50 protein-coding genes and 1 tRNA gene (2 of these 51 cut by a window edge) are annotated in these 57,296 nt (G+C 55.3%); 25 read left to right on the forward strand and 26 right to left on the reverse strand.

The features are described 5' to 3' along the window. Positions 1–332, forward strand: the 3' portion of a protein-coding gene (locus ACEYDX_RS01490; protein WP_373740265.1) for a DciA family protein. It extends 88 nt beyond the left edge of the window; the window shows 332 of its 420 coding nt (coding positions 89–420); its start codon lies off the left edge, out of view; it ends in the stop codon at positions 330–332. 406 nt (positions 333–738) lie between these two features. Here the strand turns inward: ACEYDX_RS01490 and ACEYDX_RS01495 are convergent, their stop codons facing one another. From ACEYDX_RS01495 to ACEYDX_RS01515, 5 genes are all read right to left on the reverse strand, one after another. After that, positions 739–2,109 (reverse strand): alanine/glycine:cation symporter family protein, encoded by a 1,371-nt coding sequence (locus tag ACEYDX_RS01495; protein WP_373740266.1) that lies wholly within the window; start codon positions 2,107–2,109, stop codon positions 739–741. 528 nt (positions 2,110–2,637) lie between these two features. Beyond that, positions 2,638–3,003, reverse strand: a complete 366-nt coding sequence (apaG, locus tag ACEYDX_RS01500; RefSeq protein ID WP_373740267.1) for a Co2+/Mg2+ efflux protein ApaG — start codon at positions 3,001–3,003, stop codon at positions 2,638–2,640. A 164-nt stretch (positions 3,004–3,167) separates the two neighbouring features. Further along, positions 3,168–3,656 (reverse strand): phosphatidylglycerophosphatase A, encoded by a 489-nt coding sequence (locus ACEYDX_RS01505; RefSeq protein ID WP_373740268.1) that lies wholly within the window; start codon positions 3,654–3,656, stop codon positions 3,168–3,170. Continuing rightward, a complete protein-coding gene (gene thiL / locus ACEYDX_RS01510; RefSeq protein WP_373740269.1) occupies positions 3,649–4,614 on the reverse strand; it encodes a thiamine-phosphate kinase in 966 nt (321 codons plus the stop codon). Before thiL ends, ACEYDX_RS01505 begins: the two co-directional genes overlap by 8 nt. Positions 4,615–4,807: 193 nt before the next feature. Continuing rightward, complete coding sequence (locus tag ACEYDX_RS01515) at positions 4,808–5,551, reverse strand: OmpA family protein (protein ID WP_373740270.1); 744 nt, start codon at positions 5,549–5,551, stop codon at positions 4,808–4,810. Positions 5,552–5,986: 435 nt separating this feature from the next. On the opposite strand from ACEYDX_RS01515, the gene ACEYDX_RS01520 reads away from it, so the two are divergent. After that, positions 5,987–6,937, forward strand: coding sequence for a CysB family HTH-type transcriptional regulator (locus tag ACEYDX_RS01520; RefSeq protein ID WP_373740271.1), 951 nt, complete (start codon positions 5,987–5,989; stop codon positions 6,935–6,937). A 91-nt stretch (positions 6,938–7,028) separates the two neighbouring features. Here the strand turns inward: ACEYDX_RS01520 and fnr are convergent, their stop codons facing one another. Next, entirely contained in the window at positions 7,029–7,763 is a 735-nt protein-coding gene (gene fnr, locus ACEYDX_RS01525; protein WP_373740272.1) for a fumarate/nitrate reduction transcriptional regulator Fnr, read from the reverse strand. A gap of 155 nt (positions 7,764–7,918) precedes the next feature. Here fnr and hemN point away from each other — a divergent pair, with 155 nt between their 5' ends. Beyond that, positions 7,919–9,325, forward strand: coding sequence for an oxygen-independent coproporphyrinogen III oxidase (gene hemN / locus ACEYDX_RS01530; RefSeq protein WP_373740273.1), 1,407 nt, complete (start codon positions 7,919–7,921; stop codon positions 9,323–9,325). Between the two features lie 66 nt (positions 9,326–9,391). Here hemN and ACEYDX_RS01535 read toward each other — a convergent pair whose 3' ends face one another. After that, entirely contained in the window at positions 9,392–10,585 is a 1,194-nt protein-coding gene (locus tag ACEYDX_RS01535; protein WP_373740274.1) for an aromatic amino acid transaminase, read from the reverse strand. Between the two features lie 348 nt (positions 10,586–10,933). Here ACEYDX_RS01535 and ACEYDX_RS01540 point away from each other — a divergent pair, with 348 nt between their 5' ends. Then, the gene (locus tag ACEYDX_RS01540; protein WP_373740275.1) at positions 10,934–11,338 is read left to right on the forward strand and encodes a DUF4878 domain-containing protein; all 405 of its coding nucleotides are present in this window, start codon (positions 10,934–10,936) and stop codon (positions 11,336–11,338) included. A 611-nt stretch (positions 11,339–11,949) separates the two neighbouring features. On the opposite strand, the gene recB is transcribed toward ACEYDX_RS01540, so the two are convergent. Beyond that, positions 11,950–15,774, reverse strand: a complete 3,825-nt coding sequence (gene recB / locus ACEYDX_RS01545; RefSeq protein WP_373740331.1) for an exodeoxyribonuclease V subunit beta — start codon at positions 15,772–15,774, stop codon at positions 11,950–11,952. 174 nt (positions 15,775–15,948) lie between these two features. Here recB and ACEYDX_RS01550 point away from each other — a divergent pair, with 174 nt between their 5' ends. The 4 genes from ACEYDX_RS01550 to ACEYDX_RS01565 all read left to right on the forward strand — a co-directional run bounded on the left by ACEYDX_RS01550 (position 15,949) and on the right by ACEYDX_RS01565 (position 20,729). Next, complete coding sequence (locus ACEYDX_RS01550) at positions 15,949–16,677, forward strand: YebC/PmpR family DNA-binding transcriptional regulator (protein ID WP_373740276.1); 729 nt, start codon at positions 15,949–15,951, stop codon at positions 16,675–16,677. 596 nt (positions 16,678–17,273) lie between these two features. Then, entirely contained in the window at positions 17,274–18,353 is a 1,080-nt protein-coding gene (hisC, locus tag ACEYDX_RS01555; RefSeq protein ID WP_373740277.1) for a histidinol-phosphate transaminase, read from the forward strand. Positions 18,354–18,381: 28 nt separating this feature from the next. Next, complete coding sequence (gene hisB, locus ACEYDX_RS01560; protein WP_373740278.1) at positions 18,382–19,323, forward strand: imidazoleglycerol-phosphate dehydratase HisB; 942 nt, start codon at positions 18,382–18,384, stop codon at positions 19,321–19,323. A gap of 647 nt (positions 19,324–19,970) precedes the next feature. Beyond that, on the forward strand, positions 19,971–20,729 hold the full coding sequence (locus tag ACEYDX_RS01565; RefSeq protein ID WP_373740279.1) for an ABC transporter ATP-binding protein: 759 nt from the start codon (positions 19,971–19,973) through the stop codon (positions 20,727–20,729). Positions 20,730–20,977: 248 nt separating this feature from the next. Here ACEYDX_RS01565 and acpS read toward each other — a convergent pair whose 3' ends face one another. Both acpS and aroG read right to left on the reverse strand, forming a co-directional pair. After that, on the reverse strand, positions 20,978–21,355 hold the full coding sequence (acpS, locus tag ACEYDX_RS01570; RefSeq protein WP_373740280.1) for a holo-ACP synthase: 378 nt from the start codon (positions 21,353–21,355) through the stop codon (positions 20,978–20,980). A 150-nt stretch (positions 21,356–21,505) separates the two neighbouring features. Further along, positions 21,506–22,549 carry a 3-deoxy-7-phosphoheptulonate synthase AroG gene (aroG, locus tag ACEYDX_RS01575; protein ID WP_373740281.1) on the reverse strand — a complete coding sequence of 348 codons (1,044 nt, stop codon included), beginning with the start codon at positions 22,547–22,549 and terminating at the stop codon, positions 21,506–21,508. Positions 22,550–23,017: 468 nt separating this feature from the next. On the opposite strand from aroG, the gene ACEYDX_RS01580 reads away from it, so the two are divergent. Then, a complete protein-coding gene (locus tag ACEYDX_RS01580; RefSeq protein WP_373740282.1) occupies positions 23,018–23,815 on the forward strand; it encodes a DUF4198 domain-containing protein in 798 nt (265 codons plus the stop codon). Between the two features lie 527 nt (positions 23,816–24,342). On the opposite strand, the gene ACEYDX_RS01585 is transcribed toward ACEYDX_RS01580, so the two are convergent. The 3 genes from ACEYDX_RS01585 to dxs form a co-directional block, all read right to left on the reverse strand. Continuing rightward, a complete protein-coding gene (locus ACEYDX_RS01585; protein ID WP_373740283.1) occupies positions 24,343–24,876 on the reverse strand; it encodes a glutathione peroxidase in 534 nt (177 codons plus the stop codon). Positions 24,877–25,017: 141 nt separating this feature from the next. Next, positions 25,018–25,287, reverse strand: a complete 270-nt coding sequence (rpsO, locus tag ACEYDX_RS01590) for a 30S ribosomal protein S15 (protein ID WP_373740284.1) — start codon at positions 25,285–25,287, stop codon at positions 25,018–25,020. 364 nt (positions 25,288–25,651) lie between these two features. Further along, entirely contained in the window at positions 25,652–27,538 is a 1,887-nt protein-coding gene (dxs, locus tag ACEYDX_RS01595) for a 1-deoxy-D-xylulose-5-phosphate synthase (protein WP_373740285.1), read from the reverse strand. Positions 27,539–27,685: 147 nt separating this feature from the next. On the opposite strand from dxs, the gene ACEYDX_RS01600 reads away from it, so the two are divergent. The 4 genes from ACEYDX_RS01600 to ACEYDX_RS01615 all read left to right on the forward strand — a co-directional run bounded on the left by ACEYDX_RS01600 (position 27,686) and on the right by ACEYDX_RS01615 (position 30,091). Beyond that, a tRNA-Leu gene (locus tag ACEYDX_RS01600) sits at positions 27,686–27,770 on the forward strand. A 244-nt stretch (positions 27,771–28,014) separates the two neighbouring features. Beyond that, positions 28,015–28,671, forward strand: a complete 657-nt coding sequence (queC, locus tag ACEYDX_RS01605; protein ID WP_373740286.1) for a 7-cyano-7-deazaguanine synthase QueC — start codon at positions 28,015–28,017, stop codon at positions 28,669–28,671. Between the two features lie 366 nt (positions 28,672–29,037). Beyond that, a complete protein-coding gene (gene queD, locus ACEYDX_RS01610) occupies positions 29,038–29,466 on the forward strand; it encodes a 6-carboxytetrahydropterin synthase QueD (protein WP_373740287.1) in 429 nt (142 codons plus the stop codon). Next, on the forward strand, positions 29,459–30,091 hold the full coding sequence (locus tag ACEYDX_RS01615) for a 7-carboxy-7-deazaguanine synthase QueE (protein WP_373740288.1): 633 nt from the start codon (positions 29,459–29,461) through the stop codon (positions 30,089–30,091). Before queD ends, ACEYDX_RS01615 begins: the two co-directional genes overlap by 8 nt. 810 nt (positions 30,092–30,901) lie before the next feature. Here the strand turns inward: ACEYDX_RS01615 and ACEYDX_RS01620 are convergent. The 4 genes from ACEYDX_RS01620 to ACEYDX_RS01635 form a co-directional block, all read right to left on the reverse strand. After that, positions 30,902–32,521, reverse strand: a complete 1,620-nt coding sequence (locus tag ACEYDX_RS01620; RefSeq protein WP_373740289.1) for an FAD-dependent oxidoreductase — start codon at positions 32,519–32,521, stop codon at positions 30,902–30,904. Between the two features lie 419 nt (positions 32,522–32,940). Further along, the gene (gene speD, locus ACEYDX_RS01625; protein ID WP_373740290.1) at positions 32,941–33,306 is read right to left on the reverse strand and encodes an adenosylmethionine decarboxylase; all 366 of its coding nucleotides are present in this window, start codon (positions 33,304–33,306) and stop codon (positions 32,941–32,943) included. Next, on the reverse strand, positions 33,303–33,458 hold the full coding sequence (locus ACEYDX_RS01630; RefSeq protein WP_373740291.1) for a hypothetical protein: 156 nt from the start codon (positions 33,456–33,458) through the stop codon (positions 33,303–33,305). Before ACEYDX_RS01630 ends, speD begins: the two co-directional genes overlap by 4 nt. Before the next feature lie 3 nt (positions 33,459–33,461). Continuing rightward, positions 33,462–34,988: a DUF4178 domain-containing protein gene (locus ACEYDX_RS01635; protein WP_373740292.1), complete on the reverse strand. Its 1,527-nt coding sequence runs from the start codon at positions 34,986–34,988 to the stop codon at positions 33,462–33,464. Between ACEYDX_RS01635 and ACEYDX_RS01640 the strand changes: the two genes are divergently transcribed. Then, complete coding sequence (locus ACEYDX_RS01640; RefSeq protein ID WP_373740293.1) at positions 34,987–35,196, forward strand: hypothetical protein; 210 nt, start codon at positions 34,987–34,989, stop codon at positions 35,194–35,196. The genes ACEYDX_RS01635 and ACEYDX_RS01640 overlap by 2 nt on opposite strands. 56 nt (positions 35,197–35,252) lie before the next feature. Here ACEYDX_RS01640 and ACEYDX_RS01645 read toward each other — a convergent pair whose 3' ends face one another. The 4 genes from ACEYDX_RS01645 to ACEYDX_RS01660 all read right to left on the reverse strand — a co-directional run bounded on the left by ACEYDX_RS01645 (position 35,253) and on the right by ACEYDX_RS01660 (position 39,076). Continuing rightward, positions 35,253–36,272, reverse strand: coding sequence for an SPFH domain-containing protein (locus ACEYDX_RS01645; RefSeq protein WP_373740294.1), 1,020 nt, complete (start codon positions 36,270–36,272; stop codon positions 35,253–35,255). Positions 36,273–36,422: 150 nt separating this feature from the next. Then, a complete protein-coding gene (locus ACEYDX_RS01650) occupies positions 36,423–36,821 on the reverse strand; it encodes a DUF350 domain-containing protein (protein WP_373740295.1) in 399 nt (132 codons plus the stop codon). A gap of 246 nt (positions 36,822–37,067) precedes the next feature. Next, positions 37,068–37,619, reverse strand: a complete 552-nt coding sequence (locus ACEYDX_RS01655) for a YagU family protein (protein WP_373740296.1) — start codon at positions 37,617–37,619, stop codon at positions 37,068–37,070. 398 nt (positions 37,620–38,017) lie between these two features. Further along, positions 38,018–39,076 carry a pseudouridine synthase gene (locus ACEYDX_RS01660; RefSeq protein ID WP_373740297.1) on the reverse strand — a complete coding sequence of 353 codons (1,059 nt, stop codon included), beginning with the start codon at positions 39,074–39,076 and terminating at the stop codon, positions 38,018–38,020. 337 nt (positions 39,077–39,413) lie between these two features. Here ACEYDX_RS01660 and ACEYDX_RS01665 point away from each other — a divergent pair, with 337 nt between their 5' ends. Next, entirely contained in the window at positions 39,414–39,791 is a 378-nt protein-coding gene (locus ACEYDX_RS01665) for a hypothetical protein (RefSeq protein ID WP_373740298.1), read from the forward strand. 244 nt (positions 39,792–40,035) lie between these two features. Next, positions 40,036–41,448 carry a threonine synthase gene (gene thrC, locus ACEYDX_RS01670; protein ID WP_373740299.1) on the forward strand — a complete coding sequence of 471 codons (1,413 nt, stop codon included), beginning with the start codon at positions 40,036–40,038 and terminating at the stop codon, positions 41,446–41,448. A 96-nt stretch (positions 41,449–41,544) separates the two neighbouring features. Here the strand turns inward: thrC and ACEYDX_RS01675 are convergent, their stop codons facing one another. Next, positions 41,545–42,123 carry an opacity family porin gene (locus tag ACEYDX_RS01675; RefSeq protein WP_373740300.1) on the reverse strand — a complete coding sequence of 193 codons (579 nt, stop codon included), beginning with the start codon at positions 42,121–42,123 and terminating at the stop codon, positions 41,545–41,547. Positions 42,124–42,413: 290 nt separating this feature from the next. Between ACEYDX_RS01675 and ACEYDX_RS01680 the strand changes: the two genes are divergently transcribed. Continuing rightward, positions 42,414–43,190, forward strand: coding sequence for a ferredoxin--NADP reductase (locus ACEYDX_RS01680; RefSeq protein ID WP_373740301.1), 777 nt, complete (start codon positions 42,414–42,416; stop codon positions 43,188–43,190). Positions 43,191–43,413: 223 nt separating this feature from the next. On the opposite strand, the gene ACEYDX_RS01685 is transcribed toward ACEYDX_RS01680, so the two are convergent. Further along, positions 43,414–43,881, reverse strand: a complete 468-nt coding sequence (locus ACEYDX_RS01685) for a NemA protein (protein ID WP_373740302.1) — start codon at positions 43,879–43,881, stop codon at positions 43,414–43,416. A gap of 471 nt (positions 43,882–44,352) precedes the next feature. Then, positions 44,353–44,805: a dUTP diphosphatase gene (gene dut / locus ACEYDX_RS01690; RefSeq protein WP_373740303.1), complete on the reverse strand. Its 453-nt coding sequence runs from the start codon at positions 44,803–44,805 to the stop codon at positions 44,353–44,355. Positions 44,806–44,918: 113 nt separating this feature from the next. On the opposite strand from dut, the gene pdxH reads away from it, so the two are divergent. Next, the gene (gene pdxH / locus ACEYDX_RS01695; RefSeq protein ID WP_373740304.1) at positions 44,919–45,551 is read left to right on the forward strand and encodes a pyridoxamine 5'-phosphate oxidase; all 633 of its coding nucleotides are present in this window, start codon (positions 44,919–44,921) and stop codon (positions 45,549–45,551) included. Between the two features lie 711 nt (positions 45,552–46,262). On the opposite strand, the gene ACEYDX_RS01700 is transcribed toward pdxH, so the two are convergent. Beyond that, positions 46,263–47,366, reverse strand: a complete 1,104-nt coding sequence (locus ACEYDX_RS01700; RefSeq protein WP_373740305.1) for an anhydro-N-acetylmuramic acid kinase — start codon at positions 47,364–47,366, stop codon at positions 46,263–46,265. Positions 47,367–47,634: 268 nt separating this feature from the next. On the opposite strand from ACEYDX_RS01700, the gene ACEYDX_RS01705 reads away from it, so the two are divergent. From ACEYDX_RS01705 to mutY, 3 genes are all read left to right on the forward strand, one after another. Then, positions 47,635–48,441 carry a cation transporter gene (locus tag ACEYDX_RS01705; RefSeq protein ID WP_373740306.1) on the forward strand — a complete coding sequence of 269 codons (807 nt, stop codon included), beginning with the start codon at positions 47,635–47,637 and terminating at the stop codon, positions 48,439–48,441. A 115-nt stretch (positions 48,442–48,556) separates the two neighbouring features. Further along, complete coding sequence (recG, locus tag ACEYDX_RS01710; protein ID WP_373740332.1) at positions 48,557–50,596, forward strand: ATP-dependent DNA helicase RecG; 2,040 nt, start codon at positions 48,557–48,559, stop codon at positions 50,594–50,596. An 89-nt stretch (positions 50,597–50,685) separates the two neighbouring features. After that, a complete protein-coding gene (mutY, locus tag ACEYDX_RS01715; protein WP_373740307.1) occupies positions 50,686–51,732 on the forward strand; it encodes an A/G-specific adenine glycosylase in 1,047 nt (348 codons plus the stop codon). A 354-nt stretch (positions 51,733–52,086) separates the two neighbouring features. On the opposite strand, the gene ACEYDX_RS01720 is transcribed toward mutY, so the two are convergent. Further along, on the reverse strand, positions 52,087–52,833 hold the full coding sequence (locus tag ACEYDX_RS01720; protein WP_373740308.1) for an amino acid ABC transporter permease: 747 nt from the start codon (positions 52,831–52,833) through the stop codon (positions 52,087–52,089). Between the two features lie 338 nt (positions 52,834–53,171). Here ACEYDX_RS01720 and yegQ point away from each other — a divergent pair, with 338 nt between their 5' ends. The 4 genes from yegQ to ACEYDX_RS01740 all read left to right on the forward strand — a co-directional run. Next, the gene (gene yegQ, locus ACEYDX_RS01725; protein WP_373740309.1) at positions 53,172–54,527 is read left to right on the forward strand and encodes a tRNA 5-hydroxyuridine modification protein YegQ; all 1,356 of its coding nucleotides are present in this window, start codon (positions 53,172–53,174) and stop codon (positions 54,525–54,527) included. A gap of 317 nt (positions 54,528–54,844) precedes the next feature. Further along, complete coding sequence (locus ACEYDX_RS01730; RefSeq protein ID WP_373740310.1) at positions 54,845–56,197, forward strand: hypothetical protein; 1,353 nt, start codon at positions 54,845–54,847, stop codon at positions 56,195–56,197. A 93-nt stretch (positions 56,198–56,290) separates the two neighbouring features. Then, positions 56,291–56,857 carry a dCTP deaminase gene (dcd, locus tag ACEYDX_RS01735; protein WP_373740311.1) on the forward strand — a complete coding sequence of 189 codons (567 nt, stop codon included), beginning with the start codon at positions 56,291–56,293 and terminating at the stop codon, positions 56,855–56,857. Positions 56,858–56,943: 86 nt separating this feature from the next. Further along, positions 56,944–57,296: the 5' portion of a hypothetical protein gene (locus ACEYDX_RS01740; protein ID WP_373740312.1), read on the forward strand. Its footprint extends 244 nt past the window's final position; 353 of the gene's 597 nt are visible here — the first part of the coding sequence; it begins with the start codon at positions 56,944–56,946; the stop codon falls past the right edge of the window.

The raw sequence follows: 57,296 nt of genomic DNA on the forward strand, positions 1-57,296 counted from the left end.
TCAAAGCCCTCTTCCCTGCGAACCTGCGCGCGCATTTTCAGACGGCCAATATCACTGAAGGCCGTCTGAACCTGCTTGCCGCCAACAATATGGCCGCTTCGCGTCTGCGCATGATTGCACCCGCCCTGCTGCCGCAGCTGCAACAGCTGTCGTCCGAAATTATCGAAATCCGCATCAAAACCGTGCCGAATCCCCCGCCACCGCCCAAAACCAATACCCTTCATCTGAGCAGCGCTGCATTAGACAATTTGGAACATGCCGCAGGCCGTCTGAAACACCATCCCGAGCTGGCGGAAGCCTTGGAAAAACTCATCGGCAAACATAAAGGTTGAGCATTTGCACACGGCTTACCGTCAGACGGCCGTAGTGTGAAATCGGCTGAACCACGGGCTTGGCAACTAAGATCCTTGAATGCCGTCTGAACGGAACGAACCGTTTTTCCGTGCCAACCCGTTTTCTGTTTTCTTTGAACGGCTGTGTAGATATTGTGTTAATAGCATACGGGCAAGACGGATTCCTCTGATTTCCGTCACTCCCGCGCCAACGGTAATCCATGTTTGAATCCGGTATCTTTTATCAAACAAGCACTTGAAAACATCAAACCCGGATTCCCGCCTGCGCGGGAATGACGAAAAATGAAGCATCCATGTAAAACCACACCAGATTCAAACATCGCAAAATACCACAGGCCGTCTGAAAAACAGTTTTCAGACGGCCTGTGGTATTTTGCAGCAACAACTACGGCAATTCGCCGCGTTTGCGTTTTTCTTTAAAATCACGGGTTTCGCTGACAATCACCTTAGAGAGCAGAATCAGCGCAATCAGGTTGGGAATCGCCATCAAGCCGTTAAACGTATCGGCCATCAGCCAAACCAAATCCAGACTGACCACCGTTCCCGCCATCACCGTAGCGACGTAAATCACCCTGTAAATATTGGCAAAGCCTTCGCCGAACACATAAGTTGCGCATTTTTCGCCGTAATAACACCAACCGAGAATGGTCGAATAAGCGAAGAAAATCAGGCCGATGGTCACCACCCAGCCGCCGATGCCGGGCAGCAGTTTCTGAAAGGTAACGGTGGTCAGCGCGGCACCGCTCAATTCGGGTTTGACAAACTCCCCGCCGCTCATCAAGCCCATCACAAGCACGATACCGGTGATAGAGCAAACGACGATGGTGTCGAGAAACGTACCGGTCATCGAAACCAGCGCCTGCCGCACAGGGTGGTCGGTTTTTGCGGCGGCGGCGGCAATCGGCGCAGAACCCATGCCCGCTTCGTTGGAAAACACGCCGCGCGCCACGCCGTAGCGGATTACCGTGCCCAAAGCACCGCCTGCAACGGCCTGTCCGGTAAACGCGTCTTCGAAAATAATGCCGACGGCGGGCGCAACCAAATCCAGGTTCATGACGATAATCGCCAAACCGCCCAACACATAGCCGATGGCCATTACTGGCACGATAAACGACGATGCGGTGGCAATGCCTCGGATGCCGCCCAATACCACCACCGCGGTCAGAATGGTCAAGGCCACGCCGGTGTAGGCCGGATCGACGTTGAAACTGGTATGGATGGCCTGTGCCACCGAGTTGGACTGTACCGAACTGCCGATGCCGAAAGCGGCAATCGAACCGAAAACCGCAAAAGCGTAAGCCATCCAGAGCCAGTTTTTGCCCAAACCGTTTTGGATGTAATACATCGGGCCGCCCGACATTTCGCCTTTGGCATTGGTGGTACGGAATTTCACCGCCAAGACACCTTCGCCGTATTTCGTTGCCATGCCGAATACGGCGGTCATCCACATCCAAAATACCGCTCCCGGCCCGCCGGCCACAACCGCCGTAGCCACGCCGGCGATATTGCCCGTACCGATGGTGGCGGAAAGCGCGGTCATCAGCGCACCGAAATGCGAAATATCGCCTTCGTGATCCGAACCGTCTTCAGCCTTGTGTGATGCGAACACCTGCTTCAGGGCATAGCCGAGCATGCTGAACTGCAAGCCTTTGAGTATCAGCGTCAGCAGCACGCCTGTGCCGACAAAAAACACCAACATCACCGGCCCCCAAACCCATCCTCCGAGCGTGTCGAAAAAACTCTTTACCGATTCCATACCGGTTCCTCCATATTTCATTGTTCTGACGGTTTGTGTTTTCCGCAAAACAGCCTGCCGACCGACCGCTGCCGTTTCGGGAAATTTTGCAAGAGATGGCCTGCATTTCAGCATAGTGCGTTAATTTTTGCAACGCAAACCTATCCGGGAAGCAGGATTTTTTCAGACGGCCTTATAGCAGTCTATCCATATCAAATTGAAATATAGATAGATTTTTCAGATTAACCGGGCAATCTTATTTTATCTCCGTTCATATTTTCGGGAAAATTGTAAACAATCCGCATGATTGAAAGCCATGCCGCGCCACCTTTCAACAGGGGTTTCCCAAGCCGCGATACCGAACCATACCGGTGTTATCAACCGAACTTTGTGGTCCGTATCCAGCCATCGATACGGCAGCCACAAATTCGCCCTTACTGCATCATACTGGTTGACCAGTAAATTTTCAGTTTATCCATAAACACCACAAAACACACAAGGCCGTCTGAAAAATGTTTTCAGACGGCCTTGTGTGTTTATCAATCCTGTTTACTGCAAGGTAAAACCTGCTTTGAAATCCAGTTTCGGCACATCAACGATAAAACGCTTGCCGATACTGTCTTCAAATTCATATGCGCCTTCGATGCTGCCCCAAGGTGTGGATAACTGCGAACCGCTGTGGTATTCGTAGGCCTCGCCCGGATAAAGGACGGGCTGTTCGCTGCTGCTGCCCGCACTCAAATGTTCCGTACCGCCGTGTCCGTCGGTAATTTCCCAAACACGCTGGCGCAGGGTAATGATGTCGCTGCTGCGGTTGCAAATCGTGATGGAATAATTGAAAGCGTAGCGGTCGCGGTAAACGTCGCTGCTGCCCGCCATGTATTTGGGCTGTACGCTGATTTCGATTTCGTTCATTTTATGTTTTATCCGTAAATGTGTTGGGTTTTGTTTTTCAGCCTTTCAGGCTTTTTATGTATCAACCGCCTAGCAAGCGGATTGGTTTGTCTGCTGCAAACTCAATACAGGCATTATCTATTGTCCCAATCTAAAATGCAAACAAATTTTAACATTTAAATACATTAAACCATGAAATTTATCATTTTTAAGACACCCAATGTAAACAATGCGGCAATCAGGTCGTCCAACATAATCCCCAAACCGCCGTGGATTCTGGCATCAAACCATTTTATCGGCCACGGCTTGACTGCATCGAAGAAACGGAACAATACAAAAGCAGGCAGCCACCACCGCCAACCAAAGGGAATATAGGCTAAAACCAGCACCATCGCAGCGATTTCGTCCCAGACAATACCGCCGAAATCCTGTATGCCCAATGCGCGCTCGGTACGGCTGCAAATCCATATGCCGACGATAAACATTAACGCACACACCAATACAAGCGTGATTCCGCCCACACCGGCCTGATGCAGTAAAAACGCTGCCGGTAATGCTGGCAATGTGCCGAAAGTACCGGGTGCAAACGGTGCCAGCCCCGTACCGAAACCGAAACCGAGCAAACATACCGGCCGCCGAAGCAACCATGCGAAATTAGGTTTGAAGTCAGCCAAAATGGTCAAATCCCGATAGAGAAAATTGAAGTTTGTTACCTTGGCCGTCTGAAATGTTCAGACGGCCTGTATCGTTGATGCTGCCGATGCGCGTTAGCGCCGTATCCGATGTTCTTCCGGCTTCCAATACGGCTTGGCGTTTCGAAACGGGCGCGGTAAACACCAGTTCGTAATCATCGCCGCCGCCAAGCATCAGTTGCCGGACTTGCTGTACGGGCAATTCCTGATAAAGCTGCGATGGCGTTGGCAACCAATCCATACGTATTTCCGCACCGACACCCGAAGCATTCAGAATATGCCCCAAATCCTGAGCAAGGCCGTCTGAAACATCCAATGCGGCATGCGCAAACGGCAACAGAGCACATCCCAAAGCAACACGCGGTTCCGGACGCAGCAATACCGCCATACACTCGGCTGCGGTTTCATCCGATAAACGGATATTGCCCATACAGTACTGCAACGCGGCGGCGGCCAATCCCACCCTGCCCGACAGCCATATATCGTCGCCGATTTGAGCCGCATCACGCCGCAAAGCCTGTCCCAAAGGCAGTTCCCCCGCAATCGTTACATTAAACACCAAGTCGCCGCACACAGTATCGCCACCGATTAAAGTGATTCCGAAGCGGTCGGCCAGTTCAAAAAACGTACTACAAAAAGCATCCAGCCAAGTATCGGACAAGGCAGGCAAGCCTGCACTCAACAAAACCCATTTGGGAACTGCCCCCATGGCAGCCATATCGGAAATATTGACGGCCAATACTTTCCACGCCAAATCATCGGGTTTCACATCGGCAAAAAAATGCCTGCCCTTTACCAACATATCGCTGCTGAAGCACAAATCATATCCCGCTCTCGGACGCACCACAGCCGCATCATCCCCGATGCCGAGAATAATACCGTCGTTATGCTGCCGCCGTTGCAGATATTGGCGGATAAAATCAAATTCTGTTAAGGCCATCTGAAAAGTAAAACATATTATCAAAAAGATTACAAACCGATTATTAGCAACAAACCATTTATAGCGGTTAGATTTTAAAAGCCGAAGCCAATACATACAAAAGTATTTTTCAGACGGCCTTAAATTCATTCCCTTATTTCAAGACAAAATAAAACCCTGCTTGAGCAGGGTTTTATCGGCATCATTAAGATGATTAGGGTTTTGCGTAACCGTGAACACCGTTATGAGGAGAGGGAATCCAACCTTCATCGGTGGCAGGACGTTCGCCTTCAACATGACCCGGAGCCACTTGTTTGGTAACCAGGCTGCGGATTTTAACGTCAACGCGACGGTCGGGTTCGATACAGGCGATAAGTGCGGCACGTTTTTTGGCTTTGGAAACTTTTTTACCCAAGTTAGCCACTTCGGCTTCACAAGTAGCAGTTTGCTGCGCTTGTGATTCACCCAAACCGGCAGCAGAAATTTTACCTGACGGTACGCCTTGGTTAACCAAGTAGTTGGCAACAACATTGGCACGACGCTCAGACAATGCTTGGTTGTACTCTTCGGAACCCATAAAGTCGGTATGACCTTCAACGCGTACGGATTCAACATTAGCGTTGCTCAAACGCTGAGCCAAACCGTTCAGGGTTTCGGCTGCTTCAGGGCGCAGATTGTCTTTGTCAAAGCCGAACAGGGTCTTAGCCGACAGAGAAACGGTTTCTTCGGCATACTGGGGCGCGGTTTCTACCGGAGCGGCATCACCACACTCGATACGGCCTTGGGTGGCTTTGTCGAAATAGGTGTTTTTCCAGCACTCGCCGTAGCTGTTTTTCACAACTCCCTGAGACTGGCTGCTAACGGTATAGCCGTGTTTGGTATGGGCTTCGCTCGCCATTGCGGTGCCGGAAGCAACCATGGCAACAAACAAAGCGCTTAATTTAAGCTGTTTGGTCATTTTATTCCCTCATCAAATTATTATGCGGCGGCGGAAACCGCTGCACGTTACCAATATACAGGCCGCAGCATGAAACCGGCGCGGCAAATCGGATATATCAGGTTGCACTATAAAGAAGCAAAGGGCAAACTGTCAATACAAAATGCCTGAAAGCCGAATGAAACTACCTGTCTCCTGTGTTTCCATCATGCCGAAAAATCAATTCCGTGTCATGCTTCAGGGCTTAAAAATTCTGAATATCCGGTTCAGAGTTGCACGGAAACAACAATTGTAAAGATGTTTTTAAAAACCTTTTTTCTATACCCGTGCAGATAGTTTCTGCAAAAACAAACGCTTTAACCCTTGTTTTCAGACGGCGGGCAAACAATTGCAAAATATGCTAAATTTATCGCCGTTTGTCGCACAAAATACACATTCCGCCGAATTGACCAAATCATGAAATTACAGCAACTGCGCTATGCGCTTGAAGTTTACCGACACAATTTAAATGTTTCCGAAGCTGCCGATGCCCTGTTTACCTCCCAACCGGGCATTTCCAAGCAAATCCGCCTGCTGGAGGAAGAGCTGGGCATACAGATTTTCATCCGCAGCGGCAAGCGCGTGGTATCCGTATCACAGCCCGGCAAAGCGGTTTTGGAACTGTCGGAACGGATTTTGCGCGACGTTCAAAACATCAAAAACATCGGCAGCGAATTTACAGAGCAAGACAGCGGTTCGCTGACGATTGCCACTACGCACACACAAGCACGCTACGCCCTGCCTGCAACGGTATCCGAATTCGTGCGCCGATATCCCAAGGTGCAGTTGAGCATCCGGCAAGGCAGTCCCGCAACGGTTGCGGATATGGTAGCCAACGGTGATGCAGATTTCGCCATCGTAACCGAAAATCTGGAAACCCAGTCGGATTTGCGCAAACTCCCTTGCGGCGAATGGAATCACGCTGTCATCGTGCCGCAGAACCATCCGTTGCTCGACTGCAAAAATCCGCTCAGTATTGAAGATTTGGCGTCGTTTCCGCTGGTTACATACGAATTTGCCTTCAACGGAGGCGGAAGTATCGAACGTGCATTTCACAAAGCGAGATTGGAGCGGCCGAAAGTGGCTTTATCGGCCGCAGATACTGAGGTGTTGAAAACTTATGTACGGCTTGGGCTAGGCGTGGGCCTGATGGCCAAAATGGCTTATGATGCCGAAAACGACAGCGACTTGCAGCTTGTCGATGCCGCCCACCTGTTCGAACCCTCCCCCACTTGGATTGCATTGCGTTCCGATACTTATCTTCGCGGCTATACTTATGAATTTATCGGGCTTTTTTCCCCTAAACTGACCCGTGAAACGATAGACAAGATTCTGTATTCGCCGATTGAAGAGGATTTTTCGATTTAAGATTTAACAGCCTGCAACGCGAGTGGATACCGAAAACGGAAAGGCCGTCTGAAAACTTTTTCAGACGGCCTTTCCGTTTCAACCAAACACCCTACACGGCGTGGGCACAACCCGACACCATTTTTTTCAACGATTGCGGATCAAGCAGTTTGATGTGTTTATGTTCCACCGAAATCAAACCTTCATGATGGAATTTGGACAATGTGCGGCTGACGGTTTCCAGTTTCAGCCCCAAATAACTGCCGATTTCTTCGCGCGACATCCGCAGGATGAAATCGTTGGCGGCAAAACCACGCGAATACAGGCGGTTGGACAAGTTCAACAGAAAAGCGGCCAGCCGCTCTTCGGCACGCATATTGCCCAGCAGCAGCATCACGCCTTGGTCGCGCACGATTTCCCGGCTGAGCAGGCGGAAAAAGTGGGTTTGCAAACTGGGAATGTGGTGGCCGAGTTCTTCGATATGGACAAACGGCAGCTCGCACACCTCACTGTCTTCGAGCGCAACCGCATCGCAACTGTGTGTTTGCGAACAAATACCGTCCATACCGATCAGCTCGCCCGACATGAAAAAACCGGTCACTTGGTCGCGGCCGTCCTGACTGGCAACGGTGGTTTTGAAAAAACCGGCACGGATGGCAAACAGCGAAGTAAAAGGCTCGCCCGCACGGAAAAGATACTCGCCTTTTTTCAGACGGCGGCTTTGGCGGATGACGGCATCAAGCCGGTCGAACTCGGCCGGCATCAGTTCGACGGGAAGGCAGAGCTCACGCAGGGAACACGTCGAACACAGGTTTTTCATCTGATGCTGGGTATGATGTGCGGGCATAAATTCCACCTTTTATTAGGTTATTTATAGTTACATACAGAGAATAAACTTGATGCAAATCAAGGTATAATCAACATATCGACGGCATTCTAACAAATTACTCTAACTTTGCCTAATCCGTTTACGGGCAGAACACAACCAAGCCAACAAAACCAATGAAAATCATACAGATACATTCCGATAATGCGCCGCAGTTCGATCGGAAGCTCATCGCATCGCTGCCCGCCAACGGCCCGCGTTACACGTCTTATCCTACTGCCGACCGTTTCCACACGGAATTTACGGAAGCCGATTACATTAACGTATTACAGCAGCGCGGCATGGGGGCGCTCAACAAACCGCTTTCGCTCTACATCCACATCCCGTTCTGCAATACCGTCTGCTATTACTGCGGCTGCAACAAAATCATCACCAAAGATACCCGGCGCGCCGACGTATATCTTGATTATCTCGAGAAAGAAGCGGCGCTGCTCGCTCCGCATCTGACAGGCCGTCTGAAACTCGCTCAGCTCCATTTCGGCGGCGGCACGCCCACCTTCCTGAACGATGCCCAGCTCGAACGCGTATTCGGCATGATACGTACGCATTTCGAACTGGTTGACGGCGGCGAATACTCCATCGAAATCGACCCGCGCAAAGTCAGCCGCGAAACCGTGCTGCATTTGGGCAGGCTCGGTTTCAACCGCATGAGCGTCGGCATTCAGGATTTTGATCCCAAAGTGCAGGAAGCGGTCAACCGCATCCAAACCGTCGAAGAAACCCGCGCCGTGATTGAGGCCGCCCGCGAAGCCGGTTTCAAATCCGTGAGTGTCGATTTGATTTACGGCCTGCCGTACCAGTCGGTCGAGAGCATCAAACCCACCATCGAAACCGTACTTTCGCTCAATCCCGACCGTCTTGCCCTCTACCACTACGCCCACCTGCCGCACATCTTCAAACCCCAGCGGCGCATCGATACCGAAGCCGTACCCGGCAGCGAGGAAAAGCTCGACATTCTGCAATACGCCGTCGAAACCCTTACCCGGCACGGCTATGTGTTCATCGGCATGGACCATTTCGCCAAACCCGAAGACGAGCTGGCCGTCGCCCTGCGCGAAGGCCTGCTGCAACGCAACTTCCAAGGCTATTCCACCTATGCCGACTGCGATTTGGTGGCATTGGGCGTTTCCTCCATCGGCAAAATCGGAGCCGCCTACATCCAAAACCAGCGCGACATCGATGCCTACTACGCCGACATCGACGCAGGCCGTTTGCCCGTGATGCGCGGCTACCGGCTCAACCGCGACGACCTGCTGCGCCGCACCGTCATCCAAGACCTGATGTGCCGTTTTTCGCTGGACTTCGCCAACTACGAAGACATATTCGACATCCGTTTTGCCGAATATTTCCAAACCGAACTGGCCGATTTGCGGCAGCTCGCCGGCTTGGGACTGCTTCGCCTTGCCCCGAACAGCCTTGAAGTTACACCCAAAGGCCGTTTCCTGATCCGCAACATCGCCATGGTGTTCGACTACCATTTGCGCCACAAGGAAACCAAAGTAACGTATTCGCAAACCGTGTGAACGCGCAAAAATACAAACAGGCCGTCTGAAAACATTTTTCAGACGGCCTGTTATTGTGTAAACGCCCTATTTCAACACTTCCGCGAAAGCATCGGCCACATATTCCACATTGCCTCCGTTCAGCCCCGCCACGCACATCCGACCCGTACCGACCAGATAGACGGCAAACTCTTCGCGCAGGCGTTCCACCTGTTCGGGGTTCAGGCCGGTATAGCTGAACATACCGCGCTGTTTGACAAAATAGCCGAAATCGCGATCAGGCAGTTTTGCGCTCAATACGTCGAAAAGCCGCTGCCGCATGGTACGGATGCGGTCGCGCATGGCATACACTTCATGCTGCCACTTGGCGTGCAGTTCGGGCGAACCCATGATTTCCGCAGCAAGTGCCGCGCCGTGCGAAGGGGGGCTGGAATAAATGCGGCGAACGGTGTATTTGAGCTGGCCGAACACCAATTCCGCTTCGGCCGCATCTTCGCATACCACGCTCAAACCGCCCGCCCGCTCGCCGTACAGCGACATGATTTTGGAAAACGAATTGCCCACCAGCAAAGGCAGCCCCATTTTTGCCGCTTGGCGCACGGCATAGGCATCGCTGTCCAAATCACCGCCGAAACCCTGATAGGCAATGTCCATAAACGGAATCAGGCCGCAATCCCTAACCACCTCCAACACTTCGTCCCATTGCGCCTGCGACAAATCCACGCCCGTGGGATTATGGCAGCACGGATGCAGCACCAAGATGCTGTGCTTGGGCAAGTGTTTGAAAAACGACAGCATTTCATCAAATTTCACGCCCACGGCAACCGGGTCGTAATAGGGATAAACGCCCACTTCAAACCCCGCCCCCTCGAAGATGCTGCGGTGGTTGTCCCATGTCGGGTCGCTCAAATACACCTTGGCTTCGGGAAACCAGCGGCGCAGAAAATCCGCCCCCACTTTTAACGCCCCCGAACCGGCCACGGTCTGTACGGTGGCGATGCGTTTTTCCGCCAGCAGCGGATTGTCTCCGCCGAACAGCAGTTTCTGCACCCCTTCGCGGAACGGCGCCGACCCTTCCATCGGCAGATACGGGCACGGGCGGGCTTCGGCAGCCAGCTTCACTTCGGCGGCACGCACCGATTCGAGCACGGGCATATTGCCGTTTTCGTCGAAATAAATGCCGATGCCGAGATTCACCTTATGCGGTCGCGCATCCCGATTGAAGGTTTCGACCAAACCCAGAATCGGGTCGCCCGGATAAAATTCGACGTGACGGAACATGGCTTTTCCTTGGAATTGGGTTAGAACGGATAAGACGGCAGATTGTGGCACAACGCCAGATTGTTGACAATCCGAACCGTCATAAACATGCCCCGAACCAACGGTTTCAGACGGCCTGTCATGACCGCAGCCGTATGCGGACAGTTTCCCGTAGAGAAACAGAAACTTTCTTTTGATTCAACCAACTAAGCCGTTATCATGCCGTTTCTTCCCGAAAACCGTACGGGTACGGCAGGATTTTCAGACGGCCTCCAACATCCGCACGGCAAAATCTGCACGACACAGGAAACCTTTAACGCAAATTCCACTCTAACGCCTCAACCAAGCCGTTAAAAACAAGGAAACACCATGCACACCGCTATCCGCAACACCCGTTTCGCCGCACTTGCCGCCGCATTCCTGCTCGCGGCCTGCGGCGCACGCACGCCGGAAGACGCCGCCAAACGCTTTGTCGAAAAAAGCTATACCGGCGACGCCGACGCCGTGATTGCCATGATTTACCTCCCCGAACAGGACAAAGCCGGCATCGAAGACATCCTGCACGGCAAAGTCAAAGCCGGCGTCGCCAAGCAGAAGGAATACGCCGACAGTAAAGGCGGTTTGGCGGAAATCACCGCCGATCCCGCCGAAACCTCTCCCGATGATGCCAACCGCGCATCGGTAAAAGTGCATATGCGTTTCAAACAGGGCGAAACCAACACCGACCGAGTGCGCCTAATTAAAGACGGCAGCGACTGGAAAGTGCGGCTGTAAGAGTTTGCCGAACAATGCGGCGGAAACGGTTATCCGGTACGGAACAAAGCAGTCCATCTGCATCGCTTCCGTTTTTTATTTTTGGCTCCGGCAAATATTGTGGCGGCAGCATACGATAGGTAAGACCAATCTCTCCAACAACCGTCATTCCCGCGCAGACGGGAATCCGTTGTTAATATTCACAAGCTCATGAATCAAAAAAGGTTTCTTAAATATTAGACATGGCTTCCCGTCTGCGCGGGAATGACGGCTGTGAGCAGCTTCGTACAAATCAATACCCTATACAAACACAGCCATAAGATATTGCACCGCAAAGATAAAGGCCGTCTGAAAAAGTTTTCAGACGGCCTTTAGTTTGACGCCTGCCCATTCAGCGGACAATTCGACGTTATACGGATTAAACTCCGCACAACCGCCCTGCCCCGACACCGTTTCCATTGAGCGGCAGCCTGCAACTCCCGTACCGTCCGAATACGTTTTACCGTCCGCTCTCACGGGCATTTCTACGTTGTTCACGACTGACACAAAAAAACATTTCACGGCCGGCAACATTCCCGCATCAGGCCGTCTGAAAAACACGTCCGAACCGGTCGGCGGGCAATCCGCCTGCCCTAAACCCATTCCGCCAGTTTTTCCGTATCGATGTCCCATTGCCAAATGCCTTTGCCCGAACCGTCCAACCCGCGCAGGAACAGGTAGCGGACGGAAATTTCGGACAGCGGGCGACGGCGCTGTTTGAAATGGCGGGCAACGGCCACGGCGTAAATCAATGCCTGCAAATAATAATGATGGTGCGCCACGGCATCGTTCATCGCCGCCTGCGTATAGGATTCCGCGCTTGCGCCGAGATGGTTGGACTTGTAGTCGATGATGACGGTGCGGCCGTCGGGTGTTTGGCAGACCATATCGATAAAGCCGTTGAGAAAACCCGTTACATCGTCAAACGCCAGTGCGCGGGCGGCTTCGCGGCATTCAGGCGGCAGGCCGTTTGCGGGGTCGGCAAGCCAGTTCTGCAGGGCTTCGAGCCTGAAATCCTCCATATAGAGTGTGAACGCCATTTCGGGCAGGCGGCTGTGCGGCGGAACGTCGGACAAAGCGAACCCCCTGCCGCCTGAAGCACAGGCAGGCGGATGTTCTGAAAGCACGGCGGTACGGACGCGTTCCGCCGCGGCGGTTACGGCGGGCAGCCAGACGTTTTCAAAACCGTAACGCTCGAGCGTTGTGCCGATAAGATCAGTTTGTCCGTCGGCAGCGGCGGAGAAATCGAGTTTTTCCAGGATTTCGTGCAGGCACACGCCGGCATTCGCGCCGCGCGGGAAACGGTGGATGCCGTTATCGGGTTCGGTTTCCGCAAGCGGGTTTTCAGACGGCACCGGCGCATCCGACACGGTTTCTGCGGCATCCAGCGCGGGTTGCAGCTCTTCGGCTTCCGCATGGCGGACATGGCGGCTCAAACCGGTAAAACTGGTGTGGCGGACAAACTCGAAACTGCGCGGCGGAATACCGGCGGCACGGTAAACGGTCTGCCCGCCGCCGTGCGCCCGAAAAACGGCGGGTTCGGGTTCTTCGTCGGTAAATTCGATGCCGCCGTCCGAACCGCCTGCGGATAAATCGTCGGCGAAACGCTGCCAGTTTTGTTTAAGCATGGCGGCAACGGCGGCGGACTTGGCGGCGGATTTGTCCGGTTTTCCGGTGTTTTCAGACGGCCCTTCTGCGGATTTAGCCGCTTTTTCCGCAGCCTTGCCCGCTGCGTCGCCGCAATCGAGATAGGCCTGCCGCACCGCTTCCCGTTCCGCATCCGCACCGCCTTCGAGCAGGTAGGCAAAGGCGTTGTCGGGCGTTTCGCCGCATGCCCCTGCGTAAATGCACAAATGCTCTTCCGCCCGGGTCAGTGCGACATAATACAGCCGCAGCGATTCGGCCGCCTGTTCGTCGGCGAACTGCTTTTTCTCGGCATCGGTCAACTGCGCGGCTTCCAGCAGCTCCGTGGCATGGCCGTCCGTACCGCCGCTGTGCAGCACGTTCCACCCCTGCGGCCTGGCTTCCTGCGCGTCCCATGCAAACGGGCAGAACACCACGGGATACTGCAATCCTTTGGCCGCGTGCATGGTAACGATTTTGACCAGTTTCTCATCGCTCTCCAAACGCAGCATCGACGCATCGCCCCTTTTCTCAGGCGAACCGACGCGTTCTTCCAGCCACCGCAGCAGCGCGGCGGGATTGCGGCTCTGCGCATCTTCTTCCGCCAGCAGTTCCAACACTTGCAGATAATTGGTCAGACTGCGCTCCAGGCCGTCTGAAAGCAGCCGCGTTTCCAAACCGAAGCGCGCCGAAAACGCCTGCACCGCAGCGAAAATGCCTTTGCCGCGCCAGGTTTCCACGGCTTCGGCAGCCGCGTCCGTCCATTCGGAGAGCACCGCATCGTTTTGGTTCAGCGCGTAAATCTGCTCAGCCGTCCAGCCGAACAGCACGCCGCCCAACACGAAACGCAGCAGGCCGGTGCGCTGCGGTTCGAGCCAAAACGCCAGCAGTGCCGCCAAAGCTTCGGCTTCGGGCGAAGCGAATACGGGTTCGCGCGACAGCATCACGCTTTGGATGCCGCGCCGTTTCAAGGCCGCCGCCGCCATCGCGCCTTCGTTGTGGGTGCGCACCAAGACGGCGATGCCGCCCGATGCCAACGGTTCCGCGCCGTCTTCCTTGCCGTGTTTCAGACGGCCTTCCGCCGCGAGATTGAGCAGCGCGGCAATTTCATCCGCACAATAATCCGCCGCACGCTGCCGCATTTCGGCCTTGTTCGGCAGGTCGTTTCCGTCGCGGTGCAGCCAGCGGATGCGGACGGCGGGCAACGCGGGATGCAGACGGCTGTGCCGGTGGTTCGGGTCGGACGACACGTCGGCATAAGGAATGCCGTCGAGCACGAACGGGCGCGTTTTGCGCTTGAACAGCGCGCCGATGCCGTCGATGACCCTGCTCCAACTGCGGTAGTTGACGGCGAGCGTGTAGCGGCGGTCCACCGCGCGTGCGGCGTCGAGATAGGCGTAAATATCGGCGCCGCGGAAGCTGTAAATCGCCTGTTTCGGGTCGCCCACCAAAAACAGCGCGCGGCGGTGCGCGATGAAAATGCGGCGGAAGATTTCGTATTGAAGCGGGTCGGTGTCTTGGAATTCGTCGATCAGCGCGGCCTGCCAGTTGCCCGCCGCGGCCGACGCAAGCGCTTCCGCGTGCGCGCCCGTCGTAAGCGCGGCATACACGTCCAGCAGCAAATCGCCGAAACTGCGTTCGCGCTGCGTTTTTTTCCGTTCGGCCAAGGCGGTGTTGAGATGGTCGAGCAGGTCGAGCTGAAGCCGTATCAGACAGTCGGCGGCAGCGGTTTGAACATCCGCGCAGGCCGCATGCAGATTGTCCAGCAATGCCAATGCGGCCTTATCGTCATCGCCAACCACCCCGTTTTTCTTGATTTTGCTCTCGACAAATTCAGGTGAGAATACGCCCTCCCCTTTGCTGTTGACCAAAATTTCAGCCAGCTTTTCAGACGGCACCGCTTCGTTTTCAAGCAAACCGTTCAATGCCGCGAATTTGTTTTTAAATGTGTCTTCTTTATAGGAATTGCCGTTCAACTGCGGGCGGATGCGCCAGAATAATGTTTCGATTGCCGCCAGCCTGCCTTCTTTCCGCAGTTCGTCCCAGCAAACCTGTGCCGCCGCCTGCGCTTGCTCCAAACCGCATTCAGGCCGTCTGAAAACGAGATACGGACGGTTGGCAAACCTGCCGATGCCGTCCAGCACTTTCTGCGGCGTCAAGCCCCTATCCACCACCAACCGCGCCAAGGCTTTGTTTTCCGAAACGTTTTCCCGCCAGAAATCCTGAGCGGGCACCAGCATTCTGTCTTCGCCGTCTTCGTCCAACTCCACATCAAACGGCGCACCGCAGTAAAACGCATAATCGCGCAGCAGCCGCTGGCAGAAGCCGTGTATCGTATAAACCGAAGCTGCATCGAAACCGGCCACCGCCGCTTTCAGGCGCAGCTTCAAACGCGGTTGCGGCTCTTTTGCCAATGCTTTTTCCAACAGCGGCAGGATAAAGCCGTCATCGGGAAACGCCTGCCCGATATGGCTGCGCAGGCCGTCTGAAACCTTGTCGGGCGCATCGGCAAACCATTCGTCGCATTCCAGCAACCGCAGGATGCCGTCGAGCCGCCGCCGCAGGCGCGTTTTCAGTTCCGCCGTCGCCGCCTTGGTAAACGTTACCACCAGAATCTGTTCCACCGGCATTTGTTCCAGCACCACCAGCCGCGCAAACAGCGCGGCGATGCCGTAGGTTTTGCCCGTGCCGGCGGAGGCTTCAATCAGGTTGGTGCCGTCCACAGGCACATCAAGCGGGGAAAACGGAACAGGATTCATGATAAAAGTTACGGAACGGATAACGATAAACGGCATCATCATAACAAAGGCCGTCTGAAAAACAAGGCCGCATCCTGCAAAACGGCGGGCAGACGGCATCACAATGTACCGCCCGTTCAGACGGCCTTTCCGCCCCCCGTTTTTGATTGCCGCATTGCGCTTATGTTAAAATCCGCCGCTTCAAAATACTTCGTACCGAAAGGAATCCACATGGCCGGCCACAGCAAATGGGCGAACATCCAGCACAAAAAAGCCCGCGTTGACGCCAAACGCGGCAAAATCTTTACCAAGCTGATTAAGGAAATCACCGTTGCCGCCAAGCTCGGCGGCGGCGACCCCGCATCCAACCCGCGCCTGCGTCTGGCGATGGACAAGGCTTGGGACGCAAACATGCCCAAAGACAACGTGCAGCGCGCCATCGACAAAGGCACGGGTAATCTGGAAGGCGTGGACTACATCGAGCTGCGCTACGAAGGCTACGGCATCGGCGGCGCGGCGGTGATGGTGGACTGCCTGACCGACAACAAAACCCGTACCGTCGCCGACGTGCGCCACGCATTCACCAAAAACGGCGGCAATCTCGGCACCGACGGCTGCGTGGCCTTTAATTTCGTGCATCAGGGCTACCTGCTGTTCTCGCCCGATACCGACGAAGACGCACTGATGGAAGCCGCACTTGAAGCCGGTGCGGAAGACGTTATGACCCACGACGACGGTTCGCGCGAAGTCATTACCGCGCCGAACGACTGGGCGGGCATCAAAGCCGCACTCGAAGCGGCGGGCTTCAAGTCGGAAGACGGCGAAGTGACCATGCGCGCGCAAAACGAAGCCGAACTCTCGGGCGACGATGCGGTGAAAATGCAGAAGCTGATTGACGCTTTGGAAGATTTGGACGACGTGCAGGATGTTTATACGTCAGCGGTTTTGAATTTCGACTGAGGCCGTCTGAAAACAAAAAACAGCCCTGCCGAGGGCTGTTTTTTTATCCGCCCGAAATACATCTTATCGGAAAACCATCTGATTTCCAGCCTGCATCCGCATGATTCTCCGGTAAAAATACCCATAACAACCGCCGGCTGCCACCGTTCCCATGCAGACAGGAAATCCCGTGCCTTGATAACGACCGTTCATCAATCATTTATCCTGTCTTAAGCAACATAAACTACTGGGTCAACGTTAATGACAACTCAATACAAATATTGTTCCGCATCACACACGGATGGTTCCAACACAATTTTTTATCCATTCAAGCAATATGATGCAGAGCAATTCATTGTCCGAAACCGGCTTCCCCGATTTTCCCCTTCTTTCTGCCATTCAAACATCCGAATAACGGTTGTTCTTTCCACCTACCGCAAACTTCCGTTTTCTTTTTCACAAAAAATCTTTAACAACATTGAATTACACCTTACAAAACCACCCTGTTTCTTAAGGCCGTCTGAAAAAATTTCCGCAACTACTCTATTTTTTGATGAAACACATTAAATTTTGTGCTACATTCGCGTTCAAGAATTTCCCCCTTTCCGCAACATTTAATGAATTCCCTTTCAAACCTTATCCGCCCCGACATTCAGGCGATGACGGCTTATCATGTGACCGATGTTCCCGAAGGCTTTATCAAGCTCGATGCGATGGAAAGCCCCTACCATCCGTTTGCACGGCAGCCGGGTCTGTTGGAGAAATGGCAGCAATACATCGCCGCAGCTCCGTTAAACCTTTACCCGAACCCCGCCGCCAGCGGTTTACAGACGGCGTTGCAGCAGGCTTTCGATATTCCCGAAACCGCCAAAATCGCTTTAGGCAACGGTTCTGACGAGCTGATCCAGTTCATAACCATGCTGCTTGCCAAGCCCGGTGCCGCGATGCTCGCGGTCGAGCCGAGCTTCGTGATGTACCGCCACAATGCCGCGTTGTTCGGTATGGACTACATCGGCGTACCGTTAAACGAAGATTTCACGCTCGACCTGCCTGCCGTACTCTCTGCCATCGAACGGCACAATCCCGCCCTGATTTTCATTGCCTACCCGAACAACCCTACCGGCGTACCATTCAAACGCGAAGAAATCAAAACCGTCGTCCAAGCCGCCCAAGGCATTGTGGTCATCGACGAAGCCTACGGCGCATTCAGCGGCGACAGCTTCCTGCCGCTCGCAGGTAGCAGCGAAAACCTGATTGTGATGCGCACCGTCAGCAAAATCGGCTTTGCCGGCATCCGTTTGGGCTATGCCGCCGGCCATCCTGCCGTGATGAACGAACTGGCGAAAATCCTGCCGCCCTACAATATGAACCAGTTGAGCCTCGCCACGGCAAAATTCGCCATGGAGCATATTGATGCCGTCAATGAAACCGTCGGACTGTTAAAAGCCGAGCGCAGCCGCCTGTTTGCCGGACTTTCCGGCATAGGCCGTCTGAAAGCATTCGAAAGCGGTGCCAACTTTATTACCGTACGCGTACCCGATGCAGTCGAAATGTTCGAAATCTTCAGAAAAAACAACATCCTGATTAAAAAACTGCACGGCAGCCATCCCCTGCTCGACAACTGCCTGCGCATTACCGTCGGCAGCCCCGAACAGAATGATGCCGTGCTTGCCGTTTTGAAACAACACCTTTCATAACCCGTTATAACCACTATAGGAAAACATCATGAACAAAACCCAAATTCATTTAGCCAACCTTCACCTGCTGATACAGGAAGCCGGCAACATGACCGCTTTGGCCAAACGCTGCGGTTACGAAAACGCCGCCTCCCTCTCGCAGCTCAAACGCCGTTTGGAAGATCAGAAAGACGACGAAACCGCACGCGGCATCCGTCCCAGCCTGGTCGAAAAACTGGAAAGCGGCATGGGCAAACGCAAAGGCTGGTTCAACCGCGACCACAGCGAAGACAAAGCACGCGCGGCCGCACGCGCCGAAGCCCGTGCAGCGGCAGAAGAAGCCGCGGCTGCACAGGCCATTGCCTTCCCCGAGTTCGTCATGAACACCGAAGGCCGTTTCGTTACCGTTACCCGCAACACCAACGAAACCCAGATTTCCATCTCCCTCAATCTCGACGGCACCGGCCAAGGCCGCTTCAACACAGGCGTACCCTTCCTCGAACACATGCTCGACCAGATCGCCCGCCACAGCATGATTGATTTGGACATTACCTGCAAAGGCGACCTGCACATCGACGACCACCACACCGTCGAAGACATCGGCATCACCCTCGGCCAAGCCCTGAAACTCGCATTGGGCGACAAAAAAGGCATCCGCCGCTACGGTCATGCCTATGTGCCGCTCGATGAGGCGCTTACCCGCGTTGTCATCGATTTGTCCGGTCGCCCCGGTCTGGTGTACAACATCGACTACACCCGCGCCTTAATCGGCAGGTTCGACGTTGATTTGCTCGAAGAATTTTTCCACGGCATCGTCAACCACAGCATGATGACCCTGCACATCGACAACCTGCGCGGCAAAAACGCCCACCACCAGGCCGAAACCCTGTTCAAAGCCTTCGGCCGCGCCCTGCGCATGGCGGTGGAACTCGATCCCCGCATGGCAGGCCAAATGCCTTCCACCAAAGGCACGCTGACCGAAACCGAATAAGCCTTACCGCCGCAACACCAAAGGCCGTCTGAAAATTTTTCAGACGGCCTTTTCATTGACCGCGCATCCGCATGAAACAGAAAATAAGGCTGCACAATGCGTCGGTTATAAAAGGACATCATCAGCCTGCACAAACCCGCCGCTTTATCCTGATGCAAAAAAAAGCCCGTAGTCGATCTTCACAAGCACATCAACAAAACCGTCAATAAAGCCATGTTCGCATTACAGATCATTGATTGGTAGGGTGTCATCCACAGCCGTCATGCACGCTCAGGCCACAGTATCCATTCACAAGCGGATGAATAAAAACGGTTTCTTACACCCAAAAACAGATTCCCCCTCCCTGTACAGGAAGGCAATAACGCTGCCGGCGTATTCAACGCATTATCCGAACAGCCAACACAAACAATGTTTTCTTAATGAAAAACAAATATCTGTCCGTTATCCCGTTATTCTGAGAACAATGGCCGTCTGAAAACCGCCCATCATGTTGCAAGCGGCTGCATCAACAAGCAGATTTTACAGCCGCCCCGCTCTCCACTACACTTACAATCCCTATACAATCGGTTTCCGTCTCACGCCAATGCAGGCATAACCGTCCGCTCCCACCGTCTGAACGGCAAAACCCCAAACCCCTACAACCATCCATGATTACCATCCGCAACGTTACCCACCACATCGGCAGCCAAACCATCCTGAACAACGTCAGCCTCGACATTCCGCAAGGCGGCATTACCGCGCTTATCGGGCCGAACGGCGCAGGCAAGTCCACGCTGCTGTCGTTTATGGCGCGGCTGCAAGCCCTGAAACACGGCAGCATCGCCTTCGGCAGCCAAGACGTTACCGCCACGCCCACGGCGGAACTGGCGAAAACCGTGTCGATACTCACGCAGGAAAACAGTATCATCAGCCGCATTTCCGTGCGCGATTTACTGATGTTCGGCCGCTACCCCTACCATCAGGGCAGGCCGTCTGAAAACGACAAGGCGATTGTCGAAAACGCCCTGCACGAATTCCAGCTCGAAGCGTTCGCAGGCCGCTACCTGACCGAACTCTCGGGCGGCCAGCGGCAGCGGGCGATGATTGCGATGGTGTTCTGCCAGCAGACGGAATACGTTTTGCTCGACGAACCGCTCAACAACCTCGATATGTATTACGCCCGCAGCCTGATGCAGACCCTGCGCCGCCTGGCCGACGAACACCGCCGCACCATGATTATCGTGTTGCACGACATCAATCAGGCGGCGGCCTATGCGGATTTCGTGGTGGCGATGAAAAACGGCGAAGTCGCCCTGACCGGCTCGCCCGACGAAGTGTTTACCGAAGCGAATATTCTGGAATTGTTCGGCATGGAAGTGGACGTGTTGGAACACCAAGGCAAAAAGCTGATTGTGCATCACGTGTAAAATACGGCAGTATTTGAATAATGCGCCGGTGGCCGGTACCGTCATTCCCGTACAGATGGGCGTTCAACCTTAAGATTTATAAGCTACGGATAACAGGCTTCCTTCAAATTTACAGCCGGATTCCTGCTTGCGAGGCAATGAAGGCCGTTAACGTTAACGCATCACTCAACACATCGTTCAAATACCGCCCAAACAATCACAGGCCGTCTGAAAATATTTTCAGACGGCCTGTTGCCAATCTTACAACCCTATTTTTCCGCCACCGCAAACGCCACGACTTTATCGTCTTCGTCGCTCAAACTCAGATGCAGCCGCTTGACGCCGCGCGTTTTCATCCATGCCTTCAGCTCCGGCTCGCAGATGACTTCGGGTTTACCCTGCCCGTCGTGGCCGATACTGATGTTACGGAAACTGACCGGCGCACGGATGCCCGTCCCCAATGCTTTCGAGAGCGCTTCTTTGGCCGCGAAATGCTTGGCCAGATAACGGACGGGATCGGCGGCCAGCGGATATTCCTGCTTTTCCACATGGCTCAGCAGCCGTTCAGCAAACGCCGCGCCGTATTTTTTATGCAGCCGAGCAATACGGCTGACGGTAACGATGTCGGTGCCGATTCCGTAAATCATTGAATGTCTCCTGATTGATATTTTCAGACGGCCTGTTATGCGATTTTAACCTGCAACGGCGGCAAAGCCTATCGTTCCGTTATTTTCCCTTTGGCTTTTCGGCTGCATGGATTTTCAGACGGCCTTTCAATCCGACACTTTTCAAAAACGTTACACCCTGACGCGGTTTGCGTCTGCCAAAAGCACCAGCATTTCTTCGGTGGTTTCCCAGCCGATGCAGGCATCAGTAATGCTCTGGCCGTAGGTTTCCGGCTTGTCTTGGCGGCCTTCGACCAAATGGCTTTCCACCATCACGCCCATGATGTTGTTTTCGCCGTTTTTGATTTGTGCGGCGACATCCCGAGCCACTTCCATCTGGCGGCGGTAGTCTTTTCGGCTGTTGGCATGGCTGAAATCAACCATCAATTTGGGCGTAACCCCTGCTTTTTCCAGTTGTGCCGCCGCATCTTTGATGTGCTCCGTGCCGTAGTTCGGTTCTTTTCCGCCGCGCAGGATGACATGGCAGTCTGGATTGCCCGAGGTATGCACAATGGCGGAATGCCCCGTTTTGGTTACCGACAGGAAATGGTGCGGATGGTTCGCCGCACCGATGGCATCTATGGCGATTTTCAAATTGCCGTCGGTGCCGTTTTTGAACCCGACCGGACAAGACAAACCGCTGGCCAGTTCGCGGTGTACCTGGCTTTCGGTGGTGCGCGCGCCGATGGCGCCCCATGAAATCAGGTCGGCATAGTATTGCGGCGTAATCATGTCGAGAAATTCGGTGGATGCGGGCATGCCCATGTTATTCAGCTCCAACAACAGCTTGCGCGCCTGACGCAGGCCGTAGTTGATGTCGAACGAGCCGTCCAGATGCGGGTCGTTAATCAAACCTTTCCAGCCGACGGTGGTGCGCGGTTTTTCAAAATACACGCGCATCACAATCAGCAACTCTTTCTCATATTTCCTGCGCAACGGCAGCAAACGGGCAGCATATTCGATCGCGGCCTTGGGGTCGTGAATCGAACAGGGGCCGATGATGACCAGCAAACGGTTGTCGCGACCGTGTACCAAATCGGCAATTTCCTTGCGGGTGCGGTACACCAAATCGGACACCTCTTCGGTAATCGGCAATTCGTAAAGATGGGCAATCGGCGGCAGCAGTTCTTTGATTTCTTTGATTTTTACGTCGTCGGTTTGGTAGCGTTGAATCATTTTTACGTTCTTTTTCGATGATTGGAACAATGCTGCCAGACTACCGTTTCCACCGTATTACGGCAAGGGTTATTTTTCAGAAATCGCAATTTTATTTCTTAAAACCGTATAAAAATAAATTTTTAGAATTTTAATTTTTGTATTTTAAATATTTTGAAATTTAACACCAATGTGATAAATTTTCAGACGGCCCAACATCCGCAGCCTGCCGTGATTTGTTCCAAACTAAAAATATTTCTATCCCATATCATCATTGCTGCAAACCATAGCAGGCTCGTCCATCGACATCGCCCGTAATCATCTGCGGCTGCACGGCTTTTGCCGTTCACAACACACAATCCCTGTATCAAATTTACCGATACCGGCAACAGGCCGTCTGAAAAACATTTTTCAGACGGCCTACCGTTTTCTTTTTTTAGGTTTTGTTATATTATAACAATCATCATCAACCCACCGGCAGATTCCGTCATGAAAAAAACAGCCCTTATCCTTTCCGCCCTGTTGTTTTCCACCGCTGCACACGCCCACCGCGTTTGGGTGGAAACCGCCCATACCCACGGCGGCGAAATTCTGAAAGCCGAACTCGGCTACGGCGAATTCCCCGAGTTCGAGCCGATTGCCAAAGACCGCCTGCACATCTTCAAGCCCTTGCAGCTCGTTACCGAAAAAGGCAGGGAAAACATGGTTCAGAAGGGTAAAAACTACCAGTTCCAAACCAAAAAAGCGGTTAAAGACGGCAGCTATCTCGTGTTAGCCGAATACAAACCGACATTCTGGTCGAAAAACAAAGCCGGCTGGAAACAGGCCGATATGAAGGCCATACCCGACGCCACCTATTGCGAGCAGTCGATGATGTACGGCAAAAACATCGCCAATGTCGGCCATGAAAGCGCCGATACCAAAATCATCACCCGCCCCGTCGGCCAAACGCTCGAAATCGTTCCGCTCGACAACCCTGCCAATGTTCATGTCGGCCAGCGTTTCAAAGTAAAAGTGCTGTTTAACGGCGAACCGCTGCCCAACGCCACCGTAACCGCCACCTTCGACGGTTTCGACACCAGCGACCGCAGCAAAACCCATAAAACCGAAGCCCAAGCCTTCTCCGACACCACGGGCAACGACGGCACGGTCGACATCATCCCGCTGCGCCAAGGTTTCTGGAAAGCGATGGTTGAGCACAAAACCGATTACCGCGACCAGAAAACCTGTCAGAAACTGGCCGCCTACTCCACGCTTACGTTCCAAATCGGCCACCAGCAACATTGATTGTGGCACGGGCATCCCCCGATGCCGTCTGAACAACGCGTAACAGGAAGGCCGTCTGAAAACATTTTCAGACGGCCTTTTGCCGTTTTGGGAAACACAGGAGACGGCTGTTGAAGCAATAGAGTGGTTTTCCGGCTGCCGTCATGCTCATGCAGGGCATCCATTCTTACACCATTGGCTTGGATAACAGAAGTTTCTTTGTTTTGGCTGTGTGTGGATGATGCTTTGGCGGTATGCAGACAAGCAGGATTTCTCCGATTTCCATCATGCCTGCTCAAGCGGGGAATACAGAAAGTTTTTGGGTTCGGATGCCTTTGAACAACATTGGTTTTTTATGGCTGGGCTTCTGGGTTCCCGCCTGTTCGGGCATGACGGAAAATGTAAAAACAACGCAGTATTCAAATAAACCCTTTGTTTTAAAATGATTTTTATCCTGTGCAGAAATCACAGCAAATCCGGCATGCTGTCCATGCCGCCGCAACAAAGGCCGTCTGAAACATTTTCAGACGGCCTTTGCAGCAGTGCCTTTACAGCAAAGCGCGGATGTCCGCTTCGATTTCAGACGGCGTAACGCTCGGTGCAAAACGTTCCACCACATCGCCGTTGCGGTTGACGAGAAACTTGGTGAAATTCCATTTGATGTCGCTGCCCTCGCGCTTTTCGCCCAACGAAGCCAATTTGAGCAGCAGGTCTTTGAACACATGATTGCCTTTGTCTTCGGGCTTTTGCGCTTTCAAATAAACATACAGCGGATGGGCACGGGCACCGTTCACGTCGATTTTGTCGAATATTTTGAACCGTGTGCCGAATTTCATCTGGCACACCTGCGCGATTTCGCCGCTGCTCTCCGGCGCCTGCTCGCGGAACTGGTTGCAGGGGAAGTCGAGAATTTCCAAGCCTTCTGCGGCATAGCGGTCGTAGAGTTGCTGCAATTCTTCGTATTGCGGGGTCAGGCCGCAGCGGGTGGCGGTGTTGACCACCAGCAGCACTTTGCCTTGGTAGCCGGCCAGGTCAACATCGTTGCCCTGCGCGTCTTTCATGGTGAAATCATAGATGCTCATGTCTGTATCCTTGTGATGTGGAAAACCGTTTGCCGAGTGTAAGGCCGTCTGAAAACGGATTCAAGGTTGTTTCAGACGGCCTGCGGCCGAACGCGGCAATAAAAAACACCGTTTCTGCAAACGGTGTTCTTATCGCACAAATTATTTGCGCAGACCCAAGCGGGTGATCAGGTTGCGGTAAGTATCGGGCTGGGTGCGGCGCAGATAGGCCAACAGACGGCGGCGCTGGCTGACCATTTTCAGCAAACCGCGGCGGCTGTGGTGGTCTTTCGCGTTGGCTTTGAAGTGGGGGGTCAGGTCGTTGATGCGGAAAGTCAACAGTGCGATTTGCACTTCTGAAGAACCGGTATCGCCTTCTTTACGTTGGAAATCTTTTACGATTTGTGCTTTTTGTTCTACGGTCAATGCCATGATGGATAACTCCGAAAATAAATGAACCTTGCGGTTCGGACAAGTTTGCCAAGCCGTAACCTGTGCAAACTCCTGAGCGCCTGAAACGACAGGCGGGCGCAATTATAACGCAAACGTGCGGAATATGCACGTTTATCGCCCGATTTCCCGCAACGCGCCGATGTTCCCGTTTTGCCGACGGCAACCGGAAATCGGATGCCGCGTTTTGAAAACGTATTATGATGCGAACAGAAACAAGGAATGCCGTATTCAAGCCGTTTTAAAACGTCAACAGGCCGTCTGAAAAGTTTTCAGACGGCCTGTCTTGCTATGCGGCGGTACGGCAGGATACTGCGGATTCAACCGAAACGGAAACCGCCGACAATCAAACCGCCCATTCCCGGATACGCTGTTCGATTTTGGCGGCACTCAAACCCAAATCGTCGAGCAGGCGTTCGGCATCGCCGTGTTCGGTAACGGTATCGGCAACGCCGAGTACCAAAACGGGTTTGCAGATTCTGTGTTTCGCCAACACTTCCAAAACCGCGCTGCCCGCGCCGCCCTGTTCGGCGTTTTCTTCAACGGTAACGAGATAATCGTGGCTTGCGGCCAACCGGAGAATCAGCTCTTCGTCGATGGGTTTGACAAAACGCATATCGGCCACAGTCAAATCGAGCGCACCGGCTGCCTGCAAAGCGGGCTGAACCATGCTGCCGAAGGCGAATACGGCGGTTCTGCTTCCCTGCCTGCGTACCAAACCTTTGCCGACGGGTACGGTATCCAGGCCGTCTGAAACGGTTGCGCCGATACCGGAACCGCGCGGATAGCGGACGGCCGAGGGACAGTCGAGCGCGTAACAGGAAGACAGCAGCAGACGGCATTCGTTTTCGTCGCTGGGAACGGCGATGACCATATTGGGAATGCAGCGCAGGAAGCTCAAATCGTACAGCCCCGCATGGGTGGGGCCGTCTGCACCGACGATGCCCGCACGGTCAACCGCAAACAAAACGGGCAGGTTTTGCAGGGCGACGTCGTGCACAAGCTGGTCATACGCCCGCTGCAAAAAAGTGGAATAAATGGCGACAACGGGTTTCATGCCTTCGCAGGCCAAACCTGCGGCAAAAGTTACCGCATGCTGCTCGGCAATGCCGACATCGAAATAGCGTTCGGGAAAACGCTGTTCGTATTCGACCAAACCGCTGCCTTCGCGCATGGCCGGCGTAATGGCGGCGAGACGTTTGTCGGCAGCGGCCTGGTCGCACAGCCATCTGCCGAAAATCTGGGTATAAGTGGGACGGACGGCGGGCTTGGCGGCAGGAACGCTGTCTTTGCTGTCTTTATCAAGATGGGCAACGGCATGGTATTTCACGGGATCGTTTTCCGCGAGTTTGTAACCCTGCCCTTTTTTGGTGATAACGTGCAGAAGCTGCGGCCCTTTGCGGCTGCGCAAATCTTCCAATACTTCAACCAGTTGTGAAACATTGTGGCCGTCGACGGGGCCTGTGTAGCGGAAACCGAAATTCTCAAACAGCGACAGCGACTGCTTGGCATGTTCCGCTTCCTGAGCGATGGTTTTGATTTTGTGTTCAACTTTCTGCGCAATCCCCAACGCGCCGGGAACGATATGGAGCACTTTCTCCGACTGCTGCTTAAACGTATGCAGAACGCCGCGCATATCACGCACCACATTGCTCGCCAGATATTTCGGCAGCGCGCCCACATTGGGGGAAATCGACATTTCGTTGTCGTTGAGAATCACGAGCAGGTCGATGTCCATATCGCCCGCACAGTTCAACGCCTCGAAAGCCTGACCCGCAGTCATCGCGCCGTCGCCGATAATCGCCACGCTGCGTCCGGCACGCCCCGACAGTTTGTCTGCCACCGCCATGCCCAGAGCCGCCCCGATGGATGTGGACGAATGTCCCACCCCGAAAGCATCGTAAGCCGACTCGCCGCGCTTGGGGAAACCTGCCAAACCGCCGTATTTGCGCATCGTATCCATGCGGCTGCGGCGGCCGGTCAGGATTTTATGCGGATAACTCTGATGGCCGACATCCCACACCAAATGATCTTCGGGCGTGTTATAAACGTAATGCAGCGCCACCGTCAGCTCGACCGCACCGAGATTGCTGGCGAAATGGCCGCCGGTTTTGCCCACCGTTTCCAGCAGGAACGCGCGCAGCTCCTCAGCCACCTGCGGCAGCTTGTCTTTGTCCAAATTACGCAAATCCTGAGGCAGCGTAACAGTGTCGAGTAAAGGGGTTTGGCTCATGGTGTTCTTATCGGGAAATTGCAGCAGCCGATTATAGCAAGACTTGCCGCCGAACCGCACTTTTTAAAAATATCGGCCACACGGCACAACTGAGCTTTGCCAAAAAGCCCGCAAGCTGTATAATCCCGCTTCCTAATCCATCAGCCTGCGGACGTGGCGAAATTGGTAGACGCACCAGATTTAGGTTCTGGCGCCGAGAGGTGTGAGAGTTCGAGTCTCTCCGTCCGCACCATAATCAAAAAAACAGCCTTTTTCAGGCTGTTTTTTTACGCCTGTACATCTCCCTATATCCTATCCGAGCGGACATACAACCTGATTTCCAACCTGTTCTTAACCTCACCCGCTTTTTCAGACGGCCTGCCGTTCGGCCGCCGGCTGACAAGCCGGGCTTGTCCGCTGTTGCCTTACCGGAATCAGGCCGTCTGAAAACGGGTATAATCGGCGGCCTGCCGATTTGGTTTTTGAGGACAACGCAAATGCACGACGAACAAGCTCTGGTGATTTTTTCCGGCGGACAGGATTCCACCACCTGCCTGATTCAGGCCGTCCGGCAATACGGGCGCGGCAACGTGCAGGCCGTTACCTTCCGATACGGCCAGCGTCATGACATCGAATTGGAATGCGCCCGCCGCATCGCCGCCGATTGGGGCGTACGGCAGACGGTGTTGGATTTGAGCGTGATGAAGCAGGTAACGCACAATGCGCTGATGGACGAAGGCGCGGAAATTCAGACGGCCTCAAACGGCGTGCCGAATACTTTTGTCGACGGCCGCAACGCGCTCTTTCTGCTCTACGCCGCGATATACGCCAAAAGCCAAAATATCCGCCACATCATCACGGGCGTGTGCGAAACCGATTTTTCCGGCTATCCCGACTGCCGCGACGTGTTCGTCAAATCGATGAACGTTACCCTCAATCTGGCGATGGATTACGCTTTCCAAATCCACACTCCGCTGATGTACCTGACCAAAGCGCAAACGTGGGCGTTGGCCGACGAAATGGGCTGTCTTGACTACATCCGCGAACATACCCACACCTGCTACAACGGCACGGCAGGCGGCTGCGGCGAATGCCCGAGCTGCGTGTTGCGCGAAAAGGGGTTGGCGGAATATCTGGCGGAAAAGGCCGTCTGAAAACCTATCGGCGCGATGCGGCGGCGTTGTGTACGGTTACACCGCTTGGAACGGCTAACCGTACCTGCGGCAAACCGGCCTTACTTTCAGAAACAGACCGACACCCCATCGTCATTCCCGCGCAGCAGGAATCCGGAACCGATATTCACAAGCCCAGGAATCAAAAAGAGAGCGTAAGTCCTCAGTCCGGATTTCCGTCCGCGCGGGAATGACGGTTGCGAACGGCACCGCACCAATCCGTACACCGCGTGCAAACACGGCTTTCAAGTCTATCCGCCGCAATCCGCCGCCTTCAACCGAACCGTTTTTATTCAGGCGGCCTGAACGCCAAACCATGCCGTCTGAAAACCCACAGCGAACCCATCCATGAAAATCACCAAAATCTTCACATTCGATTCCGCCCATCTTTTGGACGGACACGACGGCAAATGCCAAAACCTGCACGGCCACACTTACAGGCTCGAAGTCACCGTTTCAGACGGCCTCATCTGCGGCGGCGCGAAAGACGGCATGGTGATGGATTTCGCCGACCTGCAAGCCCTTGTCAAACGCGAAATCATTGCCCCGTTCGATCATGCCTTCATCTACCACGGCGCAAATGCGCGCGAAAGCCAAATCGCCGCGCTGCTCGAAAGCTGGAACATGAAAACCCTGCGTCTGAACGTGCGCACCACCGCCGAAAACATGGCGGCGGAAATGTACGGCCGTCTGAAAACCGCAGGGCTGCCCGTGTGCAGCGTCAAATTGTGGGAAACACCGACCTCGTGCGCCGAATACGGGGGAGAAGATGACTGAAATCCGCCCCGAAAACCCGCAATACCGCATTGTCGAAATCTTCGAGAGCCTTCAGGGAGAAGGCCGCAACACCGGCATGCCCGCCGTGTTCATCCGTTTGGGCAAATGCAATCTGGCGTGCAGCTGGTGCGACACCGACTACCTCACATTCGACATGATGGGCCTTGCCGACATCATGGGCCGTCTGAAAAAATACGCCGCCCGCAACATCATCATCACGGGCGGCGAACCGACCATCCAGCCGCATCTGGAAATCCTGCTCGACGCATTGAAAAACCAAGGCTATTTTTTGTGCATGGAAACCAACGGCCTCAATCCCGCGCCGCCGCAGATAGATTTCGTTTCCGCCAGCCCGAAAGCCTGCTATGCCGCCAAGTATGAAAAACAGTGCATTCAGACGGCCTCGGAAGTGCGGATTGTCGCCGACGGCGACGTGCTTGATTTTGCAGAAAAAATGGAACGGAAAATCCGTGCGGAACATTACTATCTGTCGCCCTGCGAAACCGGCGGCGAAATGAATATTTACGACACCATCCGCCAAATCGGCGTATTGAACGGCCGCCCGAACAAACCCGTGCATTGGCAGTTGAGCGTGCAGACGCACAAATGGGCGGGGATTGAATAGGCCGTCTGAAAGCAGGTACGGACAAGCACGGTTCAATGCCGTCATTCCCGCGCAGACGGGAATCCAGATGCCGTAGGTACGGTTAGCCGCCCAAAGCGGCGTAACCGTACAAAACGCAACCGCATCGCACCAATCTGTTTTCAGACGGCCTTTGTATCGTTTGCTTGGGCACGGTTACACCGTTTCATGCAATGAAACCGTAGGTACGGTTAGCCGCCCCAGCGGCGTAACCGTACAAAACCCAACCGCTTCATACCAATCTGTTTTCAGACGGCCTTTGCCTCGTTTGCTTGGGTGCGGTTACGCCGTTTCGTACAATGAAACCGTAGGTACGGTTAGCCGCCCAAAGCGGCGTAACCGTACAAAACCCAACCGCTTCATACCAATCTGTTTTCAGACGGCCTTTGTCTCGTTTGCTTGGGTTCGGTTACGCCGTTTCGTACAATGAAACCGTAGGTACGGTTAGCCGCCTCAAGCGGCGTAACCGTACAAAACGCAACCGCTTCATACCGATATGTTTTCAGACGGCCTTTGTATCGTTTGTTTGAGTTCGGTTACGCCGTTTCGTACAATGAAACCGTAGGTACGGTTAGCCGCCTCAAGCGGCGTAACCGTACAAACCCAACCGCTTCATACCGATATGTTTTCAGACGGCCTTTGTCTCGTTTGCTTGGGTTCGGTTACGCCGTTTCGTACGGTTACGCCGCTTGAGGCGGCTAACCGTACCTACGGCATTTACGGACATCACGGCAATTCAGACGGCTTTTATCACAGCCGTAATCGGCGGATTATCCATCCGCGCACATCCGCTCAAACCGTCTTCACTTCGCCCTGCTCCGCCAATACTTTCCGCGCGGCTTCCACGCCCCAATACAGGGCTTCTTCAAACACCGAATAGCCGCTCAAATCACTGTGCGCAAACAGCAGGCCGTCTAAACGGTTTCTCAATTTTTCCAATACTTTATCCGACAGATAGCCCGCCTTTGGCACGGCCATGCCGTGGCCGCGCACGGTAATATCGACGTGCTCCACATACTGCCAGAAACGTTTGCCGTACACTTCGAGCAAATCTTGCGCCGCGATGTCGAGCAGTTGTTCGGGCTTGGCGGCAAGCAGCATACGGCGCACGTTTTGCGGCGTATCGTGGTCGAGCGCGGCATAGGCGGTAAACAGGGCTTTCTGCGGCACGCCGACGCGGATGAGCTGGTGGGCGGCATCAACGTAGCCCAAACCTTTGCCGCGGTAAACCACGCTGTCCCATGCAGGGTCGGCGGTTTCAGGCGGCAGCGGGTGCATCACGAAATTCGACACCAGCCACGGCGCGGATTCGGGCAGCCTGCCGAAACCGTATTGCGCGGGGTTGTCCACAACCCGCGCGGCCACGGCCAAGGGCATGGCGCAGATAACGTTTTCTGCCGTAACGGCAACGGCCTGCCCGCTGCCGTTATCGCGCAGCCACACTTCGAAGCCGTCTGAAACTTCGCGGATTTTCACGGCGGCGGCATCCAGCGCAACGGGGCGGCCGAACATCCATGCCGTTTCAGACGGCATTGCAGCCAAACTTTCCAGCCCGGCCAGTTGTCTCATGCCGTCCGACAGCCTGGCCAAGCCCTGCGGCCAAGTCAGCACGGTTTCGCCGTTGTCGCCGCGCGCGGCAAAGTAGTGCAGCCCTGCAAACGCGGAAACTTGGGCAATGCCCTGTCCGTAGTCGTCGCGGCAGCAGTAGTCGAGATACCAGCGCAGCGTTTCGGAGCGGTAGTTTTCCGCATCCAGCCATTGCGCGAAGGTCATGGTGTCGAGCCTGCGCCATTCGTTATCGTGCGACGATTCGGCAATCGGGATGGCAAACACTTTTTTGCCGTCCGCGCCGCGCAGGGTTTTCAGACGGCCTGTCAACGCGAAAAAACGGCGGCTGTCGGCATCTTCGCGCGGCAGCAGCGATTCCTGCCATTTGCCTTGGAACAGCAGACGCGATTCGGGCGCGTGCACCAAATCGGTTTCGTTATAAACGCCGTCTGAAAGCAGGATGCCCAAATCGCGCAGCAGTTCGCGCACATACACGCTCTCTTCCGACGGCAGCGCAAGATAATGCGCCCCCGTGGGCGCGGCCATTTCCTGAAAACGGTAGGCCGCATTGTTGCCGTTGCGCTCAAAACCTTCGGCCAACACAATGTTTTTACTGCCGTTTTTTACCAGATACCACAACGCGCCCAAACCCGCCGCACCGCTGCCGAGAATCAGCGTTTCGCAATGCGCCTTTCGTTGCGGCTCGCCGCCCGAAAAACCGTCGCGCACGGCGTGTCCACGCGGCAGCCCCGCCAGATTCACGCTGACGCCGGGGCGGCGGTTGAGGTAACGGTGGCCGAGATAGGAAACGGACGCGGCGGCGGCAAGCGTGGCGGAATAGGAAAGAAATTGGCGGCGGTTCATATCATGTGTTTGAAAATTATGGGGAATAATAACATCCGTGTCCGGATAACATGTTGCGGATACGGATGTATCGGATGGTGCGTTGACGACAATGGAGCGACGGTTTTCTCCGACTTCCGTCATGCCCGTGCAAACGTGAATCCGGCTTGGGTATTGACAAGTGTTTGCCTAAACAAAAGATACCGGATTGCAGACATAGATTCCCGTCGGTGCGGGAATGACGGTTGTAGACATTAACGCCAATCCGGACACAGCCCAATAAAATACTGGATTGCAGGTTCGGGCTCCCGCCTGCGCGGAAACAACGGAACTCAAAAAAATCAGCCAGACCATCTGTCTGACACCGAAAAACAGACAGGCCGTCTGAAAAACGGCGCTGCTTTTCAGACGGCCTGCCATCAGGCGCAGGCGCAAACTGCTTATGCCTTGCCCTGCACGCCCGCACCGCGCGGCTGCACCGTCCATTCGGTTTTTTCTGCGGCAAACGCCACCGTCAGGCTGCTGCGGGCGGCTTCCAGCGGCATGCCGCCGCACAGGAAAATATCGACGGCGGCAAAGCGGTGTTCCGGCCAAGTATGGATGCTGATGTGCGATTCGGCCAGGAGCAAAACGCCGGTTACGCCGCCCGCATCGCCGAAAATATGGAAACGGCCGTCCAAAACGGTTGCCCCCGCTGCTTCGGCGGCCTGCCGCAAAACGGTTTTCAGACGGCCTTCGTCGCGCAGCAGGCCGTCTGGACAGCCGTACAGATCCAACAGGCCGTGGCTGCCCGGACGGTAGGTCATTTGTGCCCTCCCGAACCGCCGCCGTAGTAATAGCCGCCGCCGCTGTGCGTACGCGTATTGCTCGAGCTGTCGCCGGCAAACAGGAAATAATTGCAGGCGGTAACCACAAAAATGATGATGCCGCACACAATCATATAGCTTTTTTCGTTCACCGCTCAATCCTCCTCGTCATCGGCGTTACCGCCCATCGACCACATCAGCCAACCGGCCATCGCCGTGAAAATCAAACCGTCGCTTCCGCCTTCCATAAACAGCGCAGGCAGGTTCAGCACGATCAGGACAACCAGCATCAAAACGCGTTTCGATTTGGGTACGGTTCCGCCCCCCGCCTGCGCCGCGTAATGCGGCATACCGGTTTCATCCAGTCCGAAAGCGGCGGCAATGTGCGCGGCGGATACCGGCATGCTTTTGCTCCACGCCATTTCGTTTGCGGAAATTTCTGCGCACAGTTTGCCGCTGCCCTGTTTGTAGTCGGTGTAATAGTTCAAATCGCCGCTTTTAACGCGCCAGTAAAACGCGCCTGCGGCCACGGCCACGACGCCGCCGTAATCGTAAAGTTTCGACAAACCCTGCGGCTGGCCGTTGCGGTCGAGCCGGGGCCAGGTTTCGAGCGTTTCCGACATGCTCCAGCCGTCTTCCGCCTCCACCAGCCACCTGAAGCCTTTCTGCGTGTTGTAAAGCAGGTATTCGTTCCAGCTTCCTTCGGGGGGCAGGTTGTGCGCCTTGCCGCCGTACATCGCGTCAAACGTTTCCTGCGCGTCGGTTTCGGCATAGCGCACCGCGCCGATAACGGTATATTCGATGCCGTTCAGACGGCCTGTTTTGCCGATGGGCAGCGTAAACAGCTCCGCCTGCCCGCTGCGCATGTCGTTGGCACGAATCAGATCCGCTTTGGCTTCGGAAACGTCCAATTCGCTTGCGCAGGCGGGACAGGTCAGCACATGGGTCAGGCCGCCCACCCAATGCACGGGCGAACCGCAGCTGGGGCAGTTTTCCGAAACGCGCTCGCCTTTCAGACGGCCTGCCGTTTCGCGGATTCGGTCGTCGCTGCGGGTGTTTTGCAGCCCCAGTTCGTCGAGTTTCACCATCCGCCCGTAAAACAGTTCCGGCGCGGCGGGGTCGGCATAATCCAGCGTAACGAACAGGTTTTCGCAACGCCAGTCGGCCACGCGGTTGCTCAGGCCGTCTGAAAGCGCAAACGGCAGCTCGCCTTCGGCCTGCGCCTGCGACAGCGTGATTTCGCGCACGTCCGACGCGGTAAAGCGTTTGCCCTGATAATCGAGCGTACTGTACCCCGCACGGATGTCGTGGAATGCGGGCGTTTCAGACGGCGGTTCGCCCGAACGCGTCATCACATACAGATCGCCCGCTTCCGAAAGCCAGCCCGTTCCGCCATCGTCGAACAGCGCATACCACTCGTTCCAAGCCCCCGCGTCGTATTTCACCTGCAAACGTCCGGCCAGCGTAAAACCCGTTCCGGCAAACCGCCCGACCGTACCGGTTTGCAGCGGACTGAAATCTTCCAGCAGCGCAGAATCGCGGCCGGTATCGCGGATGCCTTCGTCGTGCCGCACCAGCATGCTGTGGCAGTGGCCGCACACCAGCGTTACGGCGGTGGCCGAATGCGCTTCGACGGGCGCACCGCAGCTCGGGCAGTCGGTTTTGAAAAAAGGTTCGGTCATGATTGTGTCTTTGATTGATTTTGGGGTTCGGACGGCCTGTATTGCCGCTTATTATGCGGAACCGTCCGTATCCGCCCCCATTGCCTGTGTTTTGCGCCATGCGCTGAAACGCTTTTCAGACGGCCTGTCTGACTATGTGCGGATACGTTTTTTGCCCGAAGCGGCGAAAACGTACGCAACGGCTTGGAATACACGAAAGGCCGTCTGAAAATTGCAATCTTCTGTACGGTTACGCCGCTTCGGGCGGCTAACCGTACCTACCGCCTACCCGATTAACTGCTTCAATACTTCGGCTTTGGCGTTGTCGTAATCCGCTTGGGAAATCAAACCGTTGTCGAGCAGGGTTTTGAGTTTGGCGAGTTTTGCCTGCGGGTCTTCGGCGGGGGAGGCCGTCTGAACGGGCGCGGTTTGGCCGGTTTGCGGTTGGTCCATGCCTGCCATCGCGCCGGCCATGGCCTGTCCGATGCCTGCGCCTACGCCCAAACCTGCGCCGATGCCGGCCAACCCGCCTTCGTTTTGGGCGGCGAGCGGAATGGCTTCGGCGGTTTGGTATTGGGTGTATTTGCCCATGTCGCCGATGATGCCCATGGAGATTTTTTTGTCGAGCGCTTTTTGGATGGCTTCGGGCAGGGTGATGCTTTCGACGGTGAAGTTTTCAAGCGTCAGGCCGAGTTTGGCGAATTCGGCGGCCAGCAGTTCGGCCACTTTCTGCGACAGCAGTACTTGGTTGGCGGCCATGTCGAGGAAGGGTACGCCGGAATTGCCGAAGGCGGCGGCAAGCTGAGTCATGACGATGTTGCGCAACTGGGCTTCGAGCTGTTCGCCGGTATAGCTTTCCACTACGCCGCTGACTTCTTTGAAAAACACGGCGGGGTCGGTGATTTTGTAGGCGTACATGCCGAACGAGCGCAACTGCACCGCGCCGAATTCGGCGTCGCGCACGGTAACGGGCTGGGCGGTGCCCCATTTGCGGGCGAGCTGCTGTTTGGTGTTGAAGAAGTAAACGTCGGATTTGAACGGGGATTGGAAGAGTTTGTCCCAGTTTTTCAGGTTGGTGAGCAGCGGCAGGGTTTGCGTATTGAGCGTATGGCGGCCTGCGCCGAACACGTCGGCGGTAACGCCTTCATCGACAAACATCGCCATCTGCGCTTCGCGCACGGTCAGGCTGGCACCGTTTTGGATTTCCTGGTCGGCCACGGGAAAACGCCACACCAGCGTTTTTTCGTCGGGGCTTTCCCATTGGATGACGTCGATAAACTGCTTCTTGATAAAGTCCAATACCATGGTGGTTTCCTTTGTGTTGTAGGGCGGGCGCGGCCCGCCGGTTGGAAAGATTCGGATGGGTTTTCAGACGGCCTCATCCGCCGCACGGGGTATTGTCGCGGCGGATGATGCGGATAACGGGCAAAACGCCGTCCGGATTCCTGTCCTGCGTCAAGCCAGACAAGCCGCGTTCAGCAAACCGATGCCGAGCGAAATCGCGCAGAAAAACGCGCCGACGGCCACATTGTTGTTCACAAGCTCTTCATCCGCGCCCTTAACGATGCGGGTGGCGGCAAAGTACACCAGAATCTGAATCGCCCCCGCCGCAATGCTCCACAGGATAAAGTCGAAAAAACCGACGCTGTGGGCGATGCTCGATGTGAGCGCGATGCAGAATCCCGCCAGCGCGCCGCCGAACGACAAGGCGCAGGCCAGATTGCCGTTTTTGATCAGACGGATTTCCTCGGCAGGCGTGATGCGCAGGTAAACCGCGCCGAAGGCGGCAGTCATGGCGATGCCGCCCAGCATGTATTGCAGGTAGCCGAAATATTGCGAAAGAGAGATGCTCACGGTGCGATTCCTTTTCAAATTGATATATTTAGGGGGATTATGCCACAGTTTGAACAGGCATGCGGCAATCGGGAAAATACACGAAGGCCGTCTGAAAACCATTTTTCAGACGGCCTTAAAATTTCGCCCGCAAAAGCAAATCAGGTTTTGCAAACCTTTGCGGAAAAGGGCGTTTTCCGGATACGCCGCCGGCACTCGGTCTGCATTCCCGTCATTCCCTGCGCATTGGTTTTCAGACGGCGGGCGTCATTCGAACCATTTGCCGTAAATCGGGCGGCCGAAATGCGCCAGCACGGCAATCATGCACACTTCGATGGATACCGACCAATAAATATGGCCTAAAAATTCGCTGAAATGTTCGGCAAAATTCAGATTCCACAACCAACCCGTCGCGCCGTCGGCGTATTTGGGATTGCGGAAACCGAACATCGGAATCAGCAGCCCGTGCATCACCAGCGTGATGATGATTCCGTACAGTGCGCCGTACCACAGCCGCATTTTCGACCAGTAAACCGAGCCGACCACATATACAAACGCAAACACAAAGCTGAACAGCCAGTGGTACAGCGTAACCGCCCCCAATACATGCACGCCCTGGTAAGTGTAGTCCAACGAATGCTGGTTGATGCCCGCCCAGCCGAGCCATGCGTCGATGTTCGCCCCCGGCGGCGAAATTTCGCCGGGCATACGCGGCGGGGTGTTGACTTCCGAACCCCATTTCACCAACGAGCTGATAAAACCGCCGACCAAAGTCGTCCAAAGAATGATTTTACGGTTGGTCGGGTTTTGATAATCCATGGCACTACTCCTTTCATATGCCGCAGCGGCAGAGTCAGACAGAGCCGATATTCTAACCAAACGGCACAAAAACCATGCGGGCATCTGCCTTGTAGGCTGATGTAACATGACCAAAATCAAAAACCGTACGGTTTGATGCCCGAACGGCAGGCCGGCTTGACACAACCCAAGCTGCGGCAAAAGAAAACGGAGGCCGTCTGAACACCGCCTGCGGCCAGAAAAACCTTTTATCCGAATATCTGCTTTTCAGACGGCGTCCGACCCTGCACAAGGCTTCGCCCGACGGCCCGCCGTATCGCAAAACCGCAACCGTTTTCCCATCAATACGGACAGCAAAAGGCCGTCTGAAAAAACCTTTTCAGACGGCCTGTCCGCATCACCGAATCCGCACGGCAAACCTATCTTCTCCGCCGCGAACCAGGCAACGCCATATCCGCCCATTTCATGATATTGGCCACTTCGGCGGGGTTCAGCTCGTAAAACTGGCCGCGTTTGAGGCGGTTGGGCAGACCGATGGGACCGAACGCCGTGCGCACCAAACGGCTTACGGTCAGGCCGAAATGCTCGAAAATGCGGCGTACTTCGCGGTTGCGGCCTTCTTTAATCACCACGCTGTACCACTTGTTCGCACCTTCGCCGCCCTGCTCGCGAATCCGCTCCGCCTTGGCCAAACCGTCTTCCAACATCACGCCTTCTTCGGTCAGTTGGCGCATCTGCTCGGTGGTCATCTCGCCCAACACGCGCACCGCGTATTCGCGTTCCACTTCAAAACTCGGATGGGCAAAACGGTTTACCAGCTCGCCCGACGTGGTCAGAATCAGCAGGCCGCTGGTGTTGATGTCCAAACGCCCGATGGCCACCCAGCGGCTGCTGGCCGCCTGCGGCAGACGGTCGAAAATGCTCACACGCCCCTGCGGATCGTCGCGCGACACGATTTCGCCTTCCTGCTTGTAATACAGGATGATGCGCGGCAGGCGGTCGGGCCATTTCAACTTGATGACGCTGCCTTTCACCAAAACCTGATCGTCGGGCGACACCTTGTCGCCCAGCCCCGCCGTGCGGCCGTTAACCGTTACCCAGCCTTCGGCGATCCACTCTTCCATCTCGCGGCGCGAACCCACGCCCGATGCGGCCAAGGCTTTTTGCAGGCGCACCGGCTCGAAGCTCGACAAATCGGTGCGCTTCTCTTTCAAATCGCGCGCGCGCTCCATGATTTTCTGGTTGGGATTGCGCACCGCCAGCTTTTTGGCCTGCGTGGTGCGGGTTTTCGGTACGGACGCTTTGGCGGCCCTGCCTTCGTCGGGTTTTGCGGCACGGCCGCCCTGCTTCGGCTTGGGGCCGTCTGAAACTTTTTCGGGATGCGGCTTCCGGCCTTTGGCAAACGGCTTGGCCTGAGATTTGGGTTTGGCGGACACGCCGTCGCGGTATTCGCGCTTGCTGACGGTTTTCTTCGACATTTCTGGTTCTCCTAACGCGTTTTGCGGAAACGGCAAAACGGTTCTTCTGCGGCGGAGGCGGCAGGACGGGTTGACGGGGCGGTTGCAGGCCGTCTGAAAACCCTTCCGCACGCGTACACGCCGTGCGCAAACGGATACGGGTTTGCGGCGGAATGCCGCCGCAACGGTCTGCGGCTGCGATTTTACGCTGTTTCGACCCGCTCCGCGTGATTTTTTCAGACGGCCTCCAACCGTTTTTCCGCACCGTTCCGCCACTTCCGAAATAATCGGTTTGCGGTACAATACAGGCCGTCTGAAACATCCGTATTTTTTCCAACCCTTTCACAGGACAACACAAATGAAAAAAATCTTAACAGCGGTATTAGCGGCATTCACCCTCGGCGCATGCGCGGCCGACAGCGGTTTCGGCGGCTTGGGCACAACGTCTTCCCAAGGCGGTTTCAGCGCGGGCAGCATCGTGAAAATGGCAGTGGAAAACCAATGCCGCAACGAGCTGGGCAAACGCAAAGAATGGCGTTTGATTGCGCTGGCGATGTCGGCGGAAAAACAGGAAGAATGGGAACGGAAAATCTGCGGCTGCGCGGCGGAAGAAGCGCCCAACCAACTTTCCGCCGCCGACCTGTCGCAGATATTCAGCGAAAGCGGCCGCATGCGCATCGCCACCGAAGTTACCGCCAAAACGGTTACCGCCTGCGTGAAACGGCTCTACCGCTGACGGTTTCAGACGGCCTTTGCCGCACGCAAAGGCCGTCTGAAATTTCCGGCAAACGTTTCCGGCGGCTGCGCCGTACCTGCCGCCTTTCCGAATCGGGAAAAACCGTCAACCACGGCCGTCCGCTTTTTCAGACGGCCTCATCCGACAAACGGTTCGGCACGCATGATTTTCCCGCTTTTTTTACAGGCAGGCCGTCTGAAATTCCTTTAAAATCCCGTATCCCCTACTTCCAAAGCGTTCCATCATGAAATACATCAGCACCCGCGGCCAGACCGCGCCCAAAACCTTCAGCGAAGTCCTGCTTATGGGGCTTGCCCCCGACGGCGGCCTGATGCTGCCGGAAAGCTATCCGCAAATCGATGCCGCCACCCTGCAAAAATGGCGCGGTCTGAGCTATCCCGAGCTGGCGTTCGAAATCATGCGCCTGTTCGCCACCGACATTCCCGAAAACGATTTGCGCGGCATCGTCAACCGCACCTACACCGCCGAAACGTTCGGCACGGCGGAAATCACGCCCGTGCGCACGTTGGCCGACGGCATCAAAATCCAGGCGCTGTCCAACGGCCCGACGCTGGCGTTTAAAGACATGGCGATGCAGTTTCTCGGCAATGCGTTTGAATATGTGCTGAAAAAAGAAGGCAAAACGCTGAACATCATCGGCGCCACCAGCGGCGATACGGGTTCGGCGGCCGAATACGCCCTGCGCGGCAAAGAAGGCGTAAACGTGTTCATGATGTCGCCCGAAGGCAAAATGAGCAGCTTCCAGCGCGCGCAGATGTACAGCCTGCAAGACGAAAACATCCACAACATCGCCGTGGCCGGTATGTTCGACGATTGTCAGGATATTGTGAAAGCGGTGCAGAACGATGCCGGATTCAAAGAAAAATACAGCATCGGCACGGTCAACTCGATTAACTGGGGGCGCGTGCTGGCGCAGGTGGTTTACTACTTCGCAGGCTATTTCAAGGCCACGCAGGGCAACGGCGAACAAGTCAGCTTCTGCGTGCCCAGCGGCAATTTCGGCAACGTGTGCGCGGGCCACATCGCCAAACAGATGGGTCTGCCGGTTCGCCGCTTAATCGTGGCCACCAACGAAAATGACGTACTCGACCAGTTTTTCCAAACCGGCGAATACCGCCCGCGCGACGCTGCGCACACTTATGTTACCTCCAGCCCGTCGATGGATATTTCCAAAGCCTCCAACTTCGAGCGTTTCGTGTTCGATTTGACGGGGCGCAACGCGGAAACGGTACGCAGCCTGTGGCAGCAGGTCAGCACGGGAGAAGGCTTCGACCTTGGCGCGAAACTCGACGAAATCCGCAACCGCTACGGCTTTGTTTCCGGCAAATCCACCCACGCCGACCGCCTCGCCACCATCAAATCGGTGTACGAAAGCGATAAGGAAATCATCGACCCGCACACCGCCGACGGCATCAAAACCGCCCGCGGCCTGCGCGAAGCCGGAGAAACCGTTGTCTGCCTCGAAACCGCGCTGGCCGTGAAATTCGAAGACACCATACACGAAGCGTTGGGCAGCATCGCCGTGCCGCGCCCCGCCAAACTCGAAGGCTTGGAAAACCTGCCGCAGCGTGTGCAAAACGTGCCGAACAATGCCGAAACAGTGAAAAACATTATCCGCAACGCGTTGGATAAATAAGCCCGAATACATCCCGAAAACGGTATTGCAAAACAAAAAGGCCGTCTGAAAATGTTTTCAGACGGCCTGTGTTCGGTTAACAACCGCAGCTATGCTTTAGAATTTGGCGCGGATACCCACGGAAGCTTCGTGGCTGTTGATTTTCACACCGTCAAATTTGCCCCAGTGGTTGTAGCGGTAGCCCGCATCCAATGTGATTTTGTCGGTAAGGTCAAAACCTACACCGGCCAACGCGCCGATACCTGTTTTGGTTTTGCGGTACGAACCGGAGAAGCTGCCGTTCGGATTGGTTTCACTGACGTCTTGGGATACTCGGTTGATGCCCAAACGCGCACCGACATAAGGTTTGATTCTTTCGTGTACGGGGAAATCATACACGGCGGAAACACCGACGCTTTGGAATTTGACTTTCTCGCTTACCTGCTCGTCAGCATCGCGGTAGGACGCTTTAAACGGTTTGTAGTGAGTGTAATCCACGCCCGCGCGGATATTGTTGCCGAAATCGTAACCCACGGTTACGCGGGGGCTGAATCCGCTTTTTGAAAGCGAACCGCCTTCGTCGCCTTTCAGCTTCACGCGTGCGGCACCGACGTCGCCCTGTACGTAAACACCGGTATCGGCAAAAGCGGAAGCGGACAATGCCAATACTGCTGCGGCCAAAATATGTTTCATCATTTCAATCTCCAATCGTTAAGGATTTTCGGGAAAAATCTAACCTAAACTGCCGTTTGATTATAGATGCCTGCGGCATGACGGGCAACCATATTAAATAAATACATGTCCGATACATACCCGATGCTGACGTTAAAACAACAATTCCGTCCCTACCGTCCGCCGCCGATTCTCCGATTGAATCGAGAGCCGCTATTGTTTAAAATAGTATGTTAATTTGCCGATGTTTTTCAGACGGCCTTCCGCTTGGCAAAAGGCCGTCTGAAACCTTTAGATTTCAACAGGAAACCGATATGGCCGCATTCAATACCCAGCAAGTCCTTTCCGTACACCACTGGACGGAATCCTATTTCTCCTTTACCTGCACCCGCGACGAATCGCTGCGTTTCGAAAACGGCCAGTTCGTGATGATCGGCCTGATGGTCGACGGCAAACCGCTGATGCGCGCATACAGCGTCGCCAGCGCAAACTGGGAAGAACACTTGGAATTTTTCAGCATCAAAGTACCCGACGGCCCGCTCACCAGCCGCCTGCAACACCTGAAAGAAGGCGACGAAATCCTGGTGAGCAAAAAACCCACCGGCACGCTGGTTTTGGGCGACCTGAACCCCGGCAAGCACCTGTATCTGCTTTCCACCGGCACCGGCATTGCGCCGTTTTTGAGCGTTACCAAAGACCCCGAGGTTTACGAGCAGTTTGAAAAAGTGATTCTGGTGCACGGCGTGCGCTACAAAAAAGACTTGGCCTATTACGATCGTTTTACCAAAGAACTGCCCGAACACGAATATTTGGGCGAAATGGTGCGCGAAAAACTGATTTACTACCCCGTAGTATCGCGCGAAGCATTCGAACACCAAGGCCGTCTGACCGATTTGCTCAAAAGCGGCAAACTGTTTGAAGACATCGGCCTGCCGCCCATCAACCCGCAGGACGACCGCGCCATGCTGTGCGGCAGCACCGCGATGAACAAAGACACCGCCGCCATTCTCGACGGCTTCGGCCTGAAAGTGTCGCCCAAAGTCGGCCAGCGCGGCGATTATCTGGTGGAACGCGCGTTTGTCGACCAATAAGCCTTAAACGGCAACCGTGATGCAGGGGCCGTCTGAATAACCAACGTTACCTGTATTTGCCCTGGATTCCCGCCTGCGCGGGAATGACGGTTGCGGGTAATGTGTTTTTCAAGATTGTTTGCAATAACAACCCCTTTCATACCGAAGGCCGTCTGAAAAGTGTTCAGACGGCCTTTATCTGTCAGACTATGGGATATGGCGTTGATGCTTACTTTCCCGAATCTTACTGCACAACCGCCCTGCCGTTGCGGAATGTCTCTGTCCGCATGGGTTTGCCGCTGATGGTGTAAACCGTGAGCGTACCGTCGTCGGGGTGGGCATCGAACACTTTCAGACGGCCTTCGGCCACCGTATAAGGGTCGGTACGTTTTTGGCCGCTGCCGTAAAAATCCTGCACCACTGCTTCACCGCTGCGGCGGCTGAGCACCTGCCGGTAAAAACCGCCCCGGACTGCTTGGTCGGCCGCATTGCCCTGCGCGTCGAAATACACGGCGGGGTGCTGTCCGTTCAAAATACCCGCGCGGTCGGGGTTGATTTTACGGCCGCCGACGGGGATGTTGATGGACGTGCCCAAACCGACATGGCTGCCGATGCCCGTTCCCAATCCCAAACCCACCGACATCCCCGGCGTACCGCCCGCACACCCCGCCAGCCATACGGCCATACCGGCCGCCACGAAACCGATTTTCATGGTTTTTCCTTTTCTGACAACGACTTCAACGTTTCCAGTATAACAGGATTTGCCGCCGAACTGCGATGCCGTCTGAAAACGACGGGACGGAAAGTCAACCGCTGACCGCATCCCGCAAGCGGTACAACGGATACACTTGAGAAAAAGTACGGCTGTTTTCCCTGCCGCCGCCACTCCCACAACGGCAATTCGTATGGACAACCACTTTACGGCCACATGAATAACCAAAGTTTCTGAAATTCAGACTGTTTACATCTTGATGCGGCAATGGCCGCTGCCGTTATTCCCGCGCAGGCGGGAATCCGGAGTGAATGTTCACAAGCGCATAAATAAAGTTTGACCGTTTTTGTTCAAGCCGGATTCCCGCTGCGCGGAAACGGTGGTTGTTCACGACACCGCACCAAATCATTACCCCATGAAAACAGGCCGTCTGAAAGTTTTCAGACGGCCTGTTTGGTTGCGGAAACCGCTTTATCCCTTGCCCGTGCTGCCGAAGCCGCCTTCGCCGCGTTCGCTGGCGGCAAACTCGTCCACCACTTTAAATGCGGCCTGCACCACGGGCACAATCACCATCTGCGCGATGCGCGCCATCGGCTCGACGGTAAACGGCTCGCGGCCGCGGTTCCACAGCGATACTTTCAGTTCGCCCTGATAATCCGAGTCAATCAGGCCGACGAGATTGCCCAACACAATGCCGTTTTTATGGCCGAGACCCGAACGCGGCAGTAGCACGGCGGCGTAGGCGGGGTTGCCCAGATGCACGGCCAGCCCTGTCGGAACAAGGTAAACATCGCCCGGTTGCAGCGTTACCGCCTCGTCCAAACAGGCGCGCAAGTCAAGACCTGCCGAACCGGGCGTGGCGTAGGCGGGCAGGTTGTCGTTCATTCGGGCATCGAGGATTTTCAGTTCGACTTCGGTTTGCATATCGTTCCTTCAAGATTCGGTTTCAGACGGCATTATACACAACCGCCCCCTTGAGGCCGTCTGAAAAACGGGAGTATGATGGCCGCAATACATCCCGCAACAGAAAGAAAATCATGGATTTGCACAGCATCCGCGAAGATTACAGCAAGCGCGAACTCTCGGAAGCCGATTGCGACGGCAGCCCGATTATCCAATTCGAACAATGGCTTAACGAAGCCATCCGTGCAAAAGTGAACGAGCCGACCGCGATGAATGCGGCCGCAGTAGGCGAAGACGGCCGACCCAACAGCCGTGTGGTGCTGCTCAAAGAAGTCAATGCGCAGGGTTTCGTGTTTTTCACCAACTACCTGAGCCGGAAGGGCCGCTCGTTTGCCGCCCACCCGTTTGCCGCGCTCACGTTTTTCTGGCCGGAACTCGAGCGGCAGGTGCGCATCGAAGGGCGTATCGAAAAGCTCGACGCGGCCGCGTCGGACGAATATTTCGACAGCCGTCCCTACACCAGCCGCATCGGCGCATGGGCAAGCGCGCAGAGCGAAGTGTTGTCCAGCAAAACCGCGCTGGTTGCCAAAGCCGCCGCCGTCGGCGCGAAACACCCGCTGCACGTGCCGCGCCCGCCGCACTGGGGCGGCTATGTGGTGGTTCCCGACCGTGTGGAATTTTGGCAGGGACGGCCGAGCAGGCTGCACGACCGCATCCAATACAGGCTTTCAGACGGCCTGTGGATAAAAGAGCGGCTGTCGCCGTGATGGTTTGGCAAGACGGGCTGGTTTACAGTGAGAGCTGTATCAAAAGGCAAGGTGCAGGCAAAGCATTGAAAGCCGCCTGTTCCGTATTGTGTTCATGCCGACACGAATTCAGCTTTAAATAAAAAATTCGTTTTAATCATATACTTAAAAATAAAATTCCGAAATTAAAGCCGGATTCCCGCCGACGCGGGGCTGACGGGGTCAATGTTTCATGACGGAAACGGAACGCTGCCACATAGTCAATCTTTTGCAGACACCGTCGTTTTCCAGTAACCCGTTTATCAAAGCAGCCAAAAGAATTTCAGACGGCCTGAACAACGGTAGGCCGTCTGAAAATAACGGAACGGGATACCTGTCTATTTCAATCTATCGGTATAGCAGGAAATTGATAACACCGATACCGTCATTCCCGCGCAGGTGGAAATCCACGCTTGAAATCCGGTATCTTTTTGTTAAACAGGCACTTGTGAATATCGAGTATGGATTCCCGCCGACGCGGGAATGACGGATTGAGTGTTTCATGAGGAAACGGAACGCTGCCACATAGTCAATCTTTTGCAGACACCGTCGTTTTCCAGTAACCCGTTTATCAAAGCAGCCAAAAGAATTTCAGACGGCCTGAACAACGGTAGGCCGTCTGAAAATGACAGAGCAGGATACCACTCTATTTTGAAAGTGCCGTCCGCCCTACTCCGTTTCCGCTCCCCCGCTTTATGCGTAATGCCCTGCCCCCAAGATAACCGCCTTGTCCGCGCCGGTGGCGTGGTGCGGATTGCCGGGGATTCGGTTGACCCAGCAGGCGGCGAGCCAGGCGAAGGCGGCGGCTTCGACCCATTGCGGATCGAGATGCAGCTCGCTGCTGCTGTGCAGCGAAACCCGTTGCGCGGCAAACATTTCCTGCAAGCGGTTCATCAGGATGCCGTTGTTGATGCCGCCGCCGCACACATAAATATGCCGGACCTGCGGCGCGGCCTGCGCCACGGCGTCGTAAATGCTTTGCGCGGTGTATTCGGCCAGCGTGCGCAGCACGTCGTGCGGGTTTTCGCCGCCGTTCAGATGGCCTGACAGCCAGCCCAGCGAAAACAGTTCGCGGCCGGTGCTTTTGGGGTGTGGCTGGCGGAAATAGGGATGGTCGAGCAGTTCGGCCAGAAGTTCGGGCAACACTTTGCCCTGAGCGGCCTTTTTGCCGTTTTTGTCGTAGGGCAACTGCCAGACATGGCGCATCCATGCGTCCATCAGCATATTGCCGGGGCCGGTGTCGAAGCCGAACGCAGGTGCCGACGGCGGCAGCACGCTGATGTTGGAAATGCCGCCGATGTTGAGCACCACGCGGGTTTCTTCGGGATGGTGGAACAGGGTGTGGTGGAACGCGGGCACCAGCGGCGCACCCTGCCCGCCCGCGGCAAGGTCGCGGCTGCGGAAGTCGCCGACGGTGAAAATGCCCGTCAGCCCGGCCAGCAGCGGCAGGTCGGCGAGCTGGATGCTGTACCCGTGTTCGGGGGCGTGGCGCACGGTTTGGCCGTGGCAGCCGATGGCGGTGATGTCGTGCGGGGCGAGGTTTTGCTCTGAAAGGAGTTTCCGTACCACTTCCGCATAAATGCGGCTGAGCGTCTGCGCGAGCATACGGCTGCGGTGAAGCTCGTTGCCGCCGCTGTCCTGAAGGGCGAGCAGTTCGTGTTTGAGGCCGTCTGAATAAGGGACGAAAGCATGGGCGGCGGCGGAATGCCAGCGGCTGCCGTCCATTCGGGTGAGTACGGCGTCGGCACCGTCGAGACTGGTGCCCGACATGATGCCGATGTAGTGTTGCACGGTCATGATGATGGTTTGCGGGATTGGTATCGGGGCGTATTTTATAGTGAACTAAAATAAGAAATCTACTTCGTTGGCTGCGGCTTGCCTGTTATCCGTACTGCCTGCGCCTTGCCGCTCCGTATCTTCCTTATTTATTTTAGTGCGCCATAAAAGGCCGTCTGAAATCCATACCGGTTTTCAGATGGCCTGCTGCGCGGCATTTTCCCATCCGAACTCCCCGAAATCTGTGCCGCCCCGTTTTCCCGCCGTACCGCAACACAAGGCAAACCGTATGAATTACCGAACCCTGTTTCTCATCGAAAAAATGGACTGCCCTTCTGAAGAACAGCTTATCCGCATGAAACTGCAACCGCTCGGCGGCATCGTTTCGCTTGCCTTCGATTTGCCGCAGCGGCAGCTTACCGTTATCCACCGGGGCGGCAGCGCGGCAATCGAAGCGGCTTTGGCCGAACTGGACTTGGGCGCGAAACTGCTGCACAGCGGCGAACATACGGTTTCAGACGGCCTTGAAGCCGAACCGCAGCAGGAACGCAAACTGTTGCGGGCGGTGTTGGCGGTCAATTTCCTGTTTTTCCTGATTGAAATGGGCGGCGGCTGGCTGGCCGCGTCGATGGGTTTGATGGCCGACAGTCTCGATATGCTCGCCGACAGCCTGGTGTACGGTTTGGCGCTGCTTGCGGTCGGGCGCAGCGCGGCCGCACAAAACCGTGTGGCGGCGTGGGCCGGCGGGCTGCAATTGGGACTGGCGGTGTTGGGGCTGGCCGAAGTGCTGCGGCGGTTTCTGGGGTGGGAGAGCCTGCCCGATTTCCGCATCATGATTGCCGTTGCCCTGCTCGCGCTCGCCGCCAACGTGTTGAGCCTGAAGCTGCTGCAAAAAAGCCGCAGCCGCGAGGCGCACATCCGCGCCAGCATGATTTTCACATCGAACGATATTTTGGCCAACATCGGCATGGTGCTGGCAGGCGTATTGGTTTTGCAGACCGGTTCGCCTTATCCCGATCTGATGATCGGCTTGCTGGTGTTTGCTTTGGTGGCGCGCGGCGCATTCCGGATTTTGAAGCTGTCGCGTCCGTCGTAAAAACAGGGCAGGCCGTCTGAAAACCGTTTTCAGACGGCCTGTTCCGTGCTTTGTGCCGTTTTCAGACGGCCTTTTGCTACAATGGCCGTCTGAAAAACATCCGCTTGCCGATACCATGCTGCCCGTTCACCAAAAACAGCTCAAAATCACCGAAACTTCCGCGAAAAAGCTGGAAAAGCTCAATCTCAACACGCCGTGGGACGTGGTTTTGCACCTGCCTTTGCGCTACGAAGACGAAACCCACATCATGCCGATTGCCGATGCGCCGGTCGGCGTGCCGTGTCAGGTGGAGGGAACCGTAACCCATCAGGAAGTGACGTTCAAACCGCGCAAGCAGTTGGTGGTGCAGATTGCCGACGGTTCGGGCAGCGTGCTGCACCTGCGTTTTATCCATTTCTACGCCAGCCACCAGAAACAGATGGCGGTGGGCAAACGCATCCGCGCGGTGGGCGAAATCAAGCACGGTTTTCACGGCGACGAGATGATCCACCCGAAAATCCGCGACGCGGACCACACCGGTTTGGCCGAAAGCCTCACGCCCGTTTACCCGACCGTCAACGGCCTGAACCAGCCGACTTTGCGCCGCATCGTTCAGACGGCCTTGGATACCGTGCCGCTGCACGATACGCTGCCCGACGAACTGTTAGGCCGTCTGAACCTGCCGCACTTGGCCGAAAGCCTGCGCCTGCTGCATTCGCCGCCGCCCAGTTTTACCATCCACCAGCTTTCAGACGGCACGCTCCCCGCGTGGCAGCGGCTGAAATTCGACGAACTTTTGGCGCAGCAGCTTTCCATGCGGCTGGCGCGGCAGAAACGCGTGAACGGCAATGCCAACCCATTGAGCGGTAACGGAAAAATGTCCGAAAAATTATTAAACGCGCTGCCGTTTGCGCTCACAGCGGCTCAGCAGCGCGTGCTCGCCGAAATCCGCACCGACATGGCGCAAACCCACCCCATGCACCGTCTGCTGCAAGGCGATGTCGGCAGCGGCAAAACCATCGTCGCCGCGCTCTCGGCGCTCACCGCCGTCGAGGCCGGTTGCCAAGTGGCGGTAATGGCGCCCACCGAAATTCTGGCCGAACAGCATTACGCCAAGTTCAAACAATGGTTCGAGCCGCTGGGTTTGAGCGTGGCGTGGCTTTCCGGCAGCCAGCGCAAAAAAGCCAAAGAAACCAATAAAGCCGCCATTTCAGACGGCCTCACCCAAATCGCCGTCGGCACGCACGCCCTGTTTCAAGACGACGTTGAATTTCAAAATCTCGGTTTAGTGATTGTCGACGAACAGCACCGCTTCGGCGTGGCACAGCGTTTGGCCTTAAAAAACAAAGGGCAGGACGTGCACCAACTGATGATGTCGGCCACCCCCATTCCGCGCACGCTGGCCATGAGCTTTTTCGCCGACCTCGACGTTTCGGTGATTGACGAGCTGCCGCCCAACCGCACCCCGATTAAAACCCGCCTCGTCAACAGCGTGCGCCGCGCCGAAGTGGAAGGCTTCGTGTTAAACACCTGCCGCAAAGGGCAGCAGGCCTATTGGGTTTGCCCGCTGATTGAAGAAAGCGAAACCCTGCAACTGCAAACCGCCGTCGATACCCTCGCCGAACTTCAGACGGCCTTGCCCGAACTCAGCATTGGCCTGGTTCACGGGCGCATGAAGCCGTCTGAAAAAGCCGAAGTCATGGCCGAATTTGCCGCAGGCCGTCTGAATGTGCTGGTCGCCACCACCGTCATCGAAGTCGGCGTGGACGTACCCAACGCCAGCCTGATGGTCATTGAACACGCCGAACGCATGGGCTTGGCGCAGCTGCACCAACTGCGCGGCCGTGTGGGGCGCGGCGCCGCCGCCAGCGCGTGCGTATTACTGTTTTCCGAACCCCTGAGCGAACTGGCCAAAGCCCGTCTGAAAGTGATTTACGAACACACCGACGGCTTCGAAATCGCCCGCCAAGACCTCAACATCCGCGGCCCCGGCGAATTTCTCGGCGCACGGCAAAGCGGCGTACCCATGCTGCGCTTCGCCAATCTCGAAGAAGACTTGCAGCTGCTGGAAAAAGCCCGCGAAATCGCGCCCAAGCTGATTGAAGAGCGGCCGGATATTGTGGAGAAACATTTGGACAGGTGGCTGAGCAGCAGGGAAGGGTATTTGGGGGTGTAGCGGCATGACGGATTTCTTGTTTACAATGAACGAAAAACAATTTCCCAAACAAACAGACCAACCAACACCAACCTACCGAAACACACACCATGTCCACTTTCTCCGCCAAACTCGTCCGCTGGCAGCGGCAGAACGGCCGCAACAATCTGCCGTGGCAGAGCAGCGATCCTTACAAAGTCTGGCTCTCCGAAATCATGTTGCAGCAAACCCAAGTGGCCACCGTGCTCGGCTACTATCCGCGTTTTCTCGAAAAATTCCCTACTGTTCAAGACCTTGCTAACGCGCCCGAAGACGAAGTGCTCAATCTGTGGGCGGGTTTGGGCTATTACAGCCGCGCGCGCAATCTGCACAAGGCGGCGAAGCAGGTGGCCGACCGTTTCGGCGGCGTGTTTCCGCACACGCGGCGGGAGCTGGAAACGCTGTGCGGCGTGGGCAGAAGCACCGCCGCCGCGATTTCCGCATTTGCGTTCAAACAGCGCGAAACGATTTTGGACGGCAACGTCAAACGCGTGCTTTGCCGCGTATTCGCACAAGACGGCGATCCTGCCGACAAGAAATTCGAAAACCGCCTGTGGCAACTGGCTGAAAGCCTGATGCCGTCTGAAAACGCCGATATGCCGGCCTATACGCAGGGGCTGATGGATTTGGGGGCGACGGTGTGCAAGCGCACGAAACCTTTGTGCGGCGGTTGTCCGATGGCGGATATGTGCGAGGCGAACGCGCAGGGGCGCACGGCGGAGCTGCCGCGTAAAAAGGCGGCGGCAAAAGTGCAGACGCTGCCGCTCTACTGGCTGGTGCTGCGCAACCGCGACGGCGCGGTATGGCTGGAAAAACGTCCGCCCAAAGGCATTTGGGGCGGGCTGTGGTGCGTGCCGTGTTTTGAAGATTCGGCAACGCTGTACCGCACGGCGGAACAGTTCGGCGTGTTTTCAGACGGCCTTTCGGAAGCGGCCGAATTTACCCACCGCCTGACCCACCGCCTGCTGCTGATTACGCCGCTTTGCGGCCTTGCCGATACGGACAGGCCGTCTGAAAAAGACGGCGGCGTTTTTTCAGACGGCCTGTGGGTGGCGCGGGACAAGCTGGCGGATTTCGGTTTGCCCAAACCGTTGGCGGAATTTTTGGCGGAACGGTAAGACGGGAATCTGCCCGGCCTGCGGAAAATAAATGCCAAGCCGTGTGCGTGTCGGGTCAATGCGCGACCATGCCGCTGCGCCGTGCCCGTCCGCCATTCGAACACGGCACGGCAACCTTCCAGCCGGATTAAGCCGCGCCAACCGCACCGCCCTGCCCCGTTATACGGCAAAGGCCGTCTGAAAAGCTCCCGCACTCCCCGTCCCCGGCAACATTGCACGGTTACGTCCTCCGCCCAACCGCACCTGCGGGTTTTCTGCAATCCATCTTTAGTTTGCTTTTTCCCGAATCCGACCGCCAACCAAACAGGCCGTCTGAAAAAATTTTCAGACGGCCTGTGCGTATCCGGTCAGACATCAGCGGTGCGAAATGCTGTACCGCTTTTCCAAACGCAGGAATACCCAGCCCAAACAGGTGGTCAGCACCAGATAAATCAGGGCGACGGTGTAATATGGTTCTTCGGTGATGGAATAACGTCCCTGAATCGTTTTGCCCACATAGGCAAGTTCGGCGACGGCAATGGCGGAGAGCAGCGAGCTGTCTTTCAGCAGCGTGATGAACTCGTTGGCCAACGGCGGCAGCATACGGCGCAACGCCTGCGGCAGAATCACATGGCGCATGGCCTGCGGATAAGTCAGCCCGAGCGAACGGGCGGCTTCTATCTGGCCTTTGTCTATCGACTGGATGCCCGCACGGAAAATTTCGGTGATGTATGCGCCCGCGTTAACCATCAACGCCAGCATACCCGCAATCAGCGCACCGTAATTGCGGCGCAGTTCCACCGCCGCTTCGCCCGAAACCAGCCAGCCGTCGGTCGGGTTGATCAGCGCCACCGCCCAGATGAAATACCAAATGAAAATCTGCACATACAGCGGCGTACCTCGGAACAGGGTAACGTACAGCAGCGACAGCGTCCGCAATACCCAAGCCAGCCCTTTTACCGCCACACCGCCTTTTTCGGGGCGGAGCAGCCGCGCCAACGCACCTATCAGCCCCAGCACCGTTCCGCCGAGCGTGGCCGCCACGGTCAGCCCGAGTGTGGTCAGAATGCCGTAGAGAAACATCTCGCGGTATTCGTAAATAATATCGAAACGGAAATTCATGGCCTGCTCTTCTAATGGATTTATGCGGGAAAGAAAGGCTGTATTTTACAAGAAAACCCGTGTTCTGCATGGTTTTTTCTCATATTCCGCCAAATTGACCCTGTATGTGAAAAGGCGGATAATCGCGCCGTTGCCGGAATCCTTTTTTCAGCGTATGCAGCCTGCCCGAAACGCGGCTTTCGTCATTGGAAATTCAGGATTTTCCGGCTTTACCGTAGGGCGGGTTCACACCCGCCCGAATGCGTTTGCCCCGACCGTCAGGCCTGCCCGCCGGACATCCATGCGGCCCGCCCGACAAGGCCGTCTGAAAACCACCCTACCGTAACAGAAACCACATCATGAAAACACCCGAACTCCTCCTTCCCGCCGGCGGCCTCGAACGGATGCGCGCCGCCTACGACTACGGCGCAGACGCAGTGTACGCCGGTTCGCCGCGCTACTCCCTGCGCGCCCGCAACAACGAATTTGCCAAATTATCCGTATTGGAACAAGGTATTAGGGAAGCACACGAGCGCAACAAACTGTTTTACCTCACCGTCAACACCCTGCCGCACAATTCCAAGCTGAAAACCTTCGTCGCCGACATGCAGCCCCTTATCGACATGAAGCCCGACGCGTTGATTATGGCCGACCCCGGTCTGATTATGACCGTGCGCGAAAAATGGCCGGACATGCCGATTCACTTGTCTGTACAAGCCAACACCACCAACTATTGGGGCGTGAAATTCTGGCAGAAAATCGGTGTGGAACGCATCATCCTGTCGCGCGAATTGAGCATGGACGAAATCGCCGAAATCCGCCAAGAATGTCCCGACATCGAACTGGAAGTGTTCGTACACGGCGCATTGTGCATCGCCTACTCAGGCCGTTGTTTATTATCGGGATATTTCAACCACCGCGACCCCAACCAAGGCACCTGCACCAACTCCTGCCGCTGGGACTACAAAGTCCACGACACCGACACCGACGACATGGGCGACGCCAAACTCCTGCAAGGCTTCAACTTCAACTCCGCTCAGGAAGAAGCAAACTCCGCCTTCGAAGGCATCAACGGCCAGCAACGCCACCCCGCCGCCAACAAAGTCTTCCTGATTGAAGAAGCCAACCGCCCGGGCGAGCTGATGCCGATTATGGAAGACGAACACGGCACCTACATCATGAATTCCAAAGACCTGCGCGCCATCGAAGTGGTTGAAAAACTCACCAAAATCGGCGTAGACAGCCTCAAAGTCGAAGGCCGCACCAAATCCGTGTATTACGTTGCCCGCGTGGCGCAAAGCTACCGCAAAGCGATTGACGATGCCGTTGCAGGCCGCCCGTTCGATTACAGCCTGCTCGCCGAACTCGAAGGCCTCGCCAACCGCGGCTACACCAGCGGCTTTTTGGAACGCCACCAAACCCAAGACTACCAAAACTACCTGAGCGGCCACTCCCTCGCCAAACAAAGCCAATACGTCGGCCACGTTACCGAAATCGACGCCGAAGGCTGGGCGACCGTCGAAGTGAAAAACCGTTTCGCCGTCGGCGACACCATCGAAATCATCCACCCGACCGGCAACCAAACCGTCAAGCTGGAACAGATGACCCGCAAAGGCGAAGCGGTGGAAGTTGCCCCCGGCAACGGCATTCAGGTGAAAATCCCGAATATGGCAGGCAAAGATAAAGCATTGATTGCACGGGTAATGAACCCGTAAACCGGCCGGTTAAGGCCGTCTGAAAAACACGGCGGGAGGAAAGGCTTGCCAAACATTAAAGACACAGTAGATACGGTTAGCGCGCTTCCTGCGCGTAACCGTATGCAAGGCTGTTGAGCATACAGACACGCGCACAGCTCAACCAACCGCATCCACCCGATTTTCAGACGGCCTGCAACACATACACAAAGGAAAACACAATGTTCAAACCGTTGTTACTGGCTTTACTGCTCGGTAGCGCAACATACGCCGCTGCCGACAACCCTAAGCCAGACAATCCCGCCATCGTCCGATAAACCGATGCAAACGCACGGGAATTGGAACTGAACGTTCTGGAAAAAACGCTGGAAATCGAAAAACGGCTGTTAGACACGCACAAAACGGCAGTGGAAGGACAGCAGAAAAGCATGGATTGGTGGTTTGGTTTTCTCAGCTTTGCAATGGCGGTAATTGCTCTTCTCAGCGGTTTGATACCCTACCTGATTTACCGTCGGGCGCAAAAAGATTTAGAGCAGGGACGGGAAAAAATTACCGCACAGCTTGCACAAACCAAACAACTCTGTGAACAGGCAGAAAAATACAACCAACAGGCTCAAGAACATTTATCAGCAATAGAAAACACCCGCCAGCAGGCTGAAAAACATAAAGACGAAATCGCCGCCATGAAGCAAGTTTCATTCGGCACCCCAAAGATTCAGCCTAATGATGAGAACAACACGGATAATGCAGCAGGCATCAAAGCCGCAGAAGAATTAAAAGAAAATACCGAAATTCCCTTAATCGAGCGGCTGCGGGCACGGGCAATTCTTTTACAGGACAGTGCCCACGACACCACTACTTATGAACAAGCCCTGACCGCATGGAAAGCCGTGTTGCTGGAAGACGAAAATGACGTTCAAGCCAATTTCGGCGCAGGTTATTGTTCTTACGAATTATCTCTCAATGCCGCTGACCAGCGAAAAGAACATCTCTTGACCGAAGCAAGAAAATATTATGAAAAAACCTTAGCTGTTGCCCCTGATCATTATCAAGCAGCCAACAATTTGGGATTAACTTTAAACAGCGAAGCGCAAATCTTATCCGCAGCAGACCGTCTGAATGAAGCCCAAGAAAAATGGCGGATGGCGGCAGAACGTTTCCGTCAGGTTTTGGACATCAAATCTGATTATTATCAAGCAGCCTGCAACTGGGGCGTAGCCTTGGCTCGTGAAGCGCAGGCCTTATCCGCAGCAGGCCGTCTAAATGAAGCCGAAGAAAAATGGTGGATGGCGGCAGAACGTTTCCGTCAGGCTTTAGACATCAAACCTGATGCTGATGAAGCAGCCCGCAACTGGAGCGCAGCCTTAATCCATGAAGCACAAGCCTTATCCGCAGCAGGCCGTCTGAACGAAGCTCAGGAAAAGCGCCAACAGTCCATTGATCTGATAAACAGTTTTATTAAAAATTATCCGGAATATACTGCGGTATTATCCTATAACCTTGCCTTCACTTATGCTTTGGGAAATCAACCTGAACAAGCAGTGCAGGCTTTGGAAACCGCACGACTCGGCGGTTCTCTGCCCGATAAAGCACGCATCGAAGCCGATAAAGATTTCGATGCCATCCGCAATACCGAAGTCTTCCAAACTTGGTTCAAACAGGCTTTTCCCGAAAGCGGAAGCCAACCGTAGGGAACATGCCGACCTGCCGCAACAGGCCGTCTGAAAATGTTTTCAGACGGCCTTTCGGTTATAATGCTGCCAATCGTTTTCAAGGATACCGCAATGAGCATCAAATCCGACAAATGGATACGCCGCATGGCCGAGCAGCACGGCATGATCGAGCCTTACGAGCCGAACCAGATTAAAGAGCTGGACGGCAAAAAAATCATCTCCTACGGTACGTCGAGCTACGGCTACGACATCCGTTGCGCCAACGAATTCAAGATTTTCACCAACATCAACAGCACCATCGTCGATCCGAAAAATTTCGACCCGAAAAACTTCGTTACCGTGGAAGACGACTGCTGCATCATCCCGCCCAATTCGTTCGCGCTGGCACGCACGGTGGAATATTTCCGCATCCCGCGCAACGTGCTGACCGTGTGCCTGGGCAAATCCACCTACGCACGCTGCGGCATCATCGTAAACGTTACCCCGTTCGAGCCGGAATGGGAGGGCTACGTTACGCTGGAGTTTTCCAACACCACTCCCCTACCCGCCAAAATCTACGCCGGCGAAGGCGTGGCGCAGGTGCTGTTTTTCGAGAGCGACGAAGTGTGCGAAACGTCGTACAAAGACCGCAACGGCAAATACATGGGGCAAACCGGCGTTACCCTGCCGAAAACCTGACGCACCCGCAGGCCGTCTGAAACTGCGGCACATTTTTCAGACGGCCTCCCCTTCCTTCCATCTTTCGGACTCAGCGGACAAAACTTATGGAAAACATCCAGTTCCCCTTAAATTTCTCGTTCAAAATCTTCACGCCGTCCAACGATTTTTCCGTGATTGACGCGGGCGGACATGAAATCGCCTACACCCGCCAGAAGATTTTCAAAATCAAAGAATCGGTGCAGATTTTCCGCAATGCTTCCCGCAACGAGCTGCTCTACACCGTCAAAGCCGACCGCATCATCGATTTCAACGCCAGTTATACCGTGCGCGATGCGGCGGACAATGTGCTCGGCAGCATCAAGCGTTCGGGCATGAAATCGCTGTGGAAAACCAGCTATACCGTACACGATGCCGCAGGCCGCCAACTTTATTCTTTACAGGAAAAGAACCCGTGGAT

This window comes from Neisseria sp., from assembly GCF_041804105.1.
Lineage (GTDB): Bacteria > Pseudomonadota > Gammaproteobacteria > Burkholderiales > Neisseriaceae > Neisseria.

Excerpts from the sequence above, each read along its gene's own strand:
- ACEYDX_RS01495 (WP_373740266.1), bottom strand. The coding sequence starts at position 2,109 with ATGGAATCGGTAAAGAGTTTTTTCGACACGCTCGGAGGATGGGTTTGG.
- apaG (WP_373740267.1), bottom strand. The coding sequence starts at position 3,003 with ATGAACGAAATCGAAATCAGCGTACAGCCCAAATACATGGCGGGCAGC.
- thiL (WP_373740269.1), bottom strand. The coding sequence starts at position 4,614 with ATGGCCTTAACAGAATTTGATTTTATCCGCCAATATCTGCAACGGCGG.
- ACEYDX_RS01515 (WP_373740270.1), bottom strand. The coding sequence starts at position 5,551 with ATGACCAAACAGCTTAAATTAAGCGCTTTGTTTGTTGCCATGGTTGCT.
- ACEYDX_RS01520 (WP_373740271.1), top strand. The coding sequence starts at position 5,987 with ATGAAATTACAGCAACTGCGCTATGCGCTTGAAGTTTACCGACACAAT.
- fnr (WP_373740272.1), bottom strand. The coding sequence starts at position 7,763 with ATGCCCGCACATCATACCCAGCATCAGATGAAAAACCTGTGTTCGACG.
- hemN (WP_373740273.1), top strand. The coding sequence starts at position 7,919 with ATGAAAATCATACAGATACATTCCGATAATGCGCCGCAGTTCGATCGG.
- ACEYDX_RS01535 (WP_373740274.1), bottom strand. The coding sequence starts at position 10,585 with ATGTTCCGTCACGTCGAATTTTATCCGGGCGACCCGATTCTGGGTTTG.
- ACEYDX_RS01540 (WP_373740275.1), top strand. The coding sequence starts at position 10,934 with ATGCACACCGCTATCCGCAACACCCGTTTCGCCGCACTTGCCGCCGCA.
- recB (WP_373740331.1), bottom strand. The coding sequence starts at position 15,774 with ATGCCGTTTATCGTTATCCGTTCCGTAACTTTTATCATGAATCCTGTT.
- ACEYDX_RS01550 (WP_373740276.1), top strand. The coding sequence starts at position 15,949 with ATGGCCGGCCACAGCAAATGGGCGAACATCCAGCACAAAAAAGCCCGC.
- hisC (WP_373740277.1), top strand. The coding sequence starts at position 17,274 with ATGAATTCCCTTTCAAACCTTATCCGCCCCGACATTCAGGCGATGACG.
- hisB (WP_373740278.1), top strand. The coding sequence starts at position 18,382 with ATGAACAAAACCCAAATTCATTTAGCCAACCTTCACCTGCTGATACAG.
- ACEYDX_RS01565 (WP_373740279.1), top strand. The coding sequence starts at position 19,971 with ATGATTACCATCCGCAACGTTACCCACCACATCGGCAGCCAAACCATC.
- acpS (WP_373740280.1), bottom strand. The coding sequence starts at position 21,355 with ATGATTTACGGAATCGGCACCGACATCGTTACCGTCAGCCGTATTGCT.
- aroG (WP_373740281.1), bottom strand. The coding sequence starts at position 22,549 with ATGATTCAACGCTACCAAACCGACGACGTAAAAATCAAAGAAATCAAA.
- ACEYDX_RS01580 (WP_373740282.1), top strand. The coding sequence starts at position 23,018 with ATGAAAAAAACAGCCCTTATCCTTTCCGCCCTGTTGTTTTCCACCGCT.
- ACEYDX_RS01585 (WP_373740283.1), bottom strand. The coding sequence starts at position 24,876 with ATGAGCATCTATGATTTCACCATGAAAGACGCGCAGGGCAACGATGTT.
- rpsO (WP_373740284.1), bottom strand. The coding sequence starts at position 25,287 with ATGGCATTGACCGTAGAACAAAAAGCACAAATCGTAAAAGATTTCCAA.
- dxs (WP_373740285.1), bottom strand. The coding sequence starts at position 27,538 with ATGAGCCAAACCCCTTTACTCGACACTGTTACGCTGCCTCAGGATTTG.
- queC (WP_373740286.1), top strand. The coding sequence starts at position 28,015 with ATGCACGACGAACAAGCTCTGGTGATTTTTTCCGGCGGACAGGATTCC.
- queD (WP_373740287.1), top strand. The coding sequence starts at position 29,038 with ATGAAAATCACCAAAATCTTCACATTCGATTCCGCCCATCTTTTGGAC.
- ACEYDX_RS01615 (WP_373740288.1), top strand. The coding sequence starts at position 29,459 with ATGACTGAAATCCGCCCCGAAAACCCGCAATACCGCATTGTCGAAATC.
- ACEYDX_RS01620 (WP_373740289.1), bottom strand. The coding sequence starts at position 32,521 with ATGAACCGCCGCCAATTTCTTTCCTATTCCGCCACGCTTGCCGCCGCC.
- speD (WP_373740290.1), bottom strand. The coding sequence starts at position 33,306 with ATGACCTACCGTCCGGGCAGCCACGGCCTGTTGGATCTGTACGGCTGT.
- ACEYDX_RS01640 (WP_373740293.1), top strand. The coding sequence starts at position 34,987 with ATGATTGTGTCTTTGATTGATTTTGGGGTTCGGACGGCCTGTATTGCC.
- ACEYDX_RS01635 (WP_373740292.1), bottom strand. The coding sequence starts at position 34,988 with ATGACCGAACCTTTTTTCAAAACCGACTGCCCGAGCTGCGGTGCGCCC.
- ACEYDX_RS01645 (WP_373740294.1), bottom strand. The coding sequence starts at position 36,272 with ATGGTATTGGACTTTATCAAGAAGCAGTTTATCGACGTCATCCAATGG.
- ACEYDX_RS01655 (WP_373740296.1), bottom strand. The coding sequence starts at position 37,619 with ATGGATTATCAAAACCCGACCAACCGTAAAATCATTCTTTGGACGACT.
- ACEYDX_RS01660 (WP_373740297.1), bottom strand. The coding sequence starts at position 39,076 with ATGTCGAAGAAAACCGTCAGCAAGCGCGAATACCGCGACGGCGTGTCC.
- ACEYDX_RS01665 (WP_373740298.1), top strand. The coding sequence starts at position 39,414 with ATGAAAAAAATCTTAACAGCGGTATTAGCGGCATTCACCCTCGGCGCA.
- thrC (WP_373740299.1), top strand. The coding sequence starts at position 40,036 with ATGAAATACATCAGCACCCGCGGCCAGACCGCGCCCAAAACCTTCAGC.
- ACEYDX_RS01675 (WP_373740300.1), bottom strand. The coding sequence starts at position 42,123 with ATGATGAAACATATTTTGGCCGCAGCAGTATTGGCATTGTCCGCTTCC.
- ACEYDX_RS01680 (WP_373740301.1), top strand. The coding sequence starts at position 42,414 with ATGGCCGCATTCAATACCCAGCAAGTCCTTTCCGTACACCACTGGACG.
- ACEYDX_RS01685 (WP_373740302.1), bottom strand. The coding sequence starts at position 43,881 with ATGAAAATCGGTTTCGTGGCGGCCGGTATGGCCGTATGGCTGGCGGGG.
- dut (WP_373740303.1), bottom strand. The coding sequence starts at position 44,805 with ATGCAAACCGAAGTCGAACTGAAAATCCTCGATGCCCGAATGAACGAC.
- pdxH (WP_373740304.1), top strand. The coding sequence starts at position 44,919 with ATGGATTTGCACAGCATCCGCGAAGATTACAGCAAGCGCGAACTCTCG.
- ACEYDX_RS01700 (WP_373740305.1), bottom strand. The coding sequence starts at position 47,366 with ATGACCGTGCAACACTACATCGGCATCATGTCGGGCACCAGTCTCGAC.
- ACEYDX_RS01705 (WP_373740306.1), top strand. The coding sequence starts at position 47,635 with ATGAATTACCGAACCCTGTTTCTCATCGAAAAAATGGACTGCCCTTCT.
- recG (WP_373740332.1), top strand. The coding sequence starts at position 48,557 with ATGCTGCCCGTTCACCAAAAACAGCTCAAAATCACCGAAACTTCCGCG.
- mutY (WP_373740307.1), top strand. The coding sequence starts at position 50,686 with ATGTCCACTTTCTCCGCCAAACTCGTCCGCTGGCAGCGGCAGAACGGC.
- ACEYDX_RS01720 (WP_373740308.1), bottom strand. The coding sequence starts at position 52,833 with ATGAATTTCCGTTTCGATATTATTTACGAATACCGCGAGATGTTTCTC.
- yegQ (WP_373740309.1), top strand. The coding sequence starts at position 53,172 with ATGAAAACACCCGAACTCCTCCTTCCCGCCGGCGGCCTCGAACGGATG.
- dcd (WP_373740311.1), top strand. The coding sequence starts at position 56,291 with ATGAGCATCAAATCCGACAAATGGATACGCCGCATGGCCGAGCAGCAC.